At 61.6% G+C, this 57,311-nt stretch carries 47 protein-coding genes, 1 tRNA gene, 1 pseudogene and 1 riboswitch (1 of these 50 running past the window's edge); of the genes and pseudogenes, 27 read left to right on the top strand and 22 right to left on the bottom strand.

What is annotated here, in order from left to right; genetic code table 11:
- Window positions 1–389: the end of a c-type cytochrome gene (locus tag ACILSL_RS17360; protein ID WP_395733321.1), read on the top strand. It extends 934 nt beyond the left edge of the window; 389 of the gene's 1,323 nt are visible here — the last part of the coding sequence; its start codon lies off the left edge, out of view; it ends in the stop codon at window positions 387–389.
- A gap of 6 nt (window positions 390–395) precedes the next feature.
- Here ACILSL_RS17360 and trxA read toward each other — a convergent pair whose 3' ends face one another.
- Window positions 396–854: a thioredoxin gene (gene trxA, locus ACILSL_RS17355; RefSeq protein ID WP_395733320.1), complete on the bottom strand. Its 459-nt coding sequence runs from the start codon at window positions 852–854 to the stop codon at window positions 396–398.
- A gap of 85 nt (window positions 855–939) precedes the next feature.
- On the opposite strand from trxA, the gene ACILSL_RS17350 reads away from it, so the two are divergent.
- Genes ACILSL_RS17350 through ACILSL_RS17340 form a run of 3 tightly spaced genes read left to right on the top strand, consistent with a single transcriptional unit; the run spans window position 940 to window position 3,046 of the window.
- Window positions 940–2,169 carry an NAD(P)/FAD-dependent oxidoreductase gene (locus ACILSL_RS17350; protein ID WP_395733319.1) on the top strand — a complete coding sequence of 410 codons (1,230 nt, stop codon included), beginning with the start codon at window positions 940–942 and terminating at the stop codon, window positions 2,167–2,169.
- Between the two features lie 21 nt (window positions 2,170–2,190).
- Complete coding sequence (locus ACILSL_RS17345; RefSeq protein ID WP_395733318.1) at window positions 2,191–2,502, top strand: TusE/DsrC/DsvC family sulfur relay protein; 312 nt, start codon at window positions 2,191–2,193, stop codon at window positions 2,500–2,502.
- A 16-nt stretch (window positions 2,503–2,518) separates the two neighbouring features.
- Window positions 2,519–3,046, top strand: coding sequence for a DsrE/DsrF/DrsH-like family protein (locus tag ACILSL_RS17340; protein WP_395733317.1), 528 nt, complete (start codon window positions 2,519–2,521; stop codon window positions 3,044–3,046).
- On the opposite strand, the gene ACILSL_RS17335 is transcribed toward ACILSL_RS17340, so the two are convergent.
- Window positions 3,047–3,808, bottom strand: a complete 762-nt coding sequence (locus tag ACILSL_RS17335; RefSeq protein WP_395733316.1) for an ABC transporter ATP-binding protein — start codon at window positions 3,806–3,808, stop codon at window positions 3,047–3,049.
- Between the two features lie 83 nt (window positions 3,809–3,891).
- On the opposite strand from ACILSL_RS17335, the gene ACILSL_RS17330 reads away from it, so the two are divergent.
- The 4 genes from ACILSL_RS17330 to ACILSL_RS17315 are packed head-to-tail and all read left to right on the top strand — an operon-like array spanning window position 3,892 to window position 7,897.
- Window positions 3,892–4,665: a metallophosphoesterase family protein gene (locus ACILSL_RS17330; RefSeq protein WP_395733315.1), complete on the top strand. Its 774-nt coding sequence runs from the start codon at window positions 3,892–3,894 to the stop codon at window positions 4,663–4,665.
- A gap of 12 nt (window positions 4,666–4,677) precedes the next feature.
- Window positions 4,678–6,282: a hypothetical protein gene (locus ACILSL_RS17325; RefSeq protein WP_395733314.1), complete on the top strand. Its 1,605-nt coding sequence runs from the start codon at window positions 4,678–4,680 to the stop codon at window positions 6,280–6,282.
- On the top strand, window positions 6,282–7,310 hold the full coding sequence (locus ACILSL_RS17320) for a hypothetical protein (protein ID WP_395733313.1): 1,029 nt from the start codon (window positions 6,282–6,284) through the stop codon (window positions 7,308–7,310). The genes ACILSL_RS17325 and ACILSL_RS17320 overlap by 1 nt, the downstream gene beginning before the upstream one ends.
- A 14-nt stretch (window positions 7,311–7,324) precedes the next feature.
- Window positions 7,325–7,897 carry a hypothetical protein gene (locus ACILSL_RS17315; RefSeq protein WP_395733312.1) on the top strand — a complete coding sequence of 191 codons (573 nt, stop codon included), beginning with the start codon at window positions 7,325–7,327 and terminating at the stop codon, window positions 7,895–7,897.
- Window positions 7,898–7,918: 21 nt separating this feature from the next.
- On the opposite strand, the gene ACILSL_RS17310 is transcribed toward ACILSL_RS17315, so the two are convergent.
- The 3 genes from ACILSL_RS17310 to ACILSL_RS17300 all read right to left on the bottom strand — a co-directional run bounded on the left by ACILSL_RS17310 (window position 7,919) and on the right by ACILSL_RS17300 (window position 11,385).
- Window positions 7,919–8,734, bottom strand: coding sequence for a superoxide dismutase (locus ACILSL_RS17310; protein ID WP_395733311.1), 816 nt, complete (start codon window positions 8,732–8,734; stop codon window positions 7,919–7,921).
- Window positions 8,735–8,806: 72 nt separating this feature from the next.
- Window positions 8,807–9,991: a serine hydrolase domain-containing protein gene (locus tag ACILSL_RS17305; protein WP_395733310.1), complete on the bottom strand. Its 1,185-nt coding sequence runs from the start codon at window positions 9,989–9,991 to the stop codon at window positions 8,807–8,809.
- Between the two features lie 29 nt (window positions 9,992–10,020).
- Window positions 10,021–11,385, bottom strand: a complete 1,365-nt coding sequence (locus ACILSL_RS17300; protein ID WP_395733309.1) for a vanadium-dependent haloperoxidase — start codon at window positions 11,383–11,385, stop codon at window positions 10,021–10,023.
- 243 nt (window positions 11,386–11,628) lie between these two features.
- A riboswitch (TPP riboswitch) is annotated at window positions 11,629–11,740 on the top strand.
- A gap of 63 nt (window positions 11,741–11,803) precedes the next feature.
- Between ACILSL_RS17300 and thiC the strand changes: the two genes are divergently transcribed.
- A complete protein-coding gene (gene thiC / locus ACILSL_RS17295) occupies window positions 11,804–13,768 on the top strand; it encodes a phosphomethylpyrimidine synthase ThiC (protein WP_395733308.1) in 1,965 nt (654 codons plus the stop codon).
- A gap of 88 nt (window positions 13,769–13,856) precedes the next feature.
- Here thiC and ACILSL_RS17290 read toward each other — a convergent pair whose 3' ends face one another.
- On the bottom strand, window positions 13,857–14,426 hold the full coding sequence (locus ACILSL_RS17290) for a hypothetical protein (RefSeq protein WP_395733307.1): 570 nt from the start codon (window positions 14,424–14,426) through the stop codon (window positions 13,857–13,859).
- Window positions 14,427–15,648: 1,222 nt separating this feature from the next.
- On the opposite strand from ACILSL_RS17290, the gene ACILSL_RS17285 reads away from it, so the two are divergent.
- The 6 genes from ACILSL_RS17285 to ACILSL_RS17260 all read left to right on the top strand — a co-directional run bounded on the left by ACILSL_RS17285 (window position 15,649) and on the right by ACILSL_RS17260 (window position 20,851).
- On the top strand, window positions 15,649–15,903 hold the full coding sequence (locus ACILSL_RS17285; protein WP_395733306.1) for a hypothetical protein: 255 nt from the start codon (window positions 15,649–15,651) through the stop codon (window positions 15,901–15,903).
- A 21-nt stretch (window positions 15,904–15,924) separates the two neighbouring features.
- Window positions 15,925–17,016, top strand: a complete 1,092-nt coding sequence (locus ACILSL_RS17280) for a YhcG family protein (protein ID WP_395733305.1) — start codon at window positions 15,925–15,927, stop codon at window positions 17,014–17,016.
- 315 nt (window positions 17,017–17,331) lie between these two features.
- Window positions 17,332–17,937 (top strand): TetR/AcrR family transcriptional regulator, encoded by a 606-nt coding sequence (locus ACILSL_RS17275; RefSeq protein ID WP_395733304.1) that lies wholly within the window; start codon window positions 17,332–17,334, stop codon window positions 17,935–17,937.
- 36 nt (window positions 17,938–17,973) lie between these two features.
- Window positions 17,974–19,263, top strand: a complete 1,290-nt coding sequence (locus ACILSL_RS17270; RefSeq protein ID WP_395733303.1) for a nucleotide disphospho-sugar-binding domain-containing protein — start codon at window positions 17,974–17,976, stop codon at window positions 19,261–19,263.
- 42 nt (window positions 19,264–19,305) lie between these two features.
- On the top strand, window positions 19,306–20,055 hold the full coding sequence (locus ACILSL_RS17265) for a hypothetical protein (RefSeq protein ID WP_395733302.1): 750 nt from the start codon (window positions 19,306–19,308) through the stop codon (window positions 20,053–20,055).
- A 61-nt stretch (window positions 20,056–20,116) separates the two neighbouring features.
- Entirely contained in the window at window positions 20,117–20,851 is a 735-nt protein-coding gene (locus ACILSL_RS17260) for a hypothetical protein (RefSeq protein WP_395733301.1), read from the top strand.
- Window positions 20,852–21,187: 336 nt separating this feature from the next.
- Here the strand turns inward: ACILSL_RS17260 and ACILSL_RS17255 are convergent.
- From ACILSL_RS17255 to ACILSL_RS17245, 3 genes are all read right to left on the bottom strand, one after another.
- Window positions 21,188–21,262, bottom strand: a tRNA-Lys gene (locus tag ACILSL_RS17255).
- A gap of 39 nt (window positions 21,263–21,301) precedes the next feature.
- Complete coding sequence (locus ACILSL_RS17250; protein WP_395733300.1) at window positions 21,302–21,997, bottom strand: HAD-IA family hydrolase; 696 nt, start codon at window positions 21,995–21,997, stop codon at window positions 21,302–21,304.
- Between the two features lie 63 nt (window positions 21,998–22,060).
- Window positions 22,061–22,609, bottom strand: a complete 549-nt coding sequence (locus ACILSL_RS17245) for a hypothetical protein (protein ID WP_395733299.1) — start codon at window positions 22,607–22,609, stop codon at window positions 22,061–22,063.
- Window positions 22,610–22,873: 264 nt separating this feature from the next.
- Here ACILSL_RS17245 and ACILSL_RS17240 point away from each other — a divergent pair, with 264 nt between their 5' ends.
- Window positions 22,874–25,159, top strand: a complete 2,286-nt coding sequence (locus ACILSL_RS17240) for a DUF1549 domain-containing protein (protein ID WP_395733298.1) — start codon at window positions 22,874–22,876, stop codon at window positions 25,157–25,159.
- 61 nt (window positions 25,160–25,220) lie between these two features.
- Here the strand turns inward: ACILSL_RS17240 and ACILSL_RS17235 are convergent, their stop codons facing one another.
- Both ACILSL_RS17235 and ACILSL_RS17230 read right to left on the bottom strand, forming a co-directional pair.
- Window positions 25,221–26,621: a DUF1501 domain-containing protein gene (locus ACILSL_RS17235; RefSeq protein ID WP_395733337.1), complete on the bottom strand. Its 1,401-nt coding sequence runs from the start codon at window positions 26,619–26,621 to the stop codon at window positions 25,221–25,223.
- A 196-nt stretch (window positions 26,622–26,817) separates the two neighbouring features.
- On the bottom strand, window positions 26,818–28,536 hold the full coding sequence (locus ACILSL_RS17230; protein WP_395733297.1) for a DUF4407 domain-containing protein: 1,719 nt from the start codon (window positions 28,534–28,536) through the stop codon (window positions 26,818–26,820).
- Between the two features lie 84 nt (window positions 28,537–28,620).
- Between ACILSL_RS17230 and ACILSL_RS17225 the strand changes: the two genes are divergently transcribed.
- Window positions 28,621–29,310 carry a GNAT family N-acetyltransferase gene (locus ACILSL_RS17225; RefSeq protein ID WP_395733296.1) on the top strand — a complete coding sequence of 230 codons (690 nt, stop codon included), beginning with the start codon at window positions 28,621–28,623 and terminating at the stop codon, window positions 29,308–29,310.
- Between the two features lie 157 nt (window positions 29,311–29,467).
- The gene (locus tag ACILSL_RS17220; protein ID WP_395733295.1) at window positions 29,468–30,739 is read left to right on the top strand and encodes a putative Na+/H+ antiporter; all 1,272 of its coding nucleotides are present in this window, start codon (window positions 29,468–29,470) and stop codon (window positions 30,737–30,739) included.
- Between the two features lie 23 nt (window positions 30,740–30,762).
- On the opposite strand, the gene ACILSL_RS17215 is transcribed toward ACILSL_RS17220, so the two are convergent.
- Window positions 30,763–31,710: a class I SAM-dependent methyltransferase gene (locus ACILSL_RS17215; protein WP_395733294.1), complete on the bottom strand. Its 948-nt coding sequence runs from the start codon at window positions 31,708–31,710 to the stop codon at window positions 30,763–30,765.
- Between the two features lie 347 nt (window positions 31,711–32,057).
- Here ACILSL_RS17215 and ACILSL_RS17210 point away from each other — a divergent pair, with 347 nt between their 5' ends.
- From ACILSL_RS17210 to ACILSL_RS17195, 4 genes are read left to right on the top strand one after another with little or no spacing between them, the layout of a single operon-like run.
- Window positions 32,058–32,591, top strand: coding sequence for a sigma-70 family RNA polymerase sigma factor (locus ACILSL_RS17210; RefSeq protein ID WP_395733293.1), 534 nt, complete (start codon window positions 32,058–32,060; stop codon window positions 32,589–32,591).
- Complete coding sequence (locus ACILSL_RS17205) at window positions 32,588–34,051, top strand: LamG-like jellyroll fold domain-containing protein (RefSeq protein ID WP_395733292.1); 1,464 nt, start codon at window positions 32,588–32,590, stop codon at window positions 34,049–34,051. The genes ACILSL_RS17210 and ACILSL_RS17205 overlap by 4 nt, the downstream gene beginning before the upstream one ends.
- 9 nt (window positions 34,052–34,060) lie before the next feature.
- Complete coding sequence (locus tag ACILSL_RS17200) at window positions 34,061–36,814, top strand: PSD1 and planctomycete cytochrome C domain-containing protein (protein ID WP_395733291.1); 2,754 nt, start codon at window positions 34,061–34,063, stop codon at window positions 36,812–36,814.
- Window positions 36,811–38,280, top strand: a complete 1,470-nt coding sequence (locus ACILSL_RS17195) for a DUF1501 domain-containing protein (RefSeq protein WP_395733290.1) — start codon at window positions 36,811–36,813, stop codon at window positions 38,278–38,280. The genes ACILSL_RS17200 and ACILSL_RS17195 overlap by 4 nt, the downstream gene beginning before the upstream one ends.
- Window positions 38,281–38,365: 85 nt before the next feature.
- Here the strand turns inward: ACILSL_RS17195 and ACILSL_RS17190 are convergent, their stop codons facing one another.
- From ACILSL_RS17190 to ACILSL_RS17165, 6 genes are read right to left on the bottom strand one after another with little or no spacing between them, the layout of a single operon-like run.
- Entirely contained in the window at window positions 38,366–39,247 is an 882-nt protein-coding gene (locus ACILSL_RS17190; protein WP_395733289.1) for a ribokinase, read from the bottom strand.
- Window positions 39,247–40,242, bottom strand: a complete 996-nt coding sequence (locus tag ACILSL_RS17185; protein WP_395733288.1) for a nucleoside hydrolase — start codon at window positions 40,240–40,242, stop codon at window positions 39,247–39,249. The genes ACILSL_RS17190 and ACILSL_RS17185 overlap by 1 nt, the downstream gene beginning before the upstream one ends.
- Window positions 40,239–41,243 carry a nucleoside hydrolase gene (locus ACILSL_RS17180; RefSeq protein WP_395733287.1) on the bottom strand — a complete coding sequence of 335 codons (1,005 nt, stop codon included), beginning with the start codon at window positions 41,241–41,243 and terminating at the stop codon, window positions 40,239–40,241. Before ACILSL_RS17180 ends, ACILSL_RS17185 begins: the two co-directional genes overlap by 4 nt.
- Window positions 41,244–41,248: 5 nt before the next feature.
- Complete coding sequence (locus tag ACILSL_RS17175; protein WP_395733286.1) at window positions 41,249–42,190, bottom strand: ABC transporter permease; 942 nt, start codon at window positions 42,188–42,190, stop codon at window positions 41,249–41,251.
- Window positions 42,187–43,119 (bottom strand): sugar ABC transporter substrate-binding protein, encoded by a 933-nt coding sequence (locus tag ACILSL_RS17170; RefSeq protein ID WP_395733285.1) that lies wholly within the window; start codon window positions 43,117–43,119, stop codon window positions 42,187–42,189. Before ACILSL_RS17170 ends, ACILSL_RS17175 begins: the two co-directional genes overlap by 4 nt.
- A gap of 52 nt (window positions 43,120–43,171) precedes the next feature.
- Complete coding sequence (locus tag ACILSL_RS17165; protein WP_395733284.1) at window positions 43,172–44,191, bottom strand: LacI family DNA-binding transcriptional regulator; 1,020 nt, start codon at window positions 44,189–44,191, stop codon at window positions 43,172–43,174.
- A gap of 206 nt (window positions 44,192–44,397) precedes the next feature.
- Between ACILSL_RS17165 and ACILSL_RS17160 the strand changes: the two genes are divergently transcribed.
- Genes ACILSL_RS17160 through modA form a run of 5 tightly spaced genes read left to right on the top strand, consistent with a single transcriptional unit; the run spans window position 44,398 to window position 52,327 of the window.
- Window positions 44,398–44,928 carry a sigma-70 family RNA polymerase sigma factor gene (locus ACILSL_RS17160; RefSeq protein ID WP_395733283.1) on the top strand — a complete coding sequence of 177 codons (531 nt, stop codon included), beginning with the start codon at window positions 44,398–44,400 and terminating at the stop codon, window positions 44,926–44,928.
- Entirely contained in the window at window positions 44,925–46,463 is a 1,539-nt protein-coding gene (locus tag ACILSL_RS17155) for a LamG-like jellyroll fold domain-containing protein (protein ID WP_395733282.1), read from the top strand. The genes ACILSL_RS17160 and ACILSL_RS17155 overlap by 4 nt, the downstream gene beginning before the upstream one ends.
- Window positions 46,460–49,333: a PSD1 and planctomycete cytochrome C domain-containing protein gene (locus ACILSL_RS17150; RefSeq protein ID WP_395733281.1), complete on the top strand. Its 2,874-nt coding sequence runs from the start codon at window positions 46,460–46,462 to the stop codon at window positions 49,331–49,333. Before ACILSL_RS17155 ends, ACILSL_RS17150 begins: the two co-directional genes overlap by 4 nt.
- A 3-nt stretch (window positions 49,334–49,336) precedes the next feature.
- A complete protein-coding gene (locus ACILSL_RS17145) occupies window positions 49,337–50,761 on the top strand; it encodes a DUF1501 domain-containing protein (protein ID WP_395733280.1) in 1,425 nt (474 codons plus the stop codon).
- Window positions 50,762–50,800: 39 nt separating this feature from the next.
- Window positions 50,801–52,327: a molybdate ABC transporter substrate-binding protein gene (gene modA / locus ACILSL_RS17140; RefSeq protein ID WP_395733279.1), complete on the top strand. Its 1,527-nt coding sequence runs from the start codon at window positions 50,801–50,803 to the stop codon at window positions 52,325–52,327.
- A 15-nt stretch (window positions 52,328–52,342) separates the two neighbouring features.
- Here the strand turns inward: modA and ACILSL_RS17135 are convergent, their stop codons facing one another.
- From ACILSL_RS17135 to ACILSL_RS17120, 4 genes and pseudogenes are all read right to left on the bottom strand, one after another.
- Window positions 52,343–53,482 carry a ribonuclease D gene (locus tag ACILSL_RS17135; protein WP_395733278.1) on the bottom strand — a complete coding sequence of 380 codons (1,140 nt, stop codon included), beginning with the start codon at window positions 53,480–53,482 and terminating at the stop codon, window positions 52,343–52,345.
- Window positions 53,479–54,945, bottom strand: a complete 1,467-nt coding sequence (rho, locus tag ACILSL_RS17130; RefSeq protein WP_395733277.1) for a transcription termination factor Rho — start codon at window positions 54,943–54,945, stop codon at window positions 53,479–53,481. Before rho ends, ACILSL_RS17135 begins: the two co-directional genes overlap by 4 nt.
- Window positions 54,942–55,715, bottom strand: a complete 774-nt coding sequence (gene coaE, locus ACILSL_RS17125) for a dephospho-CoA kinase (protein WP_395733276.1) — start codon at window positions 55,713–55,715, stop codon at window positions 54,942–54,944. The genes rho and coaE overlap by 4 nt, the downstream gene beginning before the upstream one ends.
- Window positions 55,660–57,311 (bottom strand): annotated as a pseudogene (locus ACILSL_RS17120) (type II secretion system protein GspD); the annotation flags it as partial. The gene coaE and the pseudogene ACILSL_RS17120, both read right to left, overlap by 56 nt.

Raw genomic sequence — 57,311 nt, 5'->3', positions numbered from 1 at the left:
GCATGGGAAGCGGACGTCACGTGTATCGGGAAGCAGCGCTCGCCAGCCACAAAGCCGCGATCAAAGACCGCACCGAGCGCTACGCCGCCGCGCTCGCCGAGTTCAACAAGAACCTTGCCGCAGCACCCGCACCTGCTGAGCAAACGGCGGAGCAGCTTTTCATCAACTGCGCCGCCTGCCACGCGCCGAATGTGAAGCTGGTCGGCCCACCGCTCACCGAGATCGCGCAGATCTACGCGGGCAATCCCGAGGGCATCGTTGCCTGGGCCAAAGCACCCGGCAAAAAACGTCCGGAACTGCCCCAGATGCCCCCCATGATCCACCTCGGCGAGGCAAACCTCCGCAAAATCGCCGCACTCATGCTGGAGAAAGGCGCTGCGGCAAAGTAAAGGGGCTCACCCCTGCCGCATCCACGCCAGCAGGCGGTCCGCAGGCTGAAAGCCACTGGTTTGCGCGACGAGTTTGCCGTTTTTGATCAGGGCAAAGGCGGGAATGCCCTGAACGCGGAACTGACTGGCGATGTCCTGCCGTTCGTCGGTGTTCACTTTGACGAGGATGGCAGAGCCTGCGGCCTTGGCGGCGGCTTTGGCGAATTCGGGGGCCATCATCTGGCAAGGGCCGCACCACGGAGCCCAGAAGTCGATCACCACCGGCAGCGTGCTCTGCGTAATGAGCGCAGCGAAGTCGGACGCGCTGGTGATCTCGACGGGTTCGGATACATGGGGCAGTTCAGCCTTGCAGGTGCCGCAGCGGCCCTGCTGCGCGGCTTTGGCGTAGGCGATGCGGTTGGAGGTGCCACAGGCGGGACAAGGCAGGATGATGCCGCGTTCATCGGCGGTCAGGTGAGGGCTCATAAATGACAAGATTGAGGCGAGATTAATTATTGTATATACGCATACGCGCATATAGATTTATTGCAACTCAACCTTCCAATCCCTCATGAGCAAGCATCTTCTCATTCTCGGCGGCGGCACTGCGGGCACCATCATGGCCAACAACCTGCGCAGGCGGCTGCCCGCGTCCGAGTGGAGCATGACGGTGGTGGACCGCTCGGAAGAACATCTGTACCAGCCAGGGCTGCTCTTCCTGCCCTTCGGGAAGTATGAAGAAAGCGAGATCATCCGAAAGACCCGTGATTTCATCCCCAAAGGAGTCGAGTTCATGCAGGCGGAGGTGGATCAGATCATCCCTGAAGACCATGCCGTCACGATCAAGGACGGGCGCACGCTGAAATACGACCTCCTCATTGTGGCCACGGGCTGCCGCACGGCACCGGAGGAGACAGCAGGCATGCTGGGGCCCAAGTGGCGGGTGAATGTGCACGATTTTTACACGCTGGACGGAGCGCGGGCGCTGCGCGAGAAGCTCAAGAACTTCACCGGCGGCCGTGTGGTGGTGCACATCAATGAGATGCCGATCAAGTGCCCTGTGGCGCCGCTGGAGTTCACCTTCCTGGCCGATACGTTCTTCCGCGAGCAGGGCATCCGTGACAAAGTCACCCTGATCTATGTCACCCCGCTCTCCGGTGCGTTTACCAAGCCGAAAGCCTCCAAAAAACTGGGCCACCTGCTCGGAGACAAAGGCATCGAACTCGTGACCGATTTCGTGGCGGAGAAGGTCGATCAGGAAAACAACAAGCTCGTCTGCTTCGATGGGCGCGAAGTGCCCTATGACCTGCTCGTCACCATCCCAACGAACATGGGAGATGCCACCGTGCGCCGTTCAGCTCTGGGGGATGATCTTGATTTCATCGCCACGCAAAAGCACACGCTGCAGTCCGTGGAGTACAAGGATGTCTTCGTGATCGGCGATGCCACGAACCTGCCTGCATCCAAGGCGGGTTCCGTGGCGCATTTTGAAAGCGAGACCCTCGCGGACAACATCCTGCGCTACATCGCAGGTCAGCCGCTCAAGGAGGAATTCGACGGCCACTCCAACTGCTTCATCGAATCCGGCAACGGCAAGGCGCTGCTGATTGACTTCAATTACGAGTACGAGCCGCACGAAGGGCCATTCCCTTTCGCCTTCGGGCCCATGCGCCTGCTGGAAGAGAGCCGCGTGAACCACTGGGGCAAGCTGGCCTTCCGCCACATCTACTGGAACGTTCTTCTTCGCGGCCTGCCGCTGCCAGGCATCAGCCGCCAGAAAAAGAAGCCGGCTGAAGCGTAATGATCAACCCAACCCACCATCATGAAAAAAACCATCGCAGGAACTGAAGTGGACGTGAACGAGGAGGGCTACCTCACCGACGCGTCTCAATGGAACGAAGCCATCGCCGCAGCCATCGCCACGGAAGAAGGCATCGGAGCACTGACAGACGCCCACATGAAGGTGGTGCGCTACCTGCGCGAGCAGCAGGCCAAAGGAGCGGCCCTGACCATCCGCAGTTTGGGCAAAAGCGGCGTGGTGACGACGAAGGAGCTGTACGACCTCTTCCCCGGCGGCCCGCTGAAGAAGTCCTCCAAAATTGCCGGCATTCCGAAACCCGTCGGCTGCATTTAATCCCCCCTTCCCGACCATGAGCACTCCAGACGACAAACAACCCGTGAAAAAAATTTCCATCATCGTGAGCAAAGGCTCGCTGGATGGCATTTACCCCGCGCTGATCATGGCGAACGGTGCCCGCATGGAGGGCATCGAGGCCTCGCTGTTTTTCACCTTCTTCGGCCTGAACGCGCTGGCCAACAAGACGCTGGACCACCTGAAGGTGGCCACCGTGGGCAATGCCGCGCTAAACATGGCCATGCCGATGCTCGGCCTGCCCATCACGATGCCCTTCCCCACGGTGATGGGCGCCATCCCGGGTGTATCCGCCTTTGCCACGCACCTCATGAACAAGGAGATGGAGAAGCTGGACATCCCGCCGGTGCGCGAGTTCCTCGAACTCATCTCCGACTCCGGCGGCAAGATCTTCGCCTGCAAGCTGGCCATGGACATGTTCAAGCTGAAGAAGGAAGACCTGATGGACCGCGTAGATGACGTGCTGACCGTGGGTCAGTTCTATGAGGAGTCCGCCGGCGCGGGGACGCACATTCTCTTCACCTGATCACCACTGCAGCGTATTCACATCCACCCGCGTCTCATTCCGGCTTTCCTTGATGATGTGGCCGTCTGAGAGGTGCAGCACGCGGTCGGCCATGGCGGACATGGCGGCATTGTGCGTGATGACGACGGTCAGGGTGCCGAGCTCCCGATTGATGCGCTCGATGGCTTCCAGAACGGTGATGCCGGTGGTCACATCGAGAGCGCCGGTGGGTTCGTCACACAGCAGCACCTCGGGTTTTTTGGCGATGGCACGGGCGATGGCCACGCGCTGCTGCTCGCCACCGCTGAGCTGGGATGGGAAATGATCCAGACGATGGCTCAGGCCCACGCGGTCCAGCGCATCCTCCGGCTTCATCGGGTCCGGGGCGATGTCGGTGATGAGTGCCACGTTTTCACGGGCGGTGAGGCTGGGGATGAGATTGTAGAATTGAAACACAAAGCCCACGCAGTTGCGGCGGAACTGCGTTAGCGTACGCTCGCCGCCGCCGGAGAGGTCCCAGCCTTTGTAGCGCAGGGTGCCGGTGGTGGGGATGTCCAGCCCGCCGAGAATGTTCAGCAGCGTGGACTTGCCGCTGCCGGACGCGCCCAGCAGCACCACCAGCTCACCGGGGTGGAAATCGAGATCGACCCCCTGAAGCGCGACCACATTGAGGTCCCCGGTATGGTACACTTTGCGCAGCCCACGGGCCGCAAAGACGGGCTGAACGCCCTCAATATACGGCTGGCCGGGGTTCTTGGTGCTGGACTGCGGGGAGGGTGGCATTCCCCTACCTTGCATGACGAAAGGGATTGTGCCAACACGATGATCGGTGGTTGCGTCCGGCGCTCATCGCGCAAGAATAGCCGATGCCCATTTTGGTCAGCGACGAAACTCCCGACATTCACACGTCAAGAGTCCAACTCCCCTCACGTGAACGCAGTCGCGGGCGCACTCTGGTCATTGGTGACATTCACGGCTGCTCGACCGCGCTCGACCTCATGCTGCAGGAGCTGGCCCCGCAGAGTGACGACGTGATCGTCACCCTGGGCGATTACGTGGACCGTGGACCGGACAGCCGCGGCGTCCTCGACCGTTTGCTGGAACTGGAAAAAAGCGTCCAGCTCGTTCCACTGCTCGGCAATCATGAAATCCTCATGCTCGACGCCCGCAGCCAGCTGCTTGATCCCGGTTCATGGTATGGCGTGGGCGGCAGGCAGACCATGCAGTCCTACGGTGTCATGGACATCCCGGACTGGAACGCCATCCCGCAGGAGCACTGGGACTTCCTGAGCCAGCGCCTGCGCCGCTGGCATACGAACGAGACGCATATCTTTGCCCATGCAAATGTGAACGCCATGCTGCCCATGCCGGATCAGAGCGACGACTGGCTGTTCTGGCGGCGCTTTGATGATTCCCACCCGCATTTCTCAGGCAAGACGCTGGTCTGCGGCCACACCGCGCAGAAGAGCGGACTGCCCCTCATTCTCCCCAGCCGCATCTGCCTCGACACCTGGGCCTATGGGGAGGGCTGGCTCACGGCGCTGGACACCGGCACGGAAACCCTGCTGCAGACCAATCAGCGTGGCGAGGCACGTCGTTACAGCTTTGACGAGGTGCGCATGCTCACCGAAAAAGCGTGACCTACCCCCGCCATGACTCGCGCGCGCTGGATCCTTTCTGCTGCCACTCTCTTCGCGCTCTGGCTTGTCGGTGCGCTGGTGTGCCTGCCGCACCTGCAGCGGGATCTGGAAACGGCCGCCCAGGAGGTGCTCTCGCAGCAGCCCGCCTTGCGCAAACGCCTTGGCGGACTGCATCTTGAGTTCGACGGCCAAAAGGCACGGCTCACCGGCAGCGTGCGTACGCCGGAGGACCGCAGCCTGATCGAAACCACCCTTCGTGATCAGGTGCGCCTGCCTGCACCGCTTTCCTTTGGCCTCGGGCGTTCCCTCAATCCAGTCGGTGGTCTGCAGAACGATGTTGAAGTCATCCCCAGCCCGCCCGGCTGGATTTTGCTGGCTGCCGACGGAGCGCACGCGCGTCTGCTGGGCACCACCGCCAATGCCTACGAGGCACGCGACCTCGCTCGCAGTGTGCAGGAAGCCTGGAGCCTCCGGGGCGGCGTGAGCGAAGGCATGCCGGGCACCGATGCTGAGAACCACGACGAAGCCGCCAGCGTCTCCGCCACCCTGCGCACCGTCCCGGCTCCGCAGTCCAGTGCGCAGGCTTATCTGGCCCGCATCGGCCAGCCATGGACGGAGCTGACACTGGACAAATCTGACGCTGAACTGTTTACCGATGCACTCGCGCTGGGTGTCAGTGAGGACGAATGGCGGCAGCAGGTGCGCCCTGCATTGCAAGAGCTGCGCGCCACCCAGCAGCAGCAGCACCACGCCCAGGAGCAAAGCGAGCGCCTGGCCAGACTGCCGCCGGGGTATCTTTTCATCGCGGTGCGTGACCAGCATATCATCCTCCGGGGCGAAGTCGGCAGCGCCGCCATGAAAGAGGGGATTCTCGAAGCCGCCCTGGCCGCCTTCGCCCCACGTCGTCTGCATGATGAAATCCGCGTCAGTGCGGAGCGCCGGCCCAGCGGTGATTTTGGCCCTATCACCACCGCCCTGCTGCCACAGGAGAGCAAGGCGGGCGGCAAATCCTGCTTTCTCAGTTTCAGCGGTGAAGCCTGGAAGCCCGTGGACTGGCAGGTCACCCCCCGCGAGCAGTCGTGGAAAAACGATCTGCCGCGCGGCCTTGAAGCCAGTTTACTGCAAAGCGACAGCTCATCGCTCAGCAACTGGCTGCAAGGTAATGACTCCTATTCACCCGCTCCCTCCCAGCCCAAAGATCCGTCCTTCATCGCTCTCACCCTGTTTGGCACGAAGGCCTTCGTTTCGGGGCAGGTCGCCGAAGAGGCGGTGCGCGCCCAGCTCATCGCCGCCGTGCGCATGGCCTACGGTGCGCAGTACATCGTGTTCAGTGACGGGGTGCAGGTGAGCGGCGACTGCGAGCCCTCTGGCAGCATTCTGCACACTCTCAAAAGCCTGCCGCCACCACCTGCCGCCAGCAGCGCCGGGATGTTTGCCCTCGCCAAACCGGGCAGCACCTGGGCGCTCATTCCCGTGACACGCGAACTCGTCGAAGCGGGCGGTCTGGCCCATTCCGGCCGCATTCCCGCCGGCATTCCAGCCGCTGTTGTTGAAGATCTCGCTGCCGAGGCGATCGAGCAGCTTCGCATGCACCTGACGCCCCCTGCCCTCCGCTGATGTCCTCCCTCCTCTGGCTGCTGCTCTACCTCGCCCCACTTCTCGGCATCACCGCCGCTCTGTTTGCCTGGTTCGGCTGGCATTGGCGTGGCAGTGACATGCAGCAGCGCATGGATGAACTGGCCGCACAGCTCAGCACGGCGCAAGCAGCCCTGCGCCAGGCTGAAACCGACCGCGCCACCGCCCAGGCCGCCAGCACAGCCCCTGCCCTGCAAGACCCGGCAGTTGCAGCCGAGCTTCAGGCACTGCGCGGCGATTTGAAATCCGCCCAGAGCGAAGCACGTCTGCTCCGGGACCAGGCCGCCAGGGCCAACGAAGCTGCGCAGGCGCTCGAAACAGAGATGGCCCGGCTTCAGGCAGATCTTGAGCACCTGCGTGCAGAACACACCTCCGCCCAAGCAGAACTCGAAAACCTGCGCCGCCCAGTTCCTGTTCCTGTCGAAACCACTCCAGCTCCTGTCGAGACGGCAGAGGCGCCGACCAAACCCAAGCGCAAACGCAGCACCCCGGCGAAACCCAAGGCCGCCACCTCCACGCTGCGCGAAAAAATCACCGCGCTCGAAAACCAGCTCAGCACACATCAGACGGGCCTCGCCGCACTGACGCAGGAGCGCGACGACTGGCAGCGCCGCATCACCCAGCTCGAAGGGCAAACACCCGACGACACCGCCGGCCTGGGGTCCGCCCGCCGCAGTTTGGCCGACAGTGAGAAGCGTCTGGCAACTGCGACGACAGAGATCGAAAGGCTACGAATTCAAACGCAGGTGCTCCGCCGTGTGGAGGAGGGTGAATCAGCGCTCTTAACCGTGCCGGATGACGATCTCACGCAGATCAAGGGCATCAAAAAGATCATCAGCGAGCAGCTTCGCGCCCATGGCATCCGCACCTGGCGGCAGATCGCGCAGTGGACTGAGGACGAACAGCGCGCCTTCAGCGAACTCCTGGCCTTTAAAAACCGCGCCACCCGCGAGCAATGGCAGCAGCAGGCCCGTGCGCTGCATGAGGCCGCCCACGGCCCGCTGCCCTGATTTTGACTCACCGCATGTTCCCCGTTTCGCGCTTCTGCCTATTGCTGCTCACACTTGCCCTGACCTGCTGCGTCAGCCCTGGCACGCCGGCCACACGGCGGGAAAGAGCCAGGCAACTCAGCCACGATCTCCAGCAGCTCTCCCCGACGGTGAACGCACGCGAGGCCGACCAGCTGGCCACCACGGCGGTCGAAGAATCCGCCAAGCTCGCCGAGGACTTTAAACCCTTCGTTCACCCGTGGATGAACAACGGCCTCGTCAACACAGGCCTGCGCAAACGCGGCCTCTGCTACCAGTGGCGGGATGATTTGTTTCCCTTCCTGTTCCGCCTCAAGCTCAAGACGCTGGAGCTGCATCTCACCTCCTCCAAGCGCGATACCTGGCAGGAGCATCATGGCATCATTGTCACCGCGAAAGGCCAGCGTTTTGAAGACGGCCTGGTGATCGATCCCTGGCGCAATGGCGGCCGCCTCTGGTGGGGACTGAGGAAAAATGACAAGGGGCACCCCTGGGTGCCGCTGCCGCGCGCTCTCACCCCCATGGTGCTGCGCCCGCTGCTCATGCCCGACCTTTATCCCACACGCTGAAGAGCGGTCAGGCTCCGCCTGTCACACCCGCGCCTTGGATGCGGCCACGGTGTAGGAACGCGACACGGAATTCCAGTTCACCACATTCCACCACGCCTCGATGTATTTTCTGCGGTCGTTCCGATACTTCAAATAGTAGGAGTGCTCCCAGAGATCGAGGCACAGAATGAACCGGCCCTGCTGCTCAGGCTTCACGAAATCGGTCATGAGCGGATTGTCCTCATTCTTCATTGTGGTGATGACCAGCCTGCCGTCCGGGCGGTACACCAAGAAGGCCCAGCCGGAGCCGAAATGCTTCATGGCAGCCTCGGTGAAGGCGGTCTTGAATTCCTCGATGCCGCCAAATTCGCTGACAATCGCTGCAGCCACCCTGCCCCCTGGTCCTGCGGGCCCTGAGCCTGCCGGAGCCAGGAAGCGCCAGAAGGCGGTGTGATTGATGTGTGCCCCGCCATATTGACGGAGATCCCGCTGGCTTTCCGCTGACAGGGTTGCAGGCACCCCCCCCATCTTCACCATGGTTTTGCGTGGGTTGAAAGGCAGCACCAGACGCGGGATGTTGGGCATCAGGGCGGATAAGTTGCCCACCTTCAAATTGAGCGGCTGCAGTGTCTCCGTCAGCTTTTCGAGAATGTCCCCATGATGCCTGCTGTAGTGCAGCCTCAAAGTTGCCGCATCGAGGTGCGGCTCCAGAGCGTCAAAATCAAACGCCAGCGGCTCCTGATGCAGCGGTATTCCCAGCGGGGCGATGACCTGCTCTTCAGCGGCTAGAAAGGCCCCGGTCGCGGCGGCAAAGCCGGTCGAAACAAAGGCACGGCGCGTGACTGCTGATTTTCTCATTCGATATTTTCGAGGTTACTTGATCCTCAACCCTTTGAGCAAGCAAGAACCTCGCCTAATACCGCAAAGAGTTTAAGGTTTGTTTTTCTTGGTTGTCGGTGGTGCCGGCACTTGGATACCGGCAGCTTTCATCACCAGCTTTTGAAACTCATCCTTAGGCTTGCCACTGTCTGGCACCATAACGTTCTGCACCAGATAGACGGTGACGATCTTACTCTGAGGATCGAGGCAGCCATTTGTGGCAAAAGCGCCGCCGTGGCCAAAGCTGCCCACCGGCATCTGGGAGTTCACGCGCTGCGTTGCCGTGTTCACCTGCCAGCCGCAGGCGTAGTTGAGCTGCTTGCCACCGGCGCTCACCGGGGTCGTCATGTCCTTCACGGCTTTTTCACTGATGATGCGCACGCCATCGAGCTCGCCACCGTTGGCGATCATCGCGTAAAAGCGCCCCATGTCCGCAGCGGTGGAAAAGAGCCCGCCTGCAGGCTCCACCATGTGCGTGACGCTGGCGTCGCTGGTGACGAAGGGATTGTAACCGGGCACGAGTTCATGAGTTTCGTCATCCATCTTGTAGGTGCGGGCGATGCGTGCGCGGTGGGCGTCATCGGGATTGAACATCGTGTCCTTCATGCCCAGCGGCATGAAGATTTTCGACTTCAAAAACGCGTCATACTTCATGCCCGAAACGAGCTCGATAATGCGCCCGGACACCGTGGGTCCGAAGCCGTACTCGTAGGCACTGCCCGGCTGAAAAGCGAGCGGGGTCTTGAGCAGCGAAGCCACGTAGGCCTTCAACGAGATGGCTCCATCCGATGGCGCACGCCGTGGAAAGGCGATGCCTGCCGTGTGGCTGAGCAGCATGCGCAGCGTGATGGGTTTTTCCGGCGCGCTGCCATCCGCCAGCTTCACTTTGGCCAGCTCCGGCAGCCACTTGGAAGCGGGTTCATCGAGCGAGAGCTTGCCTTCATCCACCAGCACCATCACGGCGGTGGCGTTGATGGATTTCGTCATCGAGGCGATCCAGAACAGCGCGTCCTTTTCCATCGCACGGCCTTTGCCCGTGTCGGCCATGCCGGCGGCATCCAAGTGAACGACCTTCCCCTTTTCCATCACCAAAGTAACGATGCCCGCCGCCTGCCTGGCTTTGACTGCGGCCTCCATGGCGGGATGGATGGCGGCCAGCTTCGCTTCATCGAGCGCTGGCAGCAGCGCGGGAAACAGCAGAAGGGCGGAAAGGACGGAACATGCGATGCGGTTCATCGCACAACAACGCAGCGGCGGCGCTGGATCTAGCGGCGTCTGCGCGCGCCCAGCAGAAACAAGCCGCCGCACAGCAGCAGCACGGCACCGGCGGGCTCGGGCACGACCGTGAAGTTGTTGGCCAGCACGTAGTTCGCCACATTGGAGCCGAGGATCTGCCCGTCGGCGACGGATGTTTGAAACTGCGTGCCGCCATAGACGCCCGCCATGGCCGCTTCGTTCGCGGCCTGGCTGAAGCTGGTGAAATTGCGCGTCAGGTCGATGCTGCCATCCCCATTGATGTCGCTGCCCAGGCTGAAGGAGACATTGTCGCCGAGGTAGGAGGCCAGCACGACGGCGGCGGCTTCACTGATGGTGGCGCCCAGCGAGACGTATTCCGGCAGCGAGGGGGAATTGATCAAGGGGGCCCAGAACGAATCCACCACGGTGCTGGCGTTGCCGTCGATGTCGCCGTTCGCAATGGCCGTTTCAGGACGCCAGAACTGCTGATCATAGCTCGTGGCCATGGCGGCGGTGCTCGCATCGGCGATGGCCACATTCAGGGTGGCCAGCAGGCGCGCCGTTTCAGCAGTGCTCAGACCCGCCGTGGCGGCTGCGGTTTGGGCGATCTGATTCCACATGCCGCTCATCTTGACCGTGCCATCGCCAGCAGCCCAGAAGTAGGCCTGATTGGTTTGATCGGAAGTGCGTGTGGCGCTGAAGTTTGACCCCAGGTCCTTCACCTGGGCGTAATCCGCCGCATACTGGCTGGACTGCAAATACGCGGTGACGGAGCCGCCAGGCAACGTGGTCAAGTAACCGCCCACGCCCGGGATGGCAAAGGTGCCCACACTGCCCCAGCCCGGCAGCAAAGCACCGGCTGAGGAGGTTTGCTGCCAGTAACCGATGGTGCCTACGGGGGAGTACGTGGTGGTGGCGGCATCCGCAGAGCCATCCGCCGAACGGGCGCTGAGAAAATTGTTGGCAATGGTGATGCCCCAGGCGATGCCGTCGGTCTTCGCCTGGCTGTCGGCAATGCCGCTGAGCTGGCTGTCGTATAGGGAGGTGGCTTCCGTGCTCGATCCTGAATAGAGGTACTGCATCACGGTGTTGGCCGCCGCGATCATCGCCGCCTGGGAATCCGCGCCTGCGGGGGCGCTGCCAATGGTGGGGGCTGGGTAAGAGCCGTAGCCGTAGGTGTTGTAGGTGCCTTGGATGCTCTGATCCGCGTTGTACATGGACGCCGCCAGGATGGCCAGATCATGCGCCACCAGCGGGTCCGCCGTGCTCGTCATGGACGTCAGCGCCAGCGCATTCCAGTCCGAGACGATGTCCGCCCGCACCGCCGTGGCTGCGGAAAGCAGCAGGGCGGCACCCGCGAAAAGGCCGGAAAATGGGGGGGGAATGCGCAACATCGACTGATAAAACATCTAAGTTTACAATAATTACCATAGTAAACAACGAGTTTCTGGCCTTTTCCTAGCCATGCCTTTATCCCCCTCGGCCATCGCCTAAGTCCAGCAGGCCAATTCTGTCCCCGCGTTCCCAGCCCCCTATTTTTCCCGCCTTTTTTGCGCCTCTTTGCGGCCAACCTCCCCCCCATCAACTCCCCACCCACTTCCCCTTGACCTTCGCCCCGTCGCCCCGACTATCCACCCACATCACGACAGGGGCGTCCCGCCGCAGGGACTGAGACGGATCTTCCTCGATCCGAACCCTCCGAACCTGATGCGGGTCATGCCGCCGAAGGGAGTTCGCTCGGAGGTTTCTCGGTTCAGGCGCGCCACAGCGCACCATCCAGCATCTAGAATCCAGCATCGAGTATCCCTTTTTATGATCGCCGCCCAAGACTCCTTCGAGCCCCATTCTTCCGAGCAACTCCCCGCCTCCACCCGCGTCTATGTCCAAGGCGAAATCCACCCGGACGTGCAGGTGCCCATGCGCGAGATCACCCTCTCCCCCACCAAGAGCTTCAATGGCCGCATGGAGGAAAACGCCCCCGTGCGCGTCTATGACACCTCCGGTCCCTGGGGCGACCCGGCTTACAAAGGCACGGTGGAAGAGGGCCTCCCTGCCCTGCGCAAAAACTGGATCCTCGCCCGCAATGACGTGGAAGCCTACGACGGCCGCGCCATCGAGCCCCGCGACAACGGCTACCTCACCGCCAACCACGCCGAATACGCCGCCGCCAAGCGCGAAGGCATCCTTAGCCCCCTGAAGGCTCCCATCAATGCCCAGCGCCAGCCCTTGAAGGCCCTGCCGGGCAAGGTGGTGACGCAGCTTGCCTATGCACGTGCGGGCATCATCACGCCGGAGATGGAGTTCATCGCCATCCGCGAGAACATGAAGCGCGCGAAGATCGCCGACTTCACCACGGACATTGTGCGCAATGATCTGGACAAGCAGCACGTGGGCTCCTCACAGGTGCAGAACGAGTACACTCCAGGCATCTTCAAGCGCTTCCCCCAGCGCATCCCGAATGAGATCACCGCTGAATTTGTGCGCAGCGAGGTGGCCGCAGGCCGCGCCATCATTCCCGCGAACATCAATCACCCCGAGCTGGAGCCGATGATCATCGGCCGCAATTTCCTGGTGAAGATCAATGCCAACATCGGCAACAGCGCCGTCGCTTCCTCCATCGAGGAAGAAGTCGAAAAAATGCGCTGGGCCACCAAGTGGGGCGGCGACACCGTGATGGACCTTTCCACCGGCAAGAACATCCACGCCACGCGCGAGTGGATCCTGCGCAACAGCCCCGTGCCCATCGGCACCGTGCCGATTTATCAGGCCCTGGAAAAGGTGAACGGCAAGGCCGAGGACCTCACCTGGGAGCTCTTCCGCGACACGCTCATCGAGCAGGCGGAGCAGGGCGTCGATTACTTCACCATCCACGCCGGCGTGCTGCTGCGCTTTGTGCCTATGACGGCCTCCCGCATGACCGGCATCGTCTCCCGCGGCGGCAGCATCATGGCCAAGTGGTGCCTGGCCCATCACAAGGAAAACTTCCTTTACACCCACTGGGACGACATCTGCGACATCATGGCCGCCTACGACGTCTCCTTCTCCATCGGCGACGGCCTCCGCCCCGGCTCCATCGCGGACGCCAATGACAAGGCGCAATTTGGCGAACTCGAAGTGCAGGGCGAGCTGACCAAGCGCGCCTGGGCCAAGGGCGTACAGGTCATGAACGAAGGCCCCGGCCACGTGCCCATGCACATGATCGAGGAAAACATGGCCAAGCAGCTCGAATGGTGCCACGAGGCCCCCTTCTACACCCTCGGGCCCCTCACCACCGACATCGCCCCCGGCTACGACCACATCACCAGTGGCATCGGTGCCGCCATGATCGGCTGGTACGGCTGCGCCATGCTCTGCTACGTCACCCCCAAGGAACACCTCGGCCTGCCCAACAAGGAAGACGTCAAAGCCGGCGTCATCACCTATAAACTCGCCGCCCACGCCGCCGACCTCGCCAAAGGCCACCCCGGCGCGCAGTACCGCGACAACGCCCTCAGCAAAGCCCGCTTCGAGTTCCGCTGGGAAGACCAGTTCAATCTCAGCCTCGACCCCGTCACCGCCCGCTCCTTCCACGACGAAACCCTCCCCCAAGACGGCGCCAAGTCCGCCCACTTCTGCTCCATGTGCGGCCCCCACTTCTGCAGCATGAAGATCACCGAAGACGTCCGCAAATACGCGGCGGAGCAGGCGATCTCCGAAGAGGAAGCGCTCGCCAAGGGGATGGCCGAGAAGAGCAAGGAGTTCGTGGAGAGCGGTGCGGAGGTTTATACCACTGCGTAGTAGTGCCAAATAGGCCGGATAAGCGCTCTACCTCCTCAGGTGAGGAGGGCGCGGAGGCTCTTGACCGCTTTGTTCTGAACCCCCTTCCTTACTCGGCCAAAGAGCTTGCGACTTTCTGGGCGGTTCCGAGCATTTCCGCCTCCAATTTGATGATCTCAGCAGCCTTTTCATCGCCCACCAGCAGCCCGAAAAGCTTGTCCGTCAGCATGCGTTCAATCTGGTAGTCCGCGCCGAACTCCTTGATGCCTTGCATGCCGGCGGCGCGCTGCTTGCGGTGCAGGTCAAAGAGCCTTTCCTCCCGATCACGGATGGCCTTCAGCAGATCTGCCTGGGTGGCGGTGTCCACCTGCAGAGAGTCAAACAACTGCTTGTAGCGTGGAGTCCTCACTTCCATCAGGCGGTTCATCAGCAGTTCTTTCAGGCGCGGGGTCATGGCCCGGGCATTTTTGGCCATCACCTCATCCATTCCTTCCCGGCGCTGCCGCTGCTCCTCCGCCTGCTGCGCCGTCCGAGACGCCATGAGAGACGGGCGTTTGGCCCCTGGGGGGCTGCTGCTGACGGGTGCGGGCTTGGCCGCAGGTGCTTCAGCCTGCGGCGACTGATGCAGGAAGAAGCCGAGCAGCAGGACCGCGAAGACAAGGGGGAGGGCAAGTTTCATGCCGGTGAGTGACGGTGAACAGAGGGCTCAAAGAACGCACGGCGCAGGCAGGCATTCAGTAGGTGCAGATGCAGGGGTCGCAGAAGCAGACTGGACAAAGAGAAACACAGGAGCAGGGGTTGTTGTAGCAGACAGGGCATACCGACGCGCAGACACAGGGATTGCTGTAACAGACTGGACACAAGGACATGCAGACGCAAGGGTTGCTGTAGCAGACGGGGCATACCACCACGCAAATGCAGGGGTCACTGTAGCAGATGGGGCACACTGTCACACAAGTGCAGGGGGCGTTGCCACAAACGATGCAAGGCTCCGGACACGGTCCGGTGTTTTCAGCCAGATGCGCCTTCAGGGCCTGAGTCGCCAAGTCCAGAACGTTTAAAGCATCTGCCGCAGCAAGTATCTCGGCCGCATCAGTCATCAAATCCATCGCATCCTTCAGCTCCCACCAAGCATACTCCTGGTAGGCAATGACGTTCTCAAGATCCGACGTAGAGCCACACCAAGGCTCAGCCTTGGCGGCCATCGGCTGGAACCCCCAGGCAGCAACCACCAGTATCAGGAATATCCGCGCCCAGCCAGCCAAGGAGTGACGTTGGCGTTGTGAAGAATTGGATAAACCTTGGATAAGACTCGTCTGATAAATGCTTTCCGTAGTTGTTTTCATAGGATGAACAAACTTTTCTAATCTAGTTACTTTTTATTTTCTCACGTCTCAATATTATTAGTCATTTTATATTACCAACTTCACTACCCCAACGTCCAAACAATTCTTCCGATCATACCACCCCTGCCTTTCTCCTATGGATTCAATTTAATGATAGACAACACCTTGCACTTTCAATGGGCACCCAAAAAAAGATGCCTGAAGGAATTCCCCTCCCCGCCGCCACGTGCCATGCGGCCCTCATCGCCAAGGGCGATCCACTCTTCGATCAGCAGCGCCGATGCTTGGAGCAGGACTTTAGTCAATCAAGGCGGCATCCACGGTACAAATCGCCTGGCATCGAGGTCACCAAGTCGCAGGATCAGTCCCACCCGATGGTCAGCCAAGTTTGGACCCGTCATTTGGCGGTCGCTGCAGGGACACGGGCCCGTTTCCACCCGATGCTGATACAGCCCGCAGGCGGGCCTCTGATCCCGGTGGCCGGCCAAGGTGGCGTCCTAGCCTTTTCGACAATGCGCTGACAAACCGCCGTGGGCCGCGCGTTCCCTCTCCCCCATGAACCTCCGCTTCCACACCCTGGCCAGTCTTCTCACCATCTCTTCCTTTGCCGCTGATGCGCCGAAGCTGCCTGCCATTCCCGCGGAGCCTACAGCGAAGAAGAAGGAACTGCTCTTTTCCGATGACTTCGAGCGCGCAGAGCTGGGCAAGGACAAGGGCTGGGCCATTGGGGGGCCGACGTTTTCGATAGAGAGCGGCGCGAGGACTCTTTCCGCACTGCGGAGACAATTCGCCTTTCCCGAAGCCGTCTGACCGCGCTACTCTGACGGAGCCATGCCCGCCAAGCCCAAGCCTCGCACGCTCGCCCCCAAATCTGCCGCGCCGCTGCTTGCGGAGGTGCGCGATCTCATCCTCACGGCCAGCGAAGCCGTTGCCCGGACCGTCAACGCAGGTCTGACGCTCCTGTATTGGGAGATCGGCACTCGCATTCGCCGGGACATTCTCCAAGAGAAACGCGCAGGCTATGGGGACGAGATTTTGCAGTCACTGTCTGCAAAATTGGAAGCCGAGTTTGGCCGTGGGTTTGGTGAGCGGAACCTAGCGCGGATGGTGAAGTTTGCAGAGGCCTTCCCCGATCCGAACATTTTGACCGCGCTGCGGACAAAATTGGGCTGGACGCATTTCCGTCAGATCATCTACCTCGACGACGAACTGAAGCGCGACTTCTATGCCGAGATGTGCCGCATGGAAAACTGGAGCACGCGGACGCTGGAGCAGAAGATCAAGAGCATGCTCTACGAGCGCACGGCGATCTCGAAGAAGCCGGACAAGCTCATCAAGCAGGAACTCGCCGCCCTGCGCAGCGAGGACAAGCTCACGCCCGACCTCGTCTTTCGCGATCCCTACATCCTCGACTTCCTCGGGCTGAAGGACACCTATGCCGAGAAGGATGTGGAGGCGGCGATCTTGCGCGAGGTGGAGAGCTTCATCCTCGAACTCGGCATCGGCTTTGCCTTCCTGGAGCGGCAGAAGCGGATGCAGATTGATTCCAAGGACTACTATCTCGATCTTTTGTTCTACCACCGGAAACTCAAGCGGCTGGTGGCGATTGAGTTGAAACTCGGCGACTTCGAGGCGGCGGACAAAGGGCAGATGGAGCTGTATCTCGGCTGGCTGAAACGCCACGCCCGCGAGCCGGGCGAAGAAGCGCCGCTGGGAATGATCCTCTGCGCGGGCAAGAACGATGAGCACGTCGAGCTGCTCGAACTCGCCAGCAGCGGCATCCACGTGGCGACTTACTGGACCCAACTGCTGCCGAAGAAACAGCTTGAACGAAAGCTCCACCAAGCCGTCGTCCGCGCCCGGCAGCGACTCACTTTGAGTGATGGCAAGGCTGCGAAGAAGACGACCCGCAAGGCTCAATAAGCTGAGAAGCTATCGAGCACGTTGCGTCTCTTCGTTGGAGGCAGGGTTCAAAATCCGTTTTAAACCCCGTGAACCTGTCACCCCGGTTCATCACGTGCGCAGGTCGCGTGCGGCGGAGTCCGGCAACGTCCGGCCCGTCTTTTTCGGCCATGCGCTGACAAACTGGCGGCAGGCCTTCACAGGCTCCGAAGTCACGGACATGGCGAAGCATGCCCCACAGCCTGATTGGAGCCGGAGCACACACGCACCCATTTCATGTTAGTCGCACTAAAATAAATATTTGACGCCGTTTTAATTCATGTTAACACAATTAACATGAAAAAGGAAACCAGCGCCAAACCTCCGCGTGACTACCAGCAGACAGCCCGTGCCGAAGCGGCGGAGGCCAGCACCCGGCGAATTATTGAGGCCTTCCTCAAGCGCGCCGAAACGGAGTGGTTCGACAAGATCAAGCTCGATGACATCGCGGCCGATGCTGGGGTGACCGTGCAGACCGTGGTGCGCAAGTTTGGCAGCAAGATGGGACTGCTGGAAGTGGCGCACAAACACATGGGCGAGTCGGTCGCCGTGCGTCGCCTGGTGATTCCCGGCGATTTGGACAGCGCCATCGATGCCCTGACGCGGGACTATGAAGATGTGGGTGCACTGGTCCTGCGGCTGCTGGATCAGGAGCAGATGCATCCGGTCCTCAAGCCCACGCTGGATGTGGGGCGGCAGGGCCGCCGCGACTGGCTGAAGGAGACTTTTGCGGAACGGCTGAAAACGCTGACGCCCGCACGCCGCCAGGCCACGCTGGATGCTCTCGTCGTGGCTGCGGACATCTATGTCTGGAAGCTGATACGCCTCGACATGGGGCGTCCCATCCCTGCCTACAAACAGATCGTCCGGCAGATGATCCTCGCCGCCCTCGAGCCGCGGTAACACCCATCCATCCACCCCTGCACCATGATCCATCGCATGAGCACCGAACCCAAAAACATCCTGTTCACCACCTGGGAAGGCGGTGGCAATGTGCCGCCCGTCATCACCCTCGCCCGCAAATTGCGCGAACGTGGGCACCGCGTCCGCTTGATGAGCGACGAGGCCAGCCGCGAAGACGCTGCGGCGGCAGGGATCGCCTTTCACGCGTGGCAGGCCGCACCGAACCGGGCTGACAAGACACCGGCGAGCTGCCCGCTGCGCGACTGGGAGGCAGCCAGTCCGCAGGAGGGCATCGGCCTCGCGCTGGACAAGATCCTGTTTGGCCCGTCGCTCGACTACGCCCGCGACCTTGCCGCTGAGCTGGATCGCGAACCGGCGGATCTGGTGGTGACCAGCGACATGCTGCCGGGCATCCTCGCTGGGTGCGAGAGCCGGGCTCAGCCGGTGGCCATCCTCTCCGCCAATCTGTGCCTGTATCCACTGGAAGGAATGCCGACCTTTGGCCCCGGACTGCCGCCAGCACGCACGGCCGAAGAAGAAGCCATGCACGCCCAGATTCGCCAGGGCACGCTGGCGATGCTGGATGCCCACCTGGGGGTGCTGAATGACACCCGTGTCGCGCTCGGACTCATGCCGATCGAAACCGTGCTGGAGCAGCTGGAAGTCGCGACGCGCTTTCTCCTGGCTTCGAGCCGGTCGTTTGATTTTCCCGTCAAAGAACTGCCAGAACAGATTCGCTACATCGGCCCGCAGCTCGATGAGCCCGCCTGGGCAAAGCCATGGCGCTCGCCATGGCCGGAGAACGATCCCCGTCCCGTCATCGCCGTATGTTTCAGCTCGACCTATCAGGCCCACGAAGGCGTGCTGCAAAAAGTGATCGATGCCGCGGCGGAGCTTCCGGTGCGCGTGCTGGTGACGCTCGGGCAGGTGGCGTCCGAGTCCGTGCGTCCGGCAGAAAACACCGTGGTCGTAGCGAGTGCGCCGCACAATGCCGTCATGCAGCAGGCGGCCGTGGTCGTCACCCACGGCGGCCATGGCACAGTGATGCGCGCCCTGAGCCATCACCGCCCGATGCTGGTCATTCCGCACGGTCGCGATCAGGATGAAAATGCCGTGCGCGTCGTCGTGCACGGCGCAGGACTGCGCATGACCGCCAGCAGCACCCTCGAGGAAATCCGCACCGCCTTGAGCCGCCTGATCACCGAGCCCGCCTTCACCGAAGGCTCCCGCCGCCTGGGCACAGCCATCGCGGAGGAAGCGGAAAGCGTCTGTGCGATCGCAGAGCTTGAGGCTCTCGCAGAGCAGCCTGCAAGCTGCTGTTGTTAACTCTCCAATTCATCCCCTTTCCCATCAGCCCCACCCCTTTCTATGAATACCTCATCCTCCACCAAGCCCCGTCATAGCCGGTTCTTTTACTCAGCGGCTTCCCTCGCCCTGCTGCTGCTGACCGTCATCGGCTTCCGTCTGTTTTACATGAACATGGAGGCCTTCCCCGGGCGTCCGTTGACGCCGCCCATCCGCACGATCCTCATCGTGCATGCCGTGCTGATGACCGCCTGGATGCTGCTGTCCGTGGTGCAGCCGCTGCTCGTTGCCTCCGGTCGCAAGCGCGTGCATATGACCCTCGGCCTCTTCGGCACAGCACTGGCCGCCGCCATCGTCGTCACCGGCTGTCTCCTCGCCGTGAATGCCGCACGGGTGAATCCCCCCGACCTGAAGGTGTTTGGCCTCACGCCCAAGGAGTTTCTGACCGTGCCTCTGAGCAGCATCGTCGCGTTTGGCGCATTCGTGCTGGTCGGCATCAGCTACCGCCGACGCCCCGAAGTGCATCGTCCGATGATGTTCATGGCGTCCATCGCCATTGTTTCCGCAGCGTTGGGCCGCATGCCCGCACTCAACGACTGGTACGCGGGCACGTGGATGGAAGCATGGTTCAGCGCATTCCTCACCACCCTGCTGCTGGGGGCGGTATTTTTTGGCATCAAATGCCTGCTGGAAGGCCGCATGGACCGCTGGTTTGCCAGTGCCTTGGGAGCTCACGCGGTCATTTGCGTGGGGTCATCGCTCATCGCAAAGACAGATGCCTGGGTGCAGTTTGCCACCATCCTTTTGCAGTAAAGGAACGGGATCAGGGGGCAACATTCTGACAAACGATCGAGGAAGCTGCGTTTCATCCACCATGAACCTCCGCTTTCTCGCGCCCCTCCTGCTCATCACCGCCTCCACCTTCGCCGCTGATGCGCCGAAGCTGCCTGCCATTCCTGCAGAGCCAACGGCAAAGAAGAAGGAGCTGCTTTTCTCCGACGACTTTGAGCGCTCCGAACTGGGCAAGGACAAAGGCTGGGCCATCGTGGTGCCGACGTTTTCGGTGGAGAACGGGGCGCTGAAGGGTACTCAAATGCGCTTTGATGCACCGGCAAAGGATGGCAAGCCGCCCGTGAAAGGGCACCAGGCAGTGATCGGCAATGACATCCCGACGAAGGACAGCGTGATCGAGTTCCGCTTCCGGCTGGGCGGGGCGCAGTCGGTGACGGCGGAGTTTGACGACCGCAAGTTCAACGGCTCGCACTACGGGCACCTGTGCATGGCACGGATCGCGGCGGACAAAATCATCCTCGTGGACCAGAAGGGCCTGGCCGTGGCCCGCCCGGAAGGCGCCACCGGCGAGCCGCCGACGCCGAAAGGCCGCAAAAACGTCTCCTTCCCCATCAGCCTCGATCCCCAGACCTGGCACAGCTTCACCCTCGAAACCGTGGGCGACACCATGCGCGCCTCCATCGACGGCAAGCCCGTGGCCTTCCTGCAGTCCCCCGGCATCGCCCACCCGACGAAGTCGAAGGTGGAGTTTGGCTGCATGGGCAAGGACGGTTTCTTCGACGAGCTCAAAATTTGGAGCGCGGAGCCGGTGAAGTAGGGGGATGCAATGCAGACAGGTTCGCGAATAGCGCGGCGCTCTGGCCGTAGGTTGGGCGTGTTTGGCGTCCATGGGCCTACCACGCCTCACCGCCCCCTTCGCCAAACCGCCCGACTGCGAGAACGCTCGCAGGCCACAGCGCTTACGGCACTCTCACAGACGGGCGGGCTGTCCCGCCATCAGCAAGCGGGCGTGAGGCGTCGTCTGCTCGAAGTGTCAGGCTGGGCATGAGGCACGATCAAAATCGTTGACTCCTTCGGGGTGAATCAGTTCTCATCAAGTTCCCACAGGAGGCTGCATTTGCCACACCGCTTCACAAACCACTTTGTTTGAAAGTGGTACGCAGGGAGGGGATCGAACCCTCGACCAATTGGTTAAAAGCCAACTGCTCTACCGCTGAGCTACCTGCGCATTCCCGAATCGGGGGCGGGTATGTATTCATAAGACAGCTCAGTGCAAGCCGGAATATGCCTCAGAGCGGACTTTCTGCACCAGAACATCGAGTCCGCCCTCAGGTCGCTTCACGTGAAACGCATGAATTCCGCTGCTTTGCGCCCCGCCCAGATCGCATTTGAGATCATCGCCGATGTGCAGCGCCTCCTGCGGCAGGCAGCCTGCGGCGGCCAGCGCAGCCTCAAACATGCGCGGGTGCGGCTTGGCCGCTCCGACCTCACTGGAGATGATCACCTGCGCAAAATAACGCAGCAGCCCATGCCCGGCCAGGATGCTGCGCAGCCGGCGGTCGAAATTCGACAGCACCAGCAGCCGGTGATCCCGCGCGAGGTCCTCCAGCGCCGACACCACGTCGTCAAACACGCACCAAGCCTGCGGCTGCGCGTAGTGCAGGTAAAGCTCGCTAAAAAGGCCATCCAGCACGGTTTCCGCCAGCGGTCCACCCTGCTCCCGGCCCAACAGATCGCCCACCAGGGCGCGCCACCAGCCACGGTCATGATCTGCGGGTGGCCGGCCCACTGCATGCAGCGGTGGCGCGGTCTCCTTCCAGGCCATGCGGAAGGCCTGCATGATGGACTCCGGCTCTGCCACGATGCCATGCCGCAGGGCATGCTGCGCATAGGTCAGCCCCACCGGCTCTGCAGGCAGGATCAGCGTGCCCGCCGCATCAAAAAACAACGTTTGCAGCGGCATGAGGCTGAAAAACAAAAAACGGGAGCGACCTTGCAGTCGCTCCCGTGGTGAAGTCAGATGAAATTACTTGGAAGCCGTGACCGGATTCTTCGGGTTCTTGCCATAGGTCTGCTCCTGCTCTGGCTCCACAGGGAGCTGGGGCAGGCGGCAATGGTGGCCGGAACCGGGGAGGCGGTAGCCGCCATTGAGATCGTTCAGGCTGCCCACCATGTAGGATTTGGGCTCAGGGGGAGTGATGATGTCCACAGCGCCAAAGAGACCGCGGCTGACGGTTTCACCATAGCTGTAGAGCGCGCTCTGGTAGACTTTCTTGGTGGAAACCATGCCACGCTGCATCACGCCGGTAACGACCCCGGGCCAGCGGCGGATGGCGCGGGCACCGAAGCTGGCCCCCTCATCCACGGTGTCCATGCCGTAGTCGGCGTAGCGGTTGGTCTCACGGAAAGCGATGTCGTCCGTGCGATACGCAGCATCCAAGCCGATGTTGGTGTAGTCACGGGCCTGGCGGTCACTCACCTTGCCGACGAAATTGCTGCCGTCATCGACGATGTCCATCGTGCTGGTTTCCGCCTGGCCGACTCCCTGGCTCACATAGCCGAGACCCCTGTTCACGATGCCCGCATCACGGCAAGGCAGCACAGACGAAGGACGCGGGTTGTTCACCAAGTTCCTCGTAGCGGTGCAGGAAGCGAGTGTGGAGAGTAGAACTAGGGGCAGGAGCAATTTCATAGATTAATGCGTGATTCTGTCGGAAAGGACCATGGATTGTCAAAGCTAAAATCCGCCAATCTCCGACAAATGCACGCGAGATTGTCGCAGAATGTGAAAGACCCCTGCCAGCAGGGCGTTATCGCGCCATCCCCCCTCCGTATGTTCATGAAGCTGAATCCTCTCTGTGCCGTTATTGCATCGCTCGCCACGTCGGCCCTGGTGGCCCGTGCAGCCCCCGATCTGAAGGCCACTGCCGCCAAGATTGACGAACTCGTCAACGCCAAGCTCGCCAAGGAGAAAATCCAGCCCAACAAGCCCGCCAGTGATGAAGTCTTCGTCCGCCGTGTGTACCTCGACGTCGCCGGCCGCATCCCCACCCTGCAGGAGACCAGCGAGTTCCTCAAAAGCAGCGACTCTGACAAGCGCGAGAAGTTGATCGACAAGCTCCTCGCCGGTGACGGCTACGTGCAAAATTTCTACAACTACTGGGCCGACATCCTGCGCATGAAAAGCCAGATGGTCGGCGGCGGCCAAAGCCTGCCCGCCTTCTATGGCTACTCCAAATGGCTCAAGGACAGCCTGCGCGACAACAAACCCTACGATGAAATGGTGCGCGAAGTCGTCACCGCAGACGGCAAGAGCTACGAAAACGGAGCCATCGGTTTCTACATCCGCGACTACAACATGCCGCTGGATAACATGGCGGTGACCACCCAGATCTTCCTCGGCACCAGCATGGTCTGCGCCCAGTGCCACAACCATCCGTTCGATAAATGGACGCAGATGGACTACTACCAGATGGCGTCCCACACCTACGGCATGACCGCCAGCAACGGCGTCACCAATCCGCTGCTCGCCCAGGCGATCTATGGCGGCGGCGCGGCCAAGAACAAGGCCAACCGTTACGGCGGCGCCGTTACCAAATTCAACCTGCCTCAAGGCATCGAGCGCAAGGACGTCGGCCGCGCCATGACTGAAATCCTTCGCCCACTGCGCTACAACACCGTGCTGGATCAGACGGACAAAAAGCCCCTCCTGCTGCCCCACGATTATCAATACCCCGACGCCAAGCCCAAGCAGAAGATCGAGCCCGTCATCCCCGCCGCCTTCAGCAAGGATGGCAAGATCGTGAAGGAAGGAGTGAAACCCGTCGCTTCCTACGCCTCATGGATGACGAGCAAGGATAACCCGCGCTTCACCACCGTCATCGCCAACCGCCTGTGGAAAAAGCTCATGGGCCAGGGCATCATCGAACCCGTTGATGAGATCACCGACAGCACCGTGCCGAGCAATCCGCAGCTCATGACCTTTCTCGAAGAAACGATGAAGGCCTCCAATTACGACATGAAGGCCGTCCTGCGCGCCATCCTCAATTCGCAGGCCTACCAGCGCGAGGCCTACACCAAGGACGTCGAACTCGGAGAGATCTACAACTTCCCCGGCCCCCTCCTCCGCCGCATGAGCGCCGAGCAGATTTGGGACAGCATGGTCGCCCTTTATAAACCCGCCGCCGACACTCCCAGCATCGCCACCAAAGTGGATGCCGAGATCGCCCTGCGCCGCATCGAGTGGCTGGATCGTGCGCTGAACAGCCTCACTCCGCAGCAGCTCCAGGCCTGCACCATCGCAGTCGCTCAAAAGCAGAAGGAGCTGGCCGCCGAGGTACGCACCGCCCAGGAAACCATGGATGCCGCCGCCAAGGCCAAGGACGAAGCCGCCATCCGCGCCGCCCGCAAGGCCATCCAGAGCCAGCGCAAGCGCATCGACGAAGCCGTGGACGCCGTGGTCTATGACGTCGGTTTCAAGCGCTTTGCCGAACTCGCCCGCGAAGGCAAGCTGGATGAATTCTCCAAGGATGAAGACTTTGCCAAGGAAGTGGCCGCAGTCATCAAGCTCAAAAAGGAAGGCGAAGACCTCAGCATGGATGAGGCCCTGGACATTCTGGCCAGGCAGCGCCGCGCCAAGCTCAATCAGCAGGCCAAAGCCCGCTTCGAGGCAGACGCCGGACGCTTTGCCGCCGACGAAAAAAATGAAAAGACCTCCCTCATCGCCTGGGAAAACTTCCGCGACACCTCCATGCTGCGCGCCGCCGATCTGCGCAGCCCCGCCCCCAACGGCCACTTCCTGCGCGAGTTCGGCCAGAGCGACCGCGAGCTCGTCGAAAACGCCAACGACGATGCCAGCGTGAGCCAGGCGCTCATGCTGCTGAACGGCAAGATCTTCAGCAACCTCATGAACCGCTACACCGTCATCGCCCGCGCGATGGACAAAGCCAGGAAAGAAGGCTCCGAAGCCGTCATCGACACCGTCTATCTCAGCCTCCTCAGCCGCAGGGCCACCCCTGCGGAAAAGGAACTGCTCAAGCCCATCGCCGACAACGCTGACACCACCGACCGCGGTGATGTCCTCTGGACCGTGCTGAACACCCGCCAGTTCTTCTTCATTCAGTAAAGTTGCCCAGTTGCGCCGCAACTGGTCTGGATACTCCGGTTGCGTCGCAACCGGACTACTTTCACGCCATCACGCCCTTCACCACCTCGCCCGCAATGTCCGTGAGCCGGAAATCACGCCCGGCGTAGCGGTAGGTCAGTTTCAAATGATCCAGCCCCAGCAGGTGCAGGATCGTGGCATGCAGGTCGTGAATGTGCACTTTATCCACAGCCGCGTAGTAGCCGTAGTCATCCGTCGCGCCGTAGGCCGTGCCAGGTTTGCAGCCACCACCGGCCAGCCACACGGTAAAGCCGTGCGGGTTGTGGTCACGGCCATCGCTGCCCTGCGCCACCGGCGTGCGGCCAAATTCGCCGCCCCAGACAACCAGCGTGTCTTCCAGTAGGCCGCGTGATTTGAGATCTGCCAGCAATCCGGCGATGGGTTTGTCGACTTCCGCCGCGTTCTTGGTGTGGCCTTTGAGAAGATCGCTGTGCTGATCCCACTGCACAAAGCTGTCGCTGTGCGTCACCTGCACAAAGCGCACGCCGCTTTCGGCAAAACGCCGCGCCATGAGACACTGGCGGCCAAAATTCGCCGTCACCGGATCATCCAGGCCGTACATCTTGCGCGTGGCCTCCGTCTCGCCCGAGATGTCCTGCAGCTCCGGCAGCGTGGATTGCATGCGGTAGGCCAGCTCAAAAGAATTGATTCGCGCCTCCAGTGCCGCATTTGCCCCGGCCATGGCCAGATGCGACTGGTTCATCTGCGACACCAGATCCAGCTGAGAGCGCTGCATTTCTGGCGTGAGCATCTTGTTATGGATATGCTTCACCACCGCCTGCTCCGCAGGGATGCTGGCATTGCCCAGCGGCGTGCCCTGGCAGTAGGCCGGCAGGAAAGCGGAGCTCCAGTTGCTCACACCGCCATGGGCCAGCGTCGGACAGATGGTGACAAAGGACGGCAGGTCCGAGTTCTCCGTGCCCAGGCCATAGCTGACCCATGAGCCAAGGCTCGGGCGCACAAAGGTGTCGCTGCCCGTGTGGAGTTTCAGCAAAGCCCCGCCGTGCGCCGGGTTCGTGCCGTGCATGGAGCGGATGATGCACAGGTCATCCACATGCTTGGCCACATGCGGAAAGAGATCGCTCACCGGCAGGCCGCTCTGGCCGTACTGCTTGAACTTCCAGGGCGACTTCAGCAGGTTGCCCGTCTCGGCAAATTTCACGCGCGGCAGCGCAAAGGGCGGCGGCTTGCCGTGGTCACGATCCAGCATCGGCTTCGGATCAAATGTGTCCACCTGCGAGGGCCCGCCCTTCATCAGCAGAAAAATCACCCGCTTCGCCTTGGCAGGAAAGTGCGGCTGCTTCGGCGCCAGCGGATCAATCACCGCCGCCTTGGCAGATTCCAGCCCCAGCACGCCCTGCAGCGCCAGATAGCCAAATCCCGCGCAGGAGTTGCGCAGCATCTCGCGACGGCTGAAAGGCATCATGGAAGGCATGGTTTTCACATAGCAACATACGGGCCGAGTCAGCCCGCTCTTACTGGGTAAGTACGATGGGCACTCCTTACCCGTAGATTGGCGTTCTTGCCACACCCCGCGCGGAGCAGCGTCCATGGAATTCGGGAACGGCGAAATTTGCGTAAGCTCTCGCCGACTGGCAGGAGTGCCCATCGCCCCCCCCTCACGCCCGACCTGTCGCCGGCGTCCCGCGCCTGGCATCGTCACGGAAGAAGGTCTCCATGCGCTCGCGCAGGTCCGCGTAGAAATTGCGGGACATCTCCTCGATCGCTTCAGCCGTGTGGCTGACGCCGCTCTTGGCGGCCAGCTCCCGCGCAATGCGGCTGCGCTCTTCAAAGTCGCGCTCCAGGTCCATGAGGTACACCAGGAATTCTTTCGCCGAGCGCGCACCATCCACGCTGGTGATCAGCGAACGCTCCATCATCTTGTTACGCGTCAGATTCAGCATCTTGCTCCCCGCCAGCTCTTTCATCTGCAGACTGAAGCCTTCCATGAAGGCCTTGCGCTCGCCTTCAAAACCCATTTCCTCGCGGTCCAGCAGGGTGTCATACGGGCCGGGCTTGGAGAAGAATTTCATGATCAGCGGAATCGTGTCCACCAGCATGAAGAGCAGCGTCAGCACCAGGTAGGCGACGAGGGCAAACGTGCCGCCCTGCGCCCCCTGCTCAAACAGCTCATGCAGCGCCAGCGTCTGCGTGAGGATGTCACGGCGCGGCTCCGCGCGGATGCCGGAGATGCGTGTGTCCTCGTCCTTGATGAGCTGGGTGACCTCGGTGTGCAGATTCTTCTGCTGCAGCAGCAGAGCGTCGATCTGTGTTTTGAGCGTCTCGCGGATGGCGTTCTGCTGGCCCACAAACTGGTCCGCCTGCTCCGTCTGCACCTTCTGCTTCAGCGCGGCCACACGGTCCCGCTCCGCCTTGTCCAGCGCGGCTTTCTCAGCCGCCTGGGCATCCAGCGCGGTGTTCACACCATCCTCAGCCGCTTTGATCTCAGCCACCACCGCCACGCGGGTCTTCGTCATGGTGTCCAGCACGCCGCTGAGGCGGGCGCTCTCCGCACGCCGCCAGGTGAGCTGGTCCTCCTGAATGCTCTTTGCACGCGGCCCCAGGCCGATGATGCCGCTGCGCTGGCCGTTCACCTCGCGCTCAAATTCCGTCTGCCAGTGGTTCAGCTCCTCGGCGATCTTTTGGTACTCCTTGCTCAGCGTGGCCATCTCCGTGTCCAGCTTCGTCAGGCGCTCCTTGCCCGGAGCCACCGCCTCAGCGATCTTCGCCTCACGCTCCGCCTTGGCCGCCTTCTCATCCTCCGTCAGCGGCTTCTCGACCGGCTTGCCGCTCTCATCGAGAAACTTAGCCTGGAAAGTCGCGTTCCAGTTCTCACGCTGCGTCGCGATCTCCGCCTCCAACGACACCAGCCGCGCCTCCACGGCGATCTTCTGCTGCTTGGAAACTTCACGCGCCGCTTCGATCTCGCTCTGCCTGTGTTTCTCGATGACCGAGGAAATCGTGTCCTTGAACAGCAGCAGCGTCAGCGGATGTGAAATCGTGATGCCCATCAGCGCCGCCACCACCATGCGCAGCGAAAACTGCGAAACCTTGCGGAAAAAAGACTGGTAGGCCCGATACGTCGCCAGCAGCGCACGGTCCACCGTCAGGATGATGAACGACCACACCAGAGACACCGGCGCGATGATGTACCAGTTGTCCGTCAGCGTGCTCAGCGCATACGCGCAGGCGATGATGGCAAACGTGGAGGGCACCAGCACCGTGGCGCCAAAGGCCACGTACTTGCGCCGCTCCCACGCGGGGCAGGCATCGAGGTTGTCGGAGGAGGCTGCGGAGAGCCAGAAAAAGACGCGTTCGATGCGTTGCAGGAGGTTCATAGGCGTGTGGGGCTGCCGGATTCGGAGTGTGCGGGCGGGCGCGGGATTGTCAATCTGCGGGACTGGATTAATAAGACCTACCCTATGACGCCTGCCCTCGACGATGCATTCATCTGCGATTCCGTGCCTGCGGAAATCATGGATCATGCCTGGGCCACGGGCTGGCGGCATTTTGGCAGGCATTTCTTCCGCTACAGCACCCAGCGCGCCCAGGACGGCGGACTGCAAACCATCACCCCACTGCGCATTGATCTCGCATCCTGCACCTTCACCAAAAGCCAGCGCCGCGTGCTGAACAAGAACGCCGGCCTGCGCACTGAGATCGCCCCCGCCGCTATCGACGACGACCTGCGCGCCCTCTTCCAGCGCCACAAGCAGCGCTTCACCCACAACATCCCCGATACCCTGGAAACCTTCCTCGGCCCCGATCCCACCCGTGGCCCCTGCGAGTGCCGCATGGTCCGTGTGTTTGACGGCCCCCGGCTCATCGCTGCCAGCTATCTCGATGTCGGCCAGCAAGCCGCCTCCAGCGTCTACGGCTTCTTTGAGCCCGCCGACTCGCGGCGCAGCCTCGGCATCTACACCCTCCTGCTGGAGATCCAGCACTGCCGCGCCGCCGGTCTCCGCCATCTCTACTCCGGCTACGCCACCCGCGAGCCCAGCGTGTATGACTACAAAAAGCAGTTCCGCAGCACCCAGTACCTCTGCTGGTCCTCCGCCGCCTGGCACCCAGTCCAAGACACAGGGGTCTCGCTTCGCAGCTCCGCAGCCTGACCCCACTCAAGCCGCCCTGACTAATCCCCACGCTCAACCGCATGGCAGGGCCCGTTCCTAGCGCAGAAGCAGACGACAAATCCTCCTCCCCCTGCTACGTCATTCGTAATCCACAGGACCCACGTCCGTATCCGCCAATGCCTGGCCCTTCCAAAGCATGATTGCCTCACCCATCGAACTTCTCGCGACCTCGCTCTTCGCACTCGCAGTGCTGCACACCTTTGCGGTCAAGCGCTTCGCCCACTGGGCCCATCGCTATCCTGAAGGCTCCATCAAGGAGAACATCCTGCATTTCCTGGCCGAAACCGAAGTCGTCTTTGGCCTTTGGGGAGCGGCGCTGTTCGCGGGCATCGCCGCGCTGAAGCACTCGCTCCATGATGCGGTGGAATACATCGACGGGTTGAATTTCACCGAGCCCAAGTTTGTCTTCGTCGTCATGGTCGTGGCAGCCACCCGCCCTGTCGTGCAGCTCGCGGAGGCCTGCATCTCAGGCCTCGCACGCCTGCTGCCATTGCAGACCAGCGTGGCCTACTATTTTGCCGCCCTGTCCTTCGGCACCCTGCTGGGCTCGTTCATCACCGAACCTGCGGCGATGACCCTGATTGCCATCCTCCTCAAGCGTCGTTACTTTGACTGCGGCATCGGCCCGAGCCTCGCCTACGCCACGCTCGGGCTGCTCTTTGTAAACATCTCCATTGGCGGCACACTCACCCACTTTGCCGCGCCGCCTGTGCTCATGGTCGCCTCCAAGTGGCAGTGGGACACCTGGTTCATGCTCTCCCACTTCGGCTGGCGCGCCATCGCCAGTTGCATCGTCGCCACCGCTCTTGTGACCTTTTTCTACCGGGCCGAACTGGGCCGTGTGGAAGTGGTGGAGCAGCCCGCGCGGCCCCTGCCCGCATGGCTCACGCTGCTGCATGTCGTCTTTCTCGCTCTCGTCGTCTTGTTCGCACATCACCCGGATGTCTTCTTCGGCGTGTTCATGCTCTTCCTCGGCATGGTCAGCGCCACGCCCGAGTATCAGGACGATCTGCGCCTGCGCGAGGGCCTTCTCGTCGGCTACTTCCTCGCCGGCCTCGTCACCCTCGGCTCCCTGCAGTCCTGGTGGCTGCAGCCGCTCATCGCCGGACTGGATGGCTCCAGCATGTACTTCGGCGCCACCGGCCTGACCGCCCTCACCGACAATGCCGCATTGACCTATCTCGGCTCCTTGGTCGAAGGCATCTCCCCCAGGCTCCAGTACGCCCTCGTCGCCGGTGCGGTCACCGGTGGCGGCCTCACCGTCATCGCCAATGCGCCCAATCCCGCCGGCATCGGCATCCTGCAAAGCTCCAAGGCCTTCAGCAACGAAGGCATCAGCCCCCTGCGCCTCTTCCTCGGCGCCCTGCTGCCGACCAGCATCGCCGTGGTCTTCTTCTGGTTTGTCTGATCCCGACTGGATTTTGTCCAGTCCTACCGCCGGATGTGCAAAAACAGATTCACGCCCTCAGGCTCCCACATCACCTCAATGGAATCCGCCGGCGCTCCGGCCTCCAGCGCCAGGGCGCGCAGGTGATCCCGCGTACGGTGCTGCAGCACCCAGTCGCCCAGCAGTTCCATGTAGTCGCGGCTCGGATTATGGTCGGAGAAATTCCCCACCACCACTTCCCCGCCCCGCTTGGTCACGGCCATCAGCGCCTTGAGCAGAAAGACAAACGTCCGGTCCGTGAGGTAGTCGAACAGCCCGGCTGACCACACGAGCTCGTAGCCCTTGGCGGGCAGAAAGCGCAGCACATTGCGGTGGTAAAATTCCACCCGCTTCGCAAACGGCTCGCACAGCTTCTTCGCCCGCTCGATGGCGTGGATTTCGGCATCCACGCAGTCGAAAAACACCTCGCAGTCAGGATTGTCCAGCACCCACTCGCGCACATCACGCGCCGGACCGCTGGCCACGTTCAGCACGTTCAGAGGGGCCTTGGTGCGCCCGGCGGAGTGGGAGTTCAGCAACTGGTGAAAGTAGGCCTTGCGATTGCGCACCGCATTGGGTGCCGCCTGCGAATGAAAATAAAGATCCCAGCGCCGCAGGTGCGGCTCCTGGGCGAGCTGCATCGTGTAAATAGCCTCAATGATCTCAAAATCACCGCTGTAGCCGTACTTCTTGCCCAGCGCCCGCGCCTGCATGGTCCCTTCCAGGTGGCGGTTGGTAACGTCTTGAGCGTAAGCAACCACGTCATCCCGCGCGATCACTCCGGCCCGCACTGCATCCCCAAGATGCCTCAGTGCCCGGTTCATGTGACCATAGTCATTCGGCATCGGCCCACCTTGAGCTATGAGCTCGCGCAGGAGGTCATCGCACTGGATCAATGGCGCAAAGTCGTTCTTCCGAACGGTAGGGCTTTCTTGGAGGACAGTGGGCGGCATGCGCAGGAGATGGCCGGTTAGGTCGGCAGGTTTACTTATTTGATAATAAGCCCCTCCTGATCTTTCGGGAAGTAAAAAATTATTAACATCAAGCTATCAAATCAGTCATAATTATTAATTATTTTAAAATTTATATGCTTCATGACTAATCAAAGCCGGACATCGGGGGCGATTTGCAAAAAAGCCAGCCTTCACGTTCTCGGCACTCATTTCTGCCTGCCCTTTGCTGAGCCACTCGGCGGGACGGATGCCTCATTCTCAAGTGGCAACCATTCCACGCTCATGCACAAAAATGTGCATTCCGCGTAAAAAGCCGCCTCCAGCTGGAGATAACAGGGTGTCCCCGCATGCCTCCCTCCGAAAACGAACGCCACCACCGCTTCCTGCGCAGCTTCACCGCGCATGAGCCCGCCATCCGCGCCCATGTGCGGCGGCTGGTGCCCGCACGCGCGGATGCCGATGACGTGATGCAGGAGATCAGCGTGGTGCTCTGGGAGAAATTCGACTCATTGCGCGAGGGCGCAGATTTCAAAGCCTGGGCCTTCGGCGTGGCACGCTACGAGGTCCTCGCCTGGCTGCGAGATCGTGGCCGCGACCGCCTCGTGCTGGATGAAGAAGTCATCACCAAGATCGCCGAGGAAACCACCGTCCTAGAGCCGCAACTGGAGCGCCAGCGCGAGGCCTTGGAGCACTGCATGCAAAAGGTGCCCGAAGAGCAGCGCGGCCTCCTCATGCAGGCCTACCAGCCTGACTCCAGCATCCAAACCGTCGCACAGGGCAGCGGCCGCACCGTTCCCGGCTTTTACCAGTGGCTGCACCGCATGCGCAAGCTTCTGCTCGACTGCATCCGCCGCGCCATGACTCAGGAGGTGGCCTCATGAAAGCAGAGCTGGAAATTCTCACCACCGTTTATCTCGACGGCACCATCACGCCGCCACAGCTGCAGCAGCTCAATGCCCTGCTGCTGGCCGATGCCGAAGCACGGCGTGAGTTTGCCGAACTGCTCAACGTGGACTCCGCCCTCGCAGCCCTGGCCGCAGACTGGGCACCACCGCAAGTGATCGAAAAACCCGTGAAGCCCACCCGCTGGCTCACCACTTCCCCACGCTGGCTCGCCGCAGCCGCCTGCATCTCCTTGCTGCTCGGTGTCTGGTTTTGGCAGGACACCCACCGCGCCTATGCCACCGTGGGCAAAGCCGCCGGTGTGGTGGAGCTCTCCGACGGCGCAAGCCTGCGCGGCGAATCCTACCACATCAGCGCGGGCAGCATCTCCCTCACCACCGCACGCGGCGCACGCATCGTCATCGAGGCCCCGGCTGAGTTTCGCTTTGAATCCGCGCAGCGTCTGCACATGAAGCGCGGCCGTCTTGCTGCCGATGTCCCACCTTCAGCCAAGGGCTTCACCGTCATCACCCCCACCGGAGATGCCGTGGATCTCGGCACGCGCTTCGGTGTGGATGTGCCCTCCAGCGGCTCAGCTGAAGTCCACGTCTTTCAGGGCGAGGTCATCACCAAGGCCTCCGGCGCGCAGGCCAATCAAAGCCTGCGCGGTGGCGATGCCGTCTCCTTTGCTCAAGGCGCCAGCACCGCACGCGAGCTGCGCTCCTCCGCCTTCATCCAGCCGGATGAACTCCCCGGCCTCACCGCCGGGCTCGCCGCCGGTCAGCGTGCGCGCTCCGCCGCAGCAGTCGCTGCTTTGAAGCAGGACCCCGCGCTCATTGCGCTGCTCGATTTCGAATCCGCCGAAGAACTCCCCGGCGTCTACCGCCGCGTGCAGGGCCGCTGGCCCGGCTCCCACGCGCCGGAGTTTGTGAATGTGGGCGATCACTTGAAACTCGACGTCGGCGGTGGCCGCGACTGGCCGCAGCTCACGCTCGCCGCCTGGGTGCGCATTGACCGCCTCGGCGCACCCTACCAGTCCCTGCTACATACGGATGGCTGGAGCGGCAACAACCCCGGCCAGGTGCACTGGATCATCAATCGCGACACCACCATGCGCCTCGCCCTCATCGGCAACACCCTCGCCCCCGGTGCCACCGAGCGCCAGGGCCACCCCGACTCCCGCACCCCCGTGCTGCCCGAGCAGGGCCGCTGGGTGCATCTGGCCACCGTCTATGATTCCACACGCGGCACCGTGCGCTTTTATCTCAACGGTCAGTTCGACAGTGAAACCCACCTGCAGACCGCGCACCCCGCACGCCTCGGCCCCGCGCAGATCGGCAACTGGAACCAGCAGGACCGCAAGCTCAGCGGCCGTGTCGATGAACTCCTCCTGCTCGGCCGCGCCATGTCGGACGATGAACTCCGCGCCCTCCATGCCGCAGGCAATCCTTACCATTGATCCCACTTCATGAAGCTGGCCGCTCTCATTCTCCTCGCCTCCTCCAGCCTTGCTGCTGCCGTTGATTTCGTGCGCGAAGTGCGCCCCATCCTGCAGCAGCACTGCTACAGCTGCCACGGCGAGAAAAAGCAAAAGTCCGGCCTCCGCCTCGACATCAAAGCCGAAGCCTTCAAAGGCGGCGACAAACACTCTCCCGACATCATCTCCGGCAAAGCCAAGGACAGCCCGCTCATCCACTTCATCACAACCGATGACAACGACGAGCTCATGCCGCCCAAAGGCAAGCTCCCCGCCAGCGACATCGCAACCCTCACCACCTGGATCAACGAAGGCGCGAATTGGCCCGATGGCATCGACCTCGCCAAACTCGAAGACCGCCGCGATCACTGGTCCTTCAAACCTCTGGCCAGGAGTGGGGGCATCCTGCCCCCAACTTCCAGCGCCATCGACACCTTCATCGACGCCAAGCTCGCCGAAAAAAACCTCCGCCGTTCCCCACCCGCGGATCCCATCTCGCTCATCCGCCGCATCACCTTCGACCTCACCGGCCTCCCACCCACACCTGCAGAGGTGGCAGCTTTCGAAAAGGAGTTCATCCAGGATCGAGCATCCAGCCTCCAGCATCTGGTGGACCGCCTGCTCCAAAGCGAGCGCTACGGCGAACGCTGGGCCCAGCACTGGCTCGACGTCGTGCGCTATGCCGACACCCACGGCTTTGAAGTCAACACCGAGCGCCCCAACGCCTGGCCCTACCGCGACTACGTCATCCGCGCCTTCAACAACGACACACCCTACGATCGCTTCATCAAGGAGCAGATCGTCGGCGATGCCATGGGCCAGGACGCCGCCACCGGATTCCTCGTCACCGCCTCCGTTTTGCTCCCCGGCCAGATCGGCAAGGACGATGCCTCCAAGCGCCTCGCGCGCCAGGACTCCATTGATGAGATGGTCATGAACATCGGCCAGACCTTCCTCGGCCTCAGCGTCGGCTGCGCACGCTGCCACGATCACAAGTTCGACCCCATTACCTCCAAGGACTACTACGCCATGCAGGCCTTCGTTGCCGGTGTCGAATACGCCGACCGCGACCTCCATACGCCCGCCGCCGAGGCCGCACGCGAGGAGGAGAAAAATCTCAAAGCACGCCTCGCAGAGATCGACAAAGAACTCGCCCGCTTCGTGCCCTTGGCGAAATCCGGTGCCGAGCGCCCCATGATCAACGCCCGCGAAAACTCGGACCGCTTTCCACCGGTAAAAACGCAGCGCGTGCGCTTCACCATCAAGGCCACCACCAACCTCGAGCCTTGCATCGATGAACTCGAAGTCTTCAACACGCGCGGCGAAAACGTCGCGCTTGCCACCTCCGGCACCAAGCGCAAATCCTCCGGCGACATCGGCGTGGCCGAGCGCCACGAACTGCGCTTCCTCAACGATGGCCGCTACGGCAACTCACGCAGCTGGCTCTCCAACAAGCTCGGCCAGGGCTGGGTCGAGCTCGAGTTCCCGCAGGAGCAAACCGTCGAGCGCGTCGTCTGGAGCCGTGACCGCGACGGCAAATTCACCGACCGCCTCGCCACCGATTACCAAATCGAAATCAGCGATGCCGCAGGCCAATGGCACACCGTCGCCGATGCCAGCGACCGCCAGAAGTTTGACCCCAAAAACAACAAGATCGCCAAGCCCACGCTCAAGGGACTCACCCCCGAAGAAAACAAACGCGCCCGCCCGCTCGTCGAGGAAAAGGCTGCCACCGAGAAAAAGATCGCCCAGGCGGCCAACTCGCAGAAAGCCTTCGCCGGCACCTTCCGCACACCAGACGACATCCACCTCCTCAATCGCGGCGATCCCGAGCAGCCCAAGGAAGCCGTCACCCCCGCCGTGCTCAGCGCCCTCGGCAATGTGACACTCCCCAAAGAATCTGCCGAACAAGACCGCCGCCGCACCCTCGCCGATTGGATCGCCAGTCCACAAAACCCGCTCACCGCCCGCGTCATGGTCAACCGCATCTGGCAGGGCCACTTCGGCACCGGCTTCGTGCAGACCCCGAGCGACTTCGGCCGCATGGGCTTGAAGCCCACCCACCCCGAACTCCTCGACTACCTCGCCGCCGAATTCATCCGCAGCGGCTGGAGCGTAAAGCACATGCACCGCCTCATTCTCTTGTCGCAGACCTACGGGCAGTCGTCACAAAGCATCAAAGAGAATGAGACCATCGACTCAGACGTCCGCTACCTCTGGCGCTACCCTTCCCGCCGCCTCGAAGCCGAATCCATCCGCGACTCCATGCTCGCCGTCAGCGGTCGTTTGAATCGGCAGATGTATGGCCGCGGCTTCAATCTCTTCGATCAGCGCGGCGGCCTCAGCGGCTTCGATCCCATCGAGACCTTCACGCCAGAAAACCAGCGCCGCATGATCTACGCCCACAAAGTGCGCCGCGAGCCCGAAACCGTCTTCGGTGCCTTCGACTGCCCCGATGCCGGCCAGAGCACCGCCCGCCGCAGCGAAAGCACCACCCCCATCCAGGCCCTCAATCTCTTCAACAGCCGCTTCACCCTCGAACAATCCAAAGCCTTCACCACTCGTGTGCAGCAGGAAGCCGGCACCGACCCCGCCAAACAAATCACCCTCGCCTACCAGCTCGCCCTCAGCCGCCCGCCCACCGCTGCAGAACTCACCGACACCACCGCTCTCGTTCAAACCCACGGTCTCCCCGCCCTCTGCCGCGCCCTGTTCAACAGCAACGAATTCCTCTTTGTGCCATGAGCCTTCTTCCCGAACACCTCTCCCCCGCAGGCCACACGTTGCTCGACCGCCGCCGCTTTCTCTCCAGCAGCAGCACCGCCCTCGGCTCCATCGCGCTCACCAATCTTCTGGGTCTCGATGGCCTCCTCGCCGCAGACAGGCCCATCATCGACCCCGCCCGTCCCTACGCCCCACGCCAGCCGCATTTCCCTGCGAAGGCAAAGAACGTCGTCGTCATCTTCTGCGCGGGAGCGGTCAGCCAGCTCGAAACCTGGGACTACAAACCCGAGCTGATCAAGTGGGACGATAAGCCGCTGCCCGGCGGCCCCGCCGTCACCTTCCAAGGCCCCGCAGGCAATCTCGCACGCCCGCAATACACCTTCCGCCAGCGCGGCCAGACCGGCAAATGGGTGAGCGACATGATCCCGCATCTCGCGGAGCTCACCGATGACTTCGCCTTCGTTCATTCGCTCACCAGCAAGTCCAATACCCACGGCCCTGCTGAGAACTTCCTCTCCACCGGTTTCAATCTCGACGGCTTCCCCTCCCTCGGCGCCTGGACCACGTACGCACTCGGCAGCGAAAATCAGGATCTTCCCTCCTACGTCGCCATTCCCGATCCACGCGGCGTACCGCAAAACGGAGCCAACAACTGGGGCCCAGGATTCCTGCCAGCCGCATTCCAAGGCACCACCATGAGTTCTAAAGCCCCCGTGCGCCATCTCGCCGCACCGGGTGTCTCTCCCGCCACAGATCAAGCCGCGCGCACCCTCCTCCAGCGCATGAATGCCCGCCATCTCGAAGCCCACCCCGGCGATGGCAAACTCGCCGCACGCATTGCCAGCTACGAGCTAGCCGCGCGCATGCAGCTCAGCGTTCCGGAGATCAGCGATCTCAGCACCGAGCCCGCGCACATCCTCAAACTCTACGGTGCCGACGACACCCAAAACGCCGAGAAGGCCGCCTTTGCCAAGAATTGCATCCTCGCCCGCCGCCTTATCGAAAAAGGCGTGCGCTTTGTGCAGCTCTTCAATGGTGCCTACGCCAGCGGCGGCAAGCTCAACTGGGACGGCCACAATGCCCTCAAGGAGCAGTACGACGTTCACGCGCCCATCCTCGATCAGCCCGCCGCCGCTCTCATCCGCGACCTCAAAGCACGCGGCCTCCTCGAAGACACCCTCGTCGTCTGGTGCACCGAATTCGGCCGCATGCCCTTCTTCCAAAAAGGCGCCAAAGGCCGCGACCACAACCCAGACGGCTTCACCTGCTGGATGACCGGCGCAGGCGTGAAGCCCGGCGTGAGCTGTGGCGAAACGGACGACCTCGGCCAGAAAGCCGTGAAGGACATCCACCCCCTCTACGACTTCAACGCCACCATCCTCCACCTCCTCGGCCTCGACCACGAACGCCTCACCTTCGAGCACAACGGCGTCCAGCGCCGCCTCACCAACGTCGAAGGCCACGTCATCAAGCAGATGCTGGCGTAATACTCCGAAGTGATGCGGGCACTCCTGCCCGCAACTCGAACGTCTCGTGACATCCGCAGCAGGCAAGAGCGCCCGCATCACCACTTCATGCCCTCACAAACCCCTCAATCTCCCCCCGCATCGGAATCGCCGGCTGAGCTCCCGCCTTCAGCGTCGCCAGCGCCCCCGCCGCATTCGCAAACCGGATCGCATCTCCCCGGCCCTCGCCACTCGCCACGGCAAACGCCCCTGCAAACGTATCTCCCGCGCCCACCGTATCCACCGGCGTCACCTTCGGCGGCGTGATCTCCTCCACACCATCCTCGGTGATGCTCAGCGTGCTCTCCGCGCCACGCGTGATGATCAAATGACGGCACATCGCCTCCGTCAAATTCCGCTCCGGCGTGATCTGCGCCGCCTCGCCCTCATTCACAATCAACACATCCACCGCAAACCGTGCCACCAGATACTCCGCACTCAAAGGCGATGGATTCAAAACCACCCGCACACCCGCATCCCGCGCAATTTCCGCAGCCCGCTGCACCACCGCCAGCGGACACTCCAACTGCAGCAGCAGCGCATCCGCCCCGCGAATCAACCCCGCATGCTTCTCAATGTCCTTCGGCGTGATCGCATGATTCGCTCCCGCATTCACAATGATCGAATTCTCCCCCTGATCATCCACCGCGATGAAAGCCGAGCCCGTGGGAGTGGCCGAACGCAACACACCCGTCGTGTCAATGCCCTCGCTCACCAGCGCCTCAATGTAACGCGCACCAAAGTCATCTTCCCCCACGCAGCCGATCATGCTCACCGTACCGCCCGCACGCGCCGCAGCCACGGCCTGGTTCGCCCCCTTCCCACCAAAGCAGGTCAGCATACCACTCGCCGCGAGCGTTTCTCCCGGCTCAGGAATGTGCGGCACACGCAGCGTGTGATCCACATTCAGCGAGCCGACGACAACGATTCTAGGACTCTGCACTGACATCACTTCTTGGCGGGCGGTGGTTCCACACTGAGCTGCACGATCGCCTCGCGCACACGCGCCGTCTGCTCCGGGCTCATCACCAGAAAGCGGTGCCTGCCTTTGCCATCCTTGGTCTTGCGGAAGAGCGTGGCCGAATCATTTTCCACCACCACGTTCCCCGGCGGCGAGAGATCAAAATAGCCGCGCTCTGGCAGCACCGCATACAGTACCGCCGTCGGGTCCCAAGTCGGGCGATCATGCGGCGGCGGATTGTACAAATAATATGCCTCCTTCAGCGGATGATTCGGAATGTAATCTAGATCCTGCTCGATGACGACATGCGGGAACGCCGCAGCCACGCCGATCTCATACCCGCTCCACACCACCGGCGTGGGCCATTCCTTGGCCAGCTTTTGCGCCGCAGGCACATCCAGCTTCACATTGTACTCCAGATGCCGCGTGTCCCACTGCACCGTCTGAAACGCGCCCGCCATGATGCTGAGCACCTTCACCTTCTTCTTGATCAATTCCCTCCCGCCCGGCGAATCCAGCAGCCGCGACAAATTGGTAAAGAAGCCAACCTGCGCAATGACCACGCTGCCATCCGGCTGCTTCGCCAGGATGTCCTTGATCAAGCCAACCGCCTCCGGCGCATCCGCCCCGCTTTTCAGATCATGCGGATACCGCAGGCTGCCGTCGGCGTTCTTTTCGTCCGCCAGCAGATTGAACTTTCCCGCCTCCTTCGCAGCGCCATCTCGCACCACGCCAATCGGTGTGTCGGGATACCCATACAGCGTGTTCACCGCATCCACAAAGGCCGCCGCCTGCGGATGATCCTTCGTAATCGTCACCGCCAGCAGCTCACACGCACCGCGTTTTTGCAGGTTGTGAATCATTGCCAGCGCCATCAGGTCATCGACATCATTGCCCATGTCGGTGTCGAAGATGAGTTTGACCGGCGCCGCCTGGGACAGGCCGCAGAGCGCACAGAAGAGGAGAGTAACGAGTTTTTTCATTTCTTGGGTGGTTGAACAGTGGTTTGAACAATGGTCTCCAGCGCACGCGCCTGCTGCACAGACGTCATCGTGAGAAAACGGTCACGCTTGCCGCCCTTGGCATCTTTGCCCGGCGGAGTGAATTTCGTAAAACCATCCGCGCCCACGCTCACACGCCCTGGATCGGAAAGGCCGAAGAAGCCACGCTCAGGAAACACCGCCTGCAGCACGCTGCTCTCATCCCAGCACGGCCGATCATGCGCCGGACCACTGTGCAGCAGATAAGCCTCCCTCACGATGTGATGCGGCATATAACCAAAATCCTGCGCGATGCTGGCACGCGGAAACGGCAGCGCCTCGCCGATCTCATACCCGCTCCAGTACACCGGCACCTCCTCCGGCCACTCCTTCGCCACCGTCTGCATGAAGCCGATCCCGTTGATCACATTCGCCTCCAGGTGGTAGTTCGTCCGGTTGCAGAAGGCAAACGCTCCCGCCATGATGGACAGCATCTTCACCTTCTTCCGGATCAGCGCCGGCCCATCAAGCGGCGAATGCTTATCGCCCTTCGACTTCAGCAAGTTCGCCATGTTCGAGGCAATGCCCACACTGATGATCGAAACACTCCCGCCCGGCTGCTTCGCCAGCAGCTCACGCAGCAGATCCACCGCCTCCCGCGCATCCTCATTCTTCTTCAAATCATGCGGATAGTCCGGTGAATCCGCCAGCTTCAGATAACTGCTTGCACGCTTCTGCGCCGTCGCATCACGCGTCACACCAATCGGCAGATCAGGCCTCCCATAAAACGTGTTCTGCGCATCCACAAAACTCGCCGTGAGCGGATTGTCCTTCGAGATCGTCACCCCGAGAAACTCACACGCACCACGATCCGCCAGCGTGTGGCACATCGTCAGCGCCAGCACATCATCCACATCTCCGGTGATGTCGGTGTCAAAGATGATGCGCGGCTTTTCAGCCAAAGCCGATGCACCAAGCAGCAGTAAAAAAACGATCGATTTCATGCAGTCTATTTTCTCCTCCAGGTATCCGCCAGCACGGCAGCGACAATGACGAGCCCGGTAACCACACGCTTCACCGGCTCCGTGGCTCCCACCTGAATCAGCCCCGCCTCCAGCGTGGCGATGATGAGCACCCCCATGAAGCTCTTCACCACCGATCCCCGCCCGCCCATCAAACTCGTGCCACCCACCACGACTGCCGCGATCGCCCCCAGCTCAAAACCCGTGCCCGCATTCGGGTCCGCCGAACCCAGACGTGAGCAGTTAAACACCGCCGCCAGCCCGGTCAGCGCCCCCAGCAGTGCATGCGCAAAAATACGCGGACGATCCACCGAAAGCCCGGAAACCAGCGCCGCCTCACGATTCGCCCCAATGGCAATCAAGTGCCGCCCGATGGCCATCTGCGAGAGCATCACCTGCCCCGCCGCCACCACCAGCAGGCTGATCACAAACGCAGGCGAAATCACCAGCCCGCCAAACGGTGCACCCAGCGCCTCAATGTCCGCACCGATGTATTTCGTCTGCGAGTTCGTAGTCAGGAACGCCAGCCCTCGCGCGATCTCCAGCATCCCCAGCGAAACGATAAACGAAGGCAGCCGCAGCTTCACACTCACCGCTCCCGTCGTACTGCCGATCACCGCTCCGACAGCGACACTCGCGATCACCGCCAGCGCCAGCCCCCAGTGCAGATCCGCCATCAGCACTCCCGTCACCGCACCGCAAAATCCCAGCAGCGATCCCACCGAAAGATCAATCCCACCCGTCACCATCACCAGCGTCATCCCCGTCGCCACCAGCGCCAGCGCCGGAATCCGGTTCGCCACCGTCCCCAGCGTCCCCATGCTGAAAAAGCTCTCCCTCATCAGCCCAAAGAGCACAATCATTGCCGCAAGCACGGCAATGAGGATGAAGAAGTCGGTCCAGCGGCGCATGACGAAAAAAGCAGTCACTTCGTGATCACATCCACCGGCGTCTGCTGATCCGCCGGCTCCGTCTTGTCTTTCAGCACCTTCAACACCGCCTCAATGCCAAACACCGCGAGCTTGTCCCCATGCTGGTCACACGTCGCCAGCACGCGCCCATCCGCCAGCAGCGGCTTGAGCGCAGCGATGTTGTCGAATCCGATGACCTGCACCTGCCCCGCCTTGCCCGCAGCTTGCACCGCTGCCGCAGCGCCCAGGGCCATGTTGTCATTCGCGCACAGCAGTGCCTTCACATTTGGATTCGCCGCCAGGATGCCCGCCGCCACCCCATTCGCCTTCTCCATCTCCCACTGACCGCTCTGGGAAGTCACAATCTTCATCCCCGCCGCGTTCATCGCATCTTCAAAGCCCGCCTTGCGCTGCTGCCCGTTGAAGGCCGTCGTCACGCCCTCGATGATCGCCACCTCATCTCCCGCCTTGAGCTTCTTCGCCAGCACCTCCGCCACCGCCTTGGCTCCAGCCCGGTTGTCTGGCCCCACAAACGGCACGCTCAGCCCCGCCTGCTTCAGCGCATCAGCGTCCAGCTTGTTGTCGATGTTAATGATGAGCACACCCGCCGCCTTCGCCCGCTTCAGCACCGTCACCAGCGCCTTCGAGTCCGCCGGAGCAATCACAATCGCCTGCACGCCTTGCGACACCATCTGATCCACCAGCCCCACCTGCTCGGCCAGGTCCGTCTCATTCTTGATGCCGTTCACGATCAGTTCGTAGTCCCCCGCATGCGTCGCCTGGTGATTCTTCGCGCCTTCAGCCATCGTTTGGAAAAATTCATTCGCCAGCGACTTCATCACCAGCGCCACCTTCGGCTTGCCGGAATTGGAGGTCGCGGGCCCGCCCGCAGGCTTGCAGGAAAGCAATGCCAGGGAGGCAAACAGAAGTGGAATGAGGCATTTCATGGCTGGAAAAGGTGATTTTGCGCAAACGATTGTGCAACAGGAAGCCTTTCGGTCAATCTTTCTTCTTTGGCCCGATGGATGCACGCTCAATCAGCCGCACCGGCAGCGTCGTCAGCGCCTTCCGCGAAGCCTTGCCTCCCGGCTTGATCTGCGCGCACAGCCTGTCCACCGCCACAGTCCCCATCTCCTCCACCGGCTGCGCCAGCGTCGTGAGCGGCGGCGAAAGCAGCGATGCCCACGGCTGCTCATCAAACGCAATGAGTGAAAGATCATCCGGGATCACCAGCCCTCGTTCTCGCACCGCCTCCAGCGCGCCCAGCGCAAGCTGATTGCTCAGCGCCAGAATCGCCGTGGGGCGCGGCCGCAAGTCCAGCAGCTTCAGCGTATGCTCCCGCGCGATGGCCTGCGAATGCTCACCACCCACAAGAAACTTCTCCTCAAAGCGCAGCCCTGCCTCGCTCAATCCTGCGCGATACCCCCGCACCCGCTCCACGATGACCGAGCTGTCTTCACGCCCCTGCAGACACGCGATGCGCCTGTGCCCCAGCTTCACCAGCCGCTTCACCGCCTCACACGCTCCGGCAAAGTTGTCCGCCACCACAGCCGCCGTTCTCAGCGCCGTAAATACACGGTCCACCTGCGTCAGCGGCAGCTTGGAGGCAATGAGCGGCTGCAGATGCGCGCTGTCCCCGCCCACCGGCGCGAGAATGAGCCCGTCAATGCGGCGGTCCATCAACGTCCGGATGCACTCCGCCTCCACCTCGTCGGATTCCTGCGAATCGGCCAGCAGCACCGTGTAGCCCAGCGCCCGTGCTCGGCGCTCCACCGCTCGGGCCAGCGCGGCAAAGAACGGATTCGAAATGTCCGGGATCACCAGCCCAAATGTGCGCGTGCTCTGCAGCCTCAGGCTGCGCGCCAGCTCATCCGGGCGCACGCCCATGGCGGCGGCTTCATCCAGAATGTGCTTCTGCGTCTCCTTCGCGATCCGAAACTCATCGCCCCGCCCCGCCATCACACGTGAGACCGTGCTGGCCGAAATGCCAAGATGCTGGGCGAGAGATTTGAGATTCATGCAAAGTGGACGTGCGAACTCTGACACACTGGCAACAAACCCGCAGCACCGCAACAACACCCGCTCCCAGATCTGATCGCATGCCTACGGAACACACAGAAATCAGAAGCCCCCGATCGGTTCCGTGTATTCTGTGTATTCCGTGGTTGAACATTCTGGTAAAATTTTGGCACTCATCCCCTTCACACCGGGAATACCTAGCGTCCATGCCAGCCTCTCCTTCCAGCACCGAGACCCTCGTCCTCCTGCTCACCCAGCACCAGGAGCCGCTGTTTCGCTACATCTACTCCCTCGTCCCACGTGAGGCGGATGCCCGCGACATCCTGCAGGAAACGAGTCTCGCCCTCTATCGCAAGTTCGCCGAGTACGACCCCACCCGCCCCTTCCTCCCCTGGGCCTACCGCTTCGCCTACCTCCAGGTGCAGAAGCACCGCGAGAAATCCGCGCGCTCTCCGCTTCTTTTCAGCGAGGACGTCATGGACCTACTCGCCAGCGAGCGCAACCACATCGAAACCCGCCTCGATGAGCGCCTGCGCCTGCTCGATGCCTGCCTGCAAAAACTCACCGCGCAGGATCAGGAACTCGTCACCAGCCGCTACGCCCTGCGCCAGAGCGCCGAGGAAATGATGGGCCGCTTTTCCCTCAGCCGCCGCACCCTCTTCCGCAATCTGGAGCTCCTGCGCCAGCGCCTGCACGAATGCGTCACACGTCAGCTTCAATCCGAGGGCCTCGCATGAATCTCGAATCCCTCATCCACGCCGCCATTGATGGCGAGATCACACCCGAGGAGCAAACTCAGCTCGAAGCCCTGCTGCGCTCCGACTGGCAGGCACGCCAGCGCTACCTAGAACTCGTCGATCAACACGCCCGCCTGCTGCTGCAGCCCGCAATCAATACCGGCCGCCTGCAAACCGCCGCACCTAAAAAATCTCCGCCTCACCGCTGGTGGCCATCCCTCACCGCAGCCGCCGCAGCCATCGCCTGCGCCTTCCTCTTCTGGCCCCGCCACCAAGTGGAAACAGAAGCCACCTCAAACGGCGTCGCCATGCTCAGCCAGACCATGGATGCACAGTTTGCCACGGCACTCCGCAGCGGCGATACCCTCAAGCCCGGACGCATCCAGCTCGCCCAGGGCCTCGCACAGATCGAGTTCTTCAGCGGTGCCACCGCCTTGATCGAAGGCGGTGCCGAGATCGAAATTCTCTCCGCCTGGGAGGCCCGCTGTCTCAGCGGTCGAGTTCGTGTCCATGTCCCACCTGCCGCCAAAGGCTTCCTCATGCATGCCCCCGGCATGAAGCTGGAAGACCTTGGCACCGAGTTCGCTCTCAATGTGAAGGACAACACCAGCGCCGTGCACGTCTTCGAGGGCGAAGTCATCGCCCACACCGATGCCCAAACATCCGCGAGTTTAAAACAAGGCATGTCCTTGTCCTCGCTCAAAACCACCGCTGTCTCACCACAGGATTTCCTCTCCATCAGCGAGCTTCACAGCCTCGTCCAAAAGCGCGACACCCAGCGCTTTGATCAGTGGCAGCAGTCGTCTCTCGCCACGCGCAAAGACCCGCGCCTCATCGCCTACTACACCTTCAAGCACTGGGAAGATGACCGCTGGGACCGCCTCGTAAATAACTTCACCGAGCCCCGCCGCCCCAGCCGCGCCGGTGGTGCTGTCGGTGCCAGTTGGACTCAGGGCCGCTGGCAGAAAAAGGAGGCGCTCGAGTTCAAGCGCCCCGGCGACCGCGTGCGTCTCAACCTCGACGGCACCTACCACGCCCTCACCCTCGCCTGCTGGGTCAAGGTCGACTCCGTGGACAAAAAGTACAACTCCCTCCTCCTCACCGACGGTTACGACAACGGCGAACCCCACTGGCAGATCTATGAAGACGGCAGCCTCATGTTCTCCATCATGTATCGCCCGGCGGAAGCAGCAAAGAGCGCAAAGTACAACCAAATGTACTACAGCCGCCCTGTCTTCACCGCCGACAGCCTCGGCCGCTGGCACCACCTCGCCGTCACGTATGACAACACCAGCGGAGAGGTCATCCAGTACTTCGACGGCCAGGAAGTCGGCCGCGAAATCTCCAAACTCCACCAGCCCGGCCGCGACATCGTTTTCGGTCCCTGCGAGATCGGCAACTGGGGCCTCCCTACCCTGGGCCACCAGTTCCCCATCCGCAATCTCAACGGCGCCATCGATGAATTCGCCATCTACAGCGCCGCATTAAATGCTTCTGAAGTCCGTAACCTCTACGACCACGGCAAACCCGAATGACTACGAGCCAAACATTTCTCATCTGCCTGCTCCTCGCCGCATCCTCCCTCCATGCCGAGGATGCAGAGGAGCTCTTCGTGCGCCGCGTCTGGCCGCTGTTTCAGGAGAAGTGCCTCGCCTGCCACGGCAATGACGAAAAGAAGATCAAGGGCGGCTACGACATGCGCACGCAGGACAGCGCCATGAAGGGTGGCGACAGCGAAAAGAAATCCATCATGCCGGGCAAGCCCGATGACAGCCCCCTCTACCTCGCCTCCACCCGTCAGCACTCAGCCGACTGGGAACCCATGCCACCGAAGGAGGCCGACAAGCTCCACCCCGACCAGCTCGCCCATCTCAAAGCCTGGATCACTGGCGGAGCCCCATGGCCAGACGAAGCAAGACGCAGCGCCATCGCCAAAGCCAATGCCGAAAAATGGAGTTCCGAAGACGGCGTCATCATCAAAACCACCGGAGCCCTCTCCCCCGAATGGGCCAGCCGCCGCTACAAGCCCGAAGGCCTCTGGGCCTATCAGCCCGTAAAAAAGCCCGCCGTCCCCGCAGACCAGCATCCCATCGACGCCCTCCTCGCAATCAAAGCCCCTGCTCCCGCCGCAGATGCCCGCACCTTCATCCGCCGCGCCACCTTCGACCTCACCGGCCTCCCCCCCACCCCCGAAGAAACCACCGCCTTCGAAAAAGAGTTCATCCAGGATCAAGCATCCAGCGTCCAGCATCTCATCAACCGCCTCCTCGACTCCCCTCACTACGGCGAGCGCATGGCCCGCCACTGGCTCGATGTCACCCGCTACGCGGACAGCAGCGGCTTTGCCAACGACTACGAGCGCGGCAACGCCTGGCGCTACCGCGACTACGTCGTCCGCAGCTTTAACTCCAACAAACCCTACGACCAGTTCATCAAGGAACAAATCGCCGGTGATGAGATGCAGCCAGGTGATGCGGGCACTCCTGCCCGCAATTCTGCCGTCACAGCGTCAACTCCTGCCCCCCCAAACCCCGAGCTCCTCATCGCCACCGGCTTCCTCCGCATGGGCCCTTGGGAGCTCACCGGCATGGAGGTCGCAAAGATCGCCCGCCAGCGCTTCCTCGATGACGTCACCAACAGCGTCGGCGAAACCTTCCTCGCCCACTCCCTCCAATGCGCCCGCTGCCACGATCACAAATTCGATCCCGTGCCCACGCATGACTACTACTCCATGCAGGCCTGCTTCAGCACCACCCAGCTCGCCGAACGTCCCGCGCCATTCCTGCCCTCTGAAAACACCTCCGGCTTCGAAGAAAAGAAATACCTCGAACCACGCCGCATCGAGCACATGACCATGCTCGCCCGTCTTGACGACAAGATGCTCGCCAATGCTGCAAAGTGGTATGACGAAAAAAATCTTGATCGCAGCGCCTGGAGCAAAGCCGTGACCTCTGCCCGCGACTTCATCGCCAACGGCGGCAAGATGAAGAAGAACCGTAGCTTCACCGGCGTCTTCGAAACCGCGCGCGCCATCCTGCAAAAGCAAAACATACCCGAAGATCAATACCCGCCGAAGCTCGTCGGCTTCGCTCCAGAAGACTACGGCAACGAACGCGTCGCCCGCAAAGGCCTCGAACGCCTCAAGTGGGAGCTGGAGCGCTACGAGCCCTTCGCCTTCAGCGTCTATGATGGCCTCACTCCACAAGTCACCAGCGTCAATCAGCCCATCCGCATGCCGCAGTCCCCCATGACCACCGGCGAGCTGGAGCAAACCGCCATCCTCGGCGGCGGCGATCCATTCTCCCCCACTCAACCCGTAAAACCCGGCGTCCTGTCCGTGCTCGGCAGCGTCGAGTTCCCCGATGCCATCACCGGCCGCCGCACCGCGCTCGCCAATTGGATCGCCAGCAAGGACAACCCGCTCACCACCCGCGCCATCGTCAACCGCCTCTGGCTCTGGCACTTTGGCCTGGCCATCGCCGGCAATCCCAACAACTTCGGCAGCACCGGCAAAAAGCCCACCCATCCCGAACTGCTCGACTGGCTCGCCGCCACTCTGGTGGAGAAGAACTGGTCCATCAAAGAGATGCACCGCATCATCATGACCAGCGCTGCCTATAGTCGCAGCTCCGAGTTCAAAGCCGAAGGTGCCAAACTAAGCCACGAAGAAGCCGAAAAATCTTACGCCGTCTTCAAGCCCCGCCGCCTCATGGCCGAAGAAATGCGCGATGCCATGCTCAGCATCACCGGCGAGCTCAATCCCACCCTCGGCGGCATCCCAAACCGCCCCGAGATCAACATGGAAGTCGCCATGCAGCCGCGTCAGGTCATGGGCACCTTCGCCGCCGCTTGGGTGCCCAATGCACTCCCTGCACAGCGCCACCGTCGCAGCCTCTATGCACTCAAAATTCGCGGCGTGCGCGATCCCTTCATGGAGGTCTTCAATGAACCCGGCCCCGACTTCTCCTGCGAAGCCCGCGAGGTCTCCACCGTCACGCCCCAGGTCTTCAGCCTCTTCAACGGCCAGGCCACCTACGATCGCGCCCTGGCTCTGGCAAACCGAGTCATGCAGGAAAAACCAGCCGATGTCATCACCCGCGTATTCCAGCTCACCTACGGCCGCCAGCCTTCCTCCGCCGAAAAAAACGCCTGCACCACGCACTGGCATACCATGGCATCCAGGCAGTCGGCCATCGCTTTCAAACACCCGCAGCCCCCACTCAGCGTGAAGCGTGACGCCGTGGAGGAAAACACAGGCGAAAAATTCAGCTTCCACGAAAAACTCCCCGGCTACGCCGATTTCATCCCCGACCTCCAGCCCGCCGATGTCGATGCCCGCACCCGTGCGCTGGCAGACGTCTGCCTCGTCCTGCTGAACTCAAACGAATTCGTCTATCTCTACTGAGCCATGAACACGCCCTTCTTCCCCTGCGCCGGAGCCCGTGCACTGCATGCGCCCACACGTCGTGAGTTCATCTACGGCCTCGGCACCTCCCTCGGCGGCGTAGCCCTCACTTCCCTTCTCGCCGCTGAGCAAACCAGCCCCCTTGCCCCCAAGCCCCAGCAAATTCCCGCGAAAGCCAAAAACTGCATCTTCCTCATGATGGAAGGCGGCCCCTCCCACATCGACACCTTTGATCCCAAGCCCGTCCTCGACAAACTCCACCTCAAGGAGTTCACCCGCGAAGGAAAGCAGAAGTCCGCCATGGAAAGCGGCAAACGCTACTACGTAAAGTCCCCCTTCAAGTTCGCCCAGCACGGCCAGAGCGGCGCATGGATGAGCGAGCCCTGGCAGCACCTCGCCGGCGTCGCAGATGAGCTCTGCTTCTTCCGCGGCTGCCAGGTGGATTCCGTGAATCACCCCACCGCCATGTATCAAATGAACTGCGGCAATCGCTTCGGGGGCGATCCCGCCATCGGTGCCTGGGTCACCTACGGCCTCGGCTCCATGAATCAAGACCTGCCCGGCTTTGTCGTGCTCCCCGAAATCAGCTACCCTCAAGGCGGCAGCGCCAACTGGAGCAATGGCTACCTCCCCGCACAATTCCAAGGGACCCCGCTGCGCCCCAAAGGCTCCCCCATTCTCGATCTGCAACCGCCGCAGGGCATCGCATCCGACCACCAGCGTGCAAATCTCGACCTCCTCGCGCAGCTCAACACCCGTCATGCCGAAGCCCATCCTTGGCACGAGGAACTGCGCGCCCGCATGCACAACTACGAGCTCGCCTTCCGCATGCAGACGCAGGTCCCGGAAACACTCGACCTCAGCAGCGAAGACGAAAAGACCAAAGCCATGTACGGCATCGGCAGCGATGCCACCGACGCCTTCGGCCGCAAGTGCCTCCTCGCCCGCAAGCTCGTGGAAAAAGGCGTCCGCTTTGTCCAGCTCTACGCCGGCACCTGGGACAGCCACGACTACATCGAGCGCGCCCACGGCAATCTCATCCATCAGGTGGACCAGCCCATCGCCGCCCTCATCAAAGACCTCAAACAGCGCGGCCTGCTGGAAGACACCCTCATCGTCTGGTGCGGTGAATTCGGCCGCACTCCAGACAACGGCGTGCGCGGCGGCACCGCCTACGGCCGCGATCACAATCCGAAGGCGATGACCGTCTGGCTCGCCGGCGGCGGCTGCAAGGCCGGGCACACCATCGGCAGCACCGATGATCGCGGCATGGAGGCCGTCGAAGACGTGCATCACGTCCGCGATCTCCACGTCACACTCCTGCGCCTGCTCGGCCTGAACGACAACAAGCTCACCTTCTACCACGCCGGACGCTTCAAGCAGCTCAGCCAGTTCGGCGGCCAGGTGATCGAGAAATTGATCGCGTAGTATTTGAGCGATACCGCCTTTCTGGCACGTTCAAGAATCATGCTGAAAAAACTGATCATCGTCCTCTGCCTCGGAGCCGCCGCCGTGGCCGCTTGGATGGCACTCAAACCCGCCAGGACCAGCTCTCCGCCACTCACCGTCTTTTGCGCCGCCGGCATCAAGAAGCCGGTGGAGGAAATCGCCGCCGCTTACCAAAAGGAGACCGGCACTGAAGTCCGCCTCCAATACGGCGGCACCGGCACGCTGCTCAGCCAGCTCAAGATCACCAAGCAGGGCGATCTCTTCATCGCTGCCGACGATGGCGCCTTGGCAGACGCGAAAAAGCTGGGGGTCACACGCGAGGAATTCCCTCTGGTCATCCAAAAACCCGTGCTGGCCGTCGCCAAAGGCAATCCCAAGCACATCGACAGCCTCGCCGCTCTCAAGAACCCCGGCATCAAACTTGCTCTCGCCAATCCCGAAGCCGCCAGCATTGGCCGCGTGGTGAAAAAGCTTCTCGGCCCCGAATGGGATGCCCTCGCCGCGAAAGCCGCCGTGATGAAACCCACCGTCACCGAAATCGCCGCCGATCTCTCCCTCGGTGCTGTCGATGCCGCCATCGTTTGGGACTCCGTCATACCACAGTTCAAAGGCCTTGAGACCGCCCCTCTGCCAGAACTCGCAAAGCACGAAGAACATGCCACCGCGACCATCCTCTCATCCAGCCAGCAGCCTGCAGAGGCGCTGCGCTTCGCCCGCTACCTCACCGCCCCGGAAAAAGGCGGCCCCATTTTCAAAAAGCAGGGCTTCAATCCCGTGCCCGGAGACAAGTGGGCCGCACGCCCTGATCTGATCATCTACAGCGGCGGCGTGAATCGTCCCGCCATCGAAAAGCTCCTGCAGCAGTTCGCCACCCGTGAAGGCATCACACTAACCACCGTCTTCAATGGCTGCGGCATCCTCTGCGCCTCCATGAAGACCATGCAGGACAGCAGCAATCCCAAGTTCCCAGACGTCTACTACGCCTGCGATGTCTGTTTCGTCCCTCCCGTGGCCGAGCAGTTCCCTGAAGCCATCCTCCTCACTGAGGCGGAAATCGTCATCGCCGTCCCCAAAGGCAATCCGAAGGGCATCCACACCCTCGCGGATCTCGCCCGCCCCGGCCTCCGTGTCGGCATCTGCAATGCTGAGCAGTCCACCATCGGCTTTCTCACACACTCCATGCTGAAGTCCATGAACCTCTGGGACAGCGTGAGCAAAAACGCCTCATCCCAGGTGCCCACCGCAGATTTCCTCGTCAATCAGATGCGCACCGGCTCTCTCGACGCCGCCGTCGTCTATGGCATCAACATCAACAACGACAAGGCCCACTTCGATGCCGTGCCGCTGCCAGCAGACAAGTCCAAGGCCGTGCAGCCCTTCGCCGTGCGGCATGATTCCCCAAACCAGCAGATCGGCCGCCGCCTTCTGGCCTTTCTGCGCGGGCAGCGCACGAGTTTCGAAGATGCCGGCTTCGTCTGGAAAGGCGACACCGCTCCCGTCAAAAGCGCGGACATCGTTCTGCCTGACTGGTTGAAGCAAAAATAGCGTTGCCCTGGCAGCTTACTCAGCCGCCGCCGTCTGCAGCACCTGCTCCAGACCACTCGCCATTAGATCATGCTGCCAGTTCATCAGATGACTCGATGGATTCCCGTCCACGACGAGGTCCTCGATGGTCGCACGTGACCCCAGCAGCGAAGGCTCGATCTCAAGCTCCTGCGCCACCTTTTCGCGATGCGCACAGAGCTTGTCGATCTGATCACGCTGGGCATCACTGAGTCGCCCTTTGGTCTTTTTGGCGCGCTGCGGCCAGTCTGCGGCAGTGGACGCCATGATCGCCGCCACGATGTCAAAAAACTCCTTCTTCCAGCGCGGACGCCAGCCATTCGGCGGATTCAGCGGCTGGCCGGCTTCAAACTGCTCGGCATAGGCCACCATCTGCTTGTTGGACATGATTTTGAAGCAGGGCGTGTCACGCTCTTTCGCGATCCCTTCACGCCATTCCCACATGCCTTTCAGCAGGGCCAGTCCTCTGGGGTGCAGCCGGCCGCAGCCCTGCACACGCCACGGGTCCTCACGCGCCACATTGTCACGTGCGGCCACATCCTCCTGCAAGGACAGGCAGCTCTGATGAAACCAGTCTTCACGCCCCTTCGCTTTCAGATCAGCGACGAATTTATCCGCGATGGGCAGCAGATAGCGCACATCATCCACCGCATACGAAAGCATGTTCGGCGGCAGCGGCCTGCGGCTCCAGTCAGCCTTTTGGGACGCCTTGCACAGATCCAGATCAAAGGCGTTTTTCACCAGTGCCGCGAGCCCAAACTGGCGCGCACCCAGCAGACGCGCCGCGATCTGCGTGTCACGAATCACCTTCGGATTCCAGCCATAGGTCCTCCGCAGCATCGTCAGATCGTAGTCAGCCCCGTGGAACCACAGCTCATGCGCATCCAGCAGCTCCAGCAGCGGCGTGACGTCTGAAATCGCCAGCGGATCCACCAGCGCATAGCGCCCGGCACAGTTCACCTGCAGAAGGCAGAGCTTCTCATGGTAATGGTGCAGACTGTCCGCCTCCGTGTCCAGGCAGCAGCGCTTGTCCGGGCTTTCAGCCAGCCAGGCTCGCATCTTGCCCACCCATTCATTGAGATGCTCGGGTGTGTCGATGAACTCGTAGTCCTTCGGGGGTGATCCTTCCTCGTTCATTTCAGGCCCATGAGGAGGATTTCCGCATTGTTGCTCGTGCGGTTGATATTGCGGATAAGCATCTCAAGTGCCTCCACGGCGGGAACAGCGGCAAGCTGTTTGCGCACCTGCGTGATGCGCCGGAATTCGTCCGGATGGTAGAGCAGGTCGTCACGTCGTGTGCCCGATTTGAGCAGGTGCAGCGCGGGATAGATCCGGCGCTCGGAGATTTCTCGGTCCAATGTGGCCTCCATGTTGCCGGTGCCCTTGAACTCTTCAAAGATCACCTCATCCATGCGGCTCTCGGTTTCGATCAGCGCCGTGGCAATGATCGTCAGGCTTCCTCCCTCCTCCACATTACGGGCAGACCCGAAGAATTTCTTGGGCTTTTGCAGCGCCTTGGTGCCCACACCACCGGCCATGTAGGCCCCACCCTTGCTGCCTTGCGATGAATTGTAGCCACGGGCCAGACGCGTGATGCTGTCCAGCAGGATGACCACGTCCTTCTTCATCTCCACCAGACGGCAGGCGCGCTCACGCACGATCTCCGCCACCTGGCTGTGCCGCTTCGGACTCTCATCAAACGTGGAGCTGTAAATCTCGCAGCCGCTCACGGTTTCTTCAAAGTCAGTCACTTCCTCGGGGCGCTCATCCAGCAGCAGCACGATCAGAGTGATCTCCTTGTGATTTTGCGAAATGGATTTGGCAATGTCCTTCAGGATCACCGTCTTGCCCGAACGCGGCGGCGCACAGATAAGACCACGCTGGCCTTTGCCCAGCGGTGCCACGATGTCGAGAATGCGGGAGCTGACCGCGCAAGGCTTGGCCGTTTCCAGAATGATGCGCTTGTTGGGAAAGGTCGCCGTCAGCTTGTCGAAATCTGTCGGTGTCTCCCATTTGTCGATGGTGATCCCCTCGACTTCGGTGATCCGGTCGATCGCCAGATACTTGTCCCTGTCCTTGGGGGCCTTGGCAATCCCTGCAATTCTCTGGCTCGGGCGCAGATTGAATTTCCTGACCAGAAACAAAGGAACGAAGACGTCCTCTGGCAAAGGCATGAAACTGTACTTCGGATAACGAATGAGACCGTAGTTGTCCGTGCCAATCTCCAGCACACCTTCCACCTTGAGGCGGGTTTTGTGCTCCCCCATCCACGAACAAAGATCGTAAATGAGCTGATGCTTCGTGCGGCTCGCATTCAGGCGGAATCCCACCTTTTCCGCAAGCTCCAGCAGATCTGCCAGCGAGGCGTTCTGCAGTTCGTTGATGGAAATCTCCTCTGGAAACGGCGGCTGTGCGCCATCCGCCTTCTGGGGCTCGGCAGGCGTCTCACCTGAAACAGCGGGAGGTTGTGCAGGAGATGCAGATTCCTGCTGCGGCTCGGGATTCACCAAAGGGAGAGTGGCAACGGGGGTGGGTTCCGACACTGTGGAGGCGGGGGCTGCCGCAACCGTTGCGGGGGATTCGGTAGATGGATCGTTCATGCTTGCAAGAGTGGACTTGCCAGCGTCAGCACCTGGGCTTCAAGAGAGGCCAGAGAACCATCATTCCAAATGACGGCATCTGCTCTTTCTACCTTGGCTTCGATGGGCCATTGGGCCTCCAGGAACTTGTGAACGGTCTGTTCGTCGAGTCCCCGGGTTTCCATCATCCGCCTGACTTGCACCGACCGGCTGGAAGCCACCACGATGACGAAGTCTGCTGAAACTGTACTTCCAATCTCATAGTGGAGGGGGACTTCCGCAAGGAAAAGATTCACCCCTGCCTTTTCGGCCTCCCTGCGGGCCTCCTCCAAAGCGGCCAAAACGGGGGGGTGCAGCAGGCCCTCCAGCTTTTTGCGCAGACCGGCATCAGGCAAAACCACATCGCGCAGCCACTGCCGGTTGATCTCACCTGCATTGCCCAGAGCCCTCGCTCCAAAGGCACTCACCAGCCCCTGGATGGTTGATTCACGCTTCATCACCTCTCCCACCATCAGATCGGCAGAAAAGAAACGGTGCGGCATGGGAAGCTGCTGCATCAGCAACGCTGCCAGCGAACTTTTGCCACATCCTGCTCCACCGGTGATCAACCAAGATTTCATCGAAGTATTTGGCGTGGGGGCCGCCCATCTGCAATCCCCTGTCGCTAAAAACACAGCAGGCAGGATGCTCGCGCAATCCTGCCTGCCATGGTTGATTAAGATGAGTTTGGGACAGTTAAGGAGCCACTGCTGGCAGAAGCGTTCCAACCGAGCCAGGACCAGCTGCAGCATCAGCACCTGCTGCCGCCTGTGCAGGATTGGCAGGCTTGATCCGCTGACCCGAAGGGTCGATCAAATGGGCCGTCACAAAGATCATCAGGTTGCGCTTGTAGTGCTGCTCGGACTCACTCTTGAACAAGCGGCCCACGAAGGGCAGATCGCCAAGGATCGGTACTTTGTCCTGCACGTCCTGCACGTCTTCGCGGATCAGGCCGCCCAGAGCAACCGTCTGCCCGTCCCAGATGGAGACCCCGGTGGTCACTTTGCGCACCGAGAACACTGGCTGGTTGATGATGTTAGCAGTGATCATACGCTCAGGCTGAGTGAGCGGAACGTAACCAGTCGCCGCTCCCAGAAGTGACTGAATAGGCAGAACGGACTGACTCGAAGGCGAAAGAATGGGGGAACCGTAGTTGATGAATCCATCAAACTCCACCACTTCAGGCGCGAGGGTCAATTCAATCGTATTGCCATCAGCACCCACGGTAGGCTCAGCCTCAAGACGAACACCCGTCTGGCGCATTTCGAAGGCCGTCGGCGTCGTCGGCGTGGCAATCTGCTGGCCACCACCACCACCACCACCAACGTTCAGACCGCCACCACCCTGAGGAAGACGGGGAGGATCAAACTCCGTTGGGTAGATGAATTCGCGCGTCACTTCCATCGTGGCACGAGTGCCGCTCTTGGTTGTCACGCTTGGGGCGCTCATCAGATCAACGCCTTTTTTCTGACTAAGGCCACGAATCACATTCTGGAACTGAGGATCTGAAAAGATGCCTGCCGTGGAAAAGATCCCTGGAGCCACGCTGGTGGTGGCAGTGGTGGAACCAGTGGTAAGCAGATTGTCAATGCTGCTGTTGTTGATGGCGTAGCCACCGCTGCGATTCCCAGCGGTAATGGGTCCGCCGCCATAGGGGAACGAAGGTGAACCCAAACCTGTAAGAGGATTAATGGTGGATGGATCAACAGCACCAAGAGGTATTGCACCTGAAAAAGCACCAGCCGCAGGAATGTTAGGAAACACTTGAACGCCGTCTACAACATAACCGGGGTTAACCAAGTTTGATTGAAATGGGTAATTCGCGGCATTGTATGCATTGCCATTGCCGGCGCTGCCACCACCGAGAAAAATATTTCCTTTACCCACTCCGCCGAGGAGCCAGTCAAAGCCGAGTTCTTCGGTGTTTTTCTGGGTGACTTCGACGAACTTGGAAGTGATGACCACCATTTTGGGGGCCAGCTTCGTAATGGATTCCACATAGGCTTCCACCAGGTCGAGATTCGGCTGTGTGTTTCTGACCACCAATTGAGAGTTGCCAGGATTGTAGCTTGCCGAAGCGCCTTCGGGGAAAAGGATCCCTGATGCTTCAAGAATCTGCCGGGCTGTTTTTCTGGCGATCAAACCACCACCAGCACCAGCCGCTGCACCACCACCAGCAGCAAAAGGATCAGCTGCTGCTGCCGGTGCGGCAGCACCGGGGTCTCCACCACCACCTGAGCTCAAGAAATCAGGCGGAACGCGATAGCTGCGGGTATACTGCTCGCTGGCATTTTCAGAAATTGGCACCACCAGGACGGCGTGCGCTTCAACTTTGTATTTCATCTGAG

It is taken from the genome of Prosthecobacter sp. (assembly GCF_044222345.1).
GTDB lineage: Bacteria > Verrucomicrobiota > Verrucomicrobiia > Verrucomicrobiales > Verrucomicrobiaceae > Prosthecobacter.
Note: the sequence above shows the minus strand (reverse complement) of the source record. Positions and strands in the feature narration are given on the sequence as shown.

Excerpts from the sequence above, each read along its gene's own strand:
- ACILSL_RS17190 (WP_395733289.1), bottom strand. The coding sequence starts at position 39,247 with ATGTCAGTGCAGAGTCCTAGAATCGTTGTCGTCGGCTCGCTGAATGTG.
- ACILSL_RS17200 (WP_395733291.1), top strand. The coding sequence starts at position 34,061 with ATGAAGCTGGCCGCTCTCATTCTCCTCGCCTCCTCCAGCCTTGCTGCT.
- rho (WP_395733277.1), bottom strand. The coding sequence starts at position 54,945 with ATGAACGATCCATCTACCGAATCCCCCGCAACGGTTGCGGCAGCCCCC.
- ACILSL_RS17160 (WP_395733283.1), top strand. The coding sequence starts at position 44,398 with ATGCCAGCCTCTCCTTCCAGCACCGAGACCCTCGTCCTCCTGCTCACC.
- ACILSL_RS17310 (WP_395733311.1), bottom strand. The coding sequence starts at position 8,734 with ATGAGAAAATCAGCAGTCACGCGCCGTGCCTTTGTTTCGACCGGCTTT.
- ACILSL_RS17180 (WP_395733287.1), bottom strand. The coding sequence starts at position 41,243 with ATGAAATCGATCGTTTTTTTACTGCTGCTTGGTGCATCGGCTTTGGCT.
- ACILSL_RS17170 (WP_395733285.1), bottom strand. The coding sequence starts at position 43,119 with ATGAAATGCCTCATTCCACTTCTGTTTGCCTCCCTGGCATTGCTTTCC.
- ACILSL_RS17325 (WP_395733314.1), top strand. The coding sequence starts at position 4,678 with ATGACTCGCGCGCGCTGGATCCTTTCTGCTGCCACTCTCTTCGCGCTC.
- ACILSL_RS17135 (WP_395733278.1), bottom strand. The coding sequence starts at position 53,482 with ATGAACGAGGAAGGATCACCCCCGAAGGACTACGAGTTCATCGACACA.
- ACILSL_RS17265 (WP_395733302.1), top strand. The coding sequence starts at position 19,306 with ATGAATACCTCATCCTCCACCAAGCCCCGTCATAGCCGGTTCTTTTAC.
- modA (WP_395733279.1), top strand. The coding sequence starts at position 50,801 with ATGCTGAAAAAACTGATCATCGTCCTCTGCCTCGGAGCCGCCGCCGTG.
- ACILSL_RS17220 (WP_395733295.1), top strand. The coding sequence starts at position 29,468 with ATGATTGCCTCACCCATCGAACTTCTCGCGACCTCGCTCTTCGCACTC.
- ACILSL_RS17260 (WP_395733301.1), top strand. The coding sequence starts at position 20,117 with ATGAACCTCCGCTTTCTCGCGCCCCTCCTGCTCATCACCGCCTCCACC.
- ACILSL_RS17290 (WP_395733307.1), bottom strand. The coding sequence starts at position 14,426 with ATGAAACTTGCCCTCCCCCTTGTCTTCGCGGTCCTGCTGCTCGGCTTC.
- ACILSL_RS17320 (WP_395733313.1), top strand. The coding sequence starts at position 6,282 with ATGTCCTCCCTCCTCTGGCTGCTGCTCTACCTCGCCCCACTTCTCGGC.
- ACILSL_RS17280 (WP_395733305.1), top strand. The coding sequence starts at position 15,925 with ATGCCCGCCAAGCCCAAGCCTCGCACGCTCGCCCCCAAATCTGCCGCG.
- ACILSL_RS17195 (WP_395733290.1), top strand. The coding sequence starts at position 36,811 with ATGAGCCTTCTTCCCGAACACCTCTCCCCCGCAGGCCACACGTTGCTC.
- ACILSL_RS17165 (WP_395733284.1), bottom strand. The coding sequence starts at position 44,191 with ATGAATCTCAAATCTCTCGCCCAGCATCTTGGCATTTCGGCCAGCACG.
- ACILSL_RS17335 (WP_395733316.1), bottom strand. The coding sequence starts at position 3,808 with ATGCCACCCTCCCCGCAGTCCAGCACCAAGAACCCCGGCCAGCCGTAT.
- ACILSL_RS17225 (WP_395733296.1), top strand. The coding sequence starts at position 28,621 with ATGACGCCTGCCCTCGACGATGCATTCATCTGCGATTCCGTGCCTGCG.
- ACILSL_RS17305 (WP_395733310.1), bottom strand. The coding sequence starts at position 9,991 with ATGAACCGCATCGCATGTTCCGTCCTTTCCGCCCTTCTGCTGTTTCCC.
- ACILSL_RS17185 (WP_395733288.1), bottom strand. The coding sequence starts at position 40,242 with ATGAAAAAACTCGTTACTCTCCTCTTCTGTGCGCTCTGCGGCCTGTCC.
- ACILSL_RS17150 (WP_395733281.1), top strand. The coding sequence starts at position 46,460 with ATGACTACGAGCCAAACATTTCTCATCTGCCTGCTCCTCGCCGCATCC.
- ACILSL_RS17205 (WP_395733292.1), top strand. The coding sequence starts at position 32,588 with ATGAAAGCAGAGCTGGAAATTCTCACCACCGTTTATCTCGACGGCACC.
- trxA (WP_395733320.1), bottom strand. The coding sequence starts at position 854 with ATGAGCCCTCACCTGACCGCCGATGAACGCGGCATCATCCTGCCTTGT.
- thiC (WP_395733308.1), top strand. The coding sequence starts at position 11,804 with ATGATCGCCGCCCAAGACTCCTTCGAGCCCCATTCTTCCGAGCAACTC.
- ACILSL_RS17235 (WP_395733337.1), bottom strand. The coding sequence starts at position 26,621 with ATGCCTTTCAGCCGTCGCGAGATGCTGCGCAACTCCTGCGCGGGATTT.
- ACILSL_RS17285 (WP_395733306.1), top strand. The coding sequence starts at position 15,649 with ATGAACCTCCGCTTCCACACCCTGGCCAGTCTTCTCACCATCTCTTCC.
- ACILSL_RS17250 (WP_395733300.1), bottom strand. The coding sequence starts at position 21,997 with ATGCCGCTGCAAACGTTGTTTTTTGATGCGGCGGGCACGCTGATCCTG.
- coaE (WP_395733276.1), bottom strand. The coding sequence starts at position 55,715 with ATGCTGCAGCTGGTCCTGGCTCGGTTGGAACGCTTCTGCCAGCAGTGG.
- ACILSL_RS17330 (WP_395733315.1), top strand. The coding sequence starts at position 3,892 with ATGCCCATTTTGGTCAGCGACGAAACTCCCGACATTCACACGTCAAGA.
- ACILSL_RS17215 (WP_395733294.1), bottom strand. The coding sequence starts at position 31,710 with ATGCCGCCCACTGTCCTCCAAGAAAGCCCTACCGTTCGGAAGAACGAC.
- ACILSL_RS17340 (WP_395733317.1), top strand. The coding sequence starts at position 2,519 with ATGAGCACTCCAGACGACAAACAACCCGTGAAAAAAATTTCCATCATC.
- ACILSL_RS17230 (WP_395733297.1), bottom strand. The coding sequence starts at position 28,536 with ATGAACCTCCTGCAACGCATCGAACGCGTCTTTTTCTGGCTCTCCGCA.
- ACILSL_RS17315 (WP_395733312.1), top strand. The coding sequence starts at position 7,325 with ATGTTCCCCGTTTCGCGCTTCTGCCTATTGCTGCTCACACTTGCCCTG.
- ACILSL_RS17350 (WP_395733319.1), top strand. The coding sequence starts at position 940 with ATGAGCAAGCATCTTCTCATTCTCGGCGGCGGCACTGCGGGCACCATC.
- ACILSL_RS17155 (WP_395733282.1), top strand. The coding sequence starts at position 44,925 with ATGAATCTCGAATCCCTCATCCACGCCGCCATTGATGGCGAGATCACA.
- ACILSL_RS17210 (WP_395733293.1), top strand. The coding sequence starts at position 32,058 with ATGCCTCCCTCCGAAAACGAACGCCACCACCGCTTCCTGCGCAGCTTC.
- ACILSL_RS17270 (WP_395733303.1), top strand. The coding sequence starts at position 17,974 with ATGAGCACCGAACCCAAAAACATCCTGTTCACCACCTGGGAAGGCGGT.
- ACILSL_RS17300 (WP_395733309.1), bottom strand. The coding sequence starts at position 11,385 with ATGTTGCGCATTCCCCCCCCATTTTCCGGCCTTTTCGCGGGTGCCGCC.
- ACILSL_RS17345 (WP_395733318.1), top strand. The coding sequence starts at position 2,191 with ATGAAAAAAACCATCGCAGGAACTGAAGTGGACGTGAACGAGGAGGGC.
- ACILSL_RS17240 (WP_395733298.1), top strand. The coding sequence starts at position 22,874 with ATGAAGCTGAATCCTCTCTGTGCCGTTATTGCATCGCTCGCCACGTCG.
- ACILSL_RS17145 (WP_395733280.1), top strand. The coding sequence starts at position 49,337 with ATGAACACGCCCTTCTTCCCCTGCGCCGGAGCCCGTGCACTGCATGCG.
- ACILSL_RS17275 (WP_395733304.1), top strand. The coding sequence starts at position 17,332 with ATGAAAAAGGAAACCAGCGCCAAACCTCCGCGTGACTACCAGCAGACA.